The 55,798-nt window shown below is 65.9% G+C and carries 54 protein-coding genes and 1 pseudogene (2 of these 55 cut by a window edge); 21 read left to right on the top strand and 34 right to left on the bottom strand.

The features are described 5' to 3' along the window. Positions 1-605, bottom strand: the 5' end (the start) of a protein-coding gene (ftsH, locus tag U1H99_RS24015; protein ID WP_141828953.1) for an ATP-dependent zinc metalloprotease FtsH. Its footprint begins 1,282 nt before the window's first position; only the first 605 of its 1,887 coding nucleotides appear in the window; the start codon lies at positions 603-605; the stop codon falls past the left edge of the window. A 265-nt stretch (positions 606-870) separates the two neighbouring features. Continuing rightward, a complete protein-coding gene (locus U1H99_RS24010; protein ID WP_141828952.1) occupies positions 871-1,518 on the bottom strand; it encodes an RlmE family RNA methyltransferase in 648 nt (215 codons plus the stop codon). A gap of 45 nt (positions 1,519-1,563) precedes the next feature. Here U1H99_RS24010 and yhbY point away from each other — a divergent pair, with 45 nt between their 5' ends. Beyond that, positions 1,564-2,031 carry a ribosome assembly RNA-binding protein YhbY gene (gene yhbY, locus U1H99_RS24005; RefSeq protein ID WP_323144219.1) on the top strand — a complete coding sequence of 156 codons (468 nt, stop codon included), beginning with the start codon at positions 1,564-1,566 and terminating at the stop codon, positions 2,029-2,031. 91 nt (positions 2,032-2,122) lie between these two features. Here yhbY and U1H99_RS24000 read toward each other — a convergent pair whose 3' ends face one another. The 16 genes from U1H99_RS24000 to alr all read right to left on the bottom strand — a co-directional run bounded on the left by U1H99_RS24000 (position 2,123) and on the right by alr (position 19,800). Continuing rightward, complete coding sequence (locus U1H99_RS24000) at positions 2,123-2,572, bottom strand: DUF4149 domain-containing protein (RefSeq protein ID WP_323144218.1); 450 nt, start codon at positions 2,570-2,572, stop codon at positions 2,123-2,125. 22 nt (positions 2,573-2,594) lie between these two features. After that, positions 2,595-3,068, bottom strand: a complete 474-nt coding sequence (gene greA, locus U1H99_RS23995) for a transcription elongation factor GreA (RefSeq protein WP_323144217.1) — start codon at positions 3,066-3,068, stop codon at positions 2,595-2,597. Between the two features lie 110 nt (positions 3,069-3,178). Further along, a complete protein-coding gene (gene carB / locus U1H99_RS23990) occupies positions 3,179-6,409 on the bottom strand; it encodes a carbamoyl-phosphate synthase large subunit (protein ID WP_323144216.1) in 3,231 nt (1,076 codons plus the stop codon). Then, positions 6,410-7,576 carry a glutamine-hydrolyzing carbamoyl-phosphate synthase small subunit gene (carA, locus tag U1H99_RS23985; protein ID WP_323144215.1) on the bottom strand — a complete coding sequence of 389 codons (1,167 nt, stop codon included), beginning with the start codon at positions 7,574-7,576 and terminating at the stop codon, positions 6,410-6,412. It abuts the gene before it with no gap. 227 nt (positions 7,577-7,803) lie between these two features. Continuing rightward, positions 7,804-8,211 carry a GlcG/HbpS family heme-binding protein gene (locus tag U1H99_RS23980; protein ID WP_141828946.1) on the bottom strand — a complete coding sequence of 136 codons (408 nt, stop codon included), beginning with the start codon at positions 8,209-8,211 and terminating at the stop codon, positions 7,804-7,806. 37 nt (positions 8,212-8,248) lie between these two features. Next, a complete protein-coding gene (locus U1H99_RS23975) occupies positions 8,249-9,175 on the bottom strand; it encodes a patatin-like phospholipase family protein (protein WP_323144214.1) in 927 nt (308 codons plus the stop codon). Between the two features lie 202 nt (positions 9,176-9,377). Then, entirely contained in the window at positions 9,378-10,670 is a 1,293-nt protein-coding gene (gene phoR / locus U1H99_RS23970) for a phosphate regulon sensor histidine kinase PhoR (RefSeq protein ID WP_323144213.1), read from the bottom strand. A gap of 1 nt (position 10,671) precedes the next feature. Next, positions 10,672-11,364 carry a response regulator gene (locus U1H99_RS23965; protein ID WP_323144212.1) on the bottom strand — a complete coding sequence of 231 codons (693 nt, stop codon included), beginning with the start codon at positions 11,362-11,364 and terminating at the stop codon, positions 10,672-10,674. Between the two features lie 3 nt (positions 11,365-11,367). After that, positions 11,368-12,072: a phosphate signaling complex protein PhoU gene (gene phoU / locus U1H99_RS23960; RefSeq protein ID WP_323144211.1), complete on the bottom strand. Its 705-nt coding sequence runs from the start codon at positions 12,070-12,072 to the stop codon at positions 11,368-11,370. A 201-nt stretch (positions 12,073-12,273) separates the two neighbouring features. Further along, a complete protein-coding gene (gene pstB, locus U1H99_RS23955; RefSeq protein WP_375341648.1) occupies positions 12,274-13,083 on the bottom strand; it encodes a phosphate ABC transporter ATP-binding protein PstB in 810 nt (269 codons plus the stop codon). A 14-nt stretch (positions 13,084-13,097) separates the two neighbouring features. Further along, complete coding sequence (gene pstA / locus U1H99_RS23950; RefSeq protein ID WP_323144210.1) at positions 13,098-13,976, bottom strand: phosphate ABC transporter permease PstA; 879 nt, start codon at positions 13,974-13,976, stop codon at positions 13,098-13,100. Beyond that, positions 13,976-14,908 (bottom strand): phosphate ABC transporter permease subunit PstC, encoded by a 933-nt coding sequence (pstC, locus tag U1H99_RS23945; RefSeq protein ID WP_375341647.1) that lies wholly within the window; start codon positions 14,906-14,908, stop codon positions 13,976-13,978. Before pstC ends, pstA begins: the two co-directional genes overlap by 1 nt. A gap of 272 nt (positions 14,909-15,180) precedes the next feature. Then, the gene (gene pstS / locus U1H99_RS23940) at positions 15,181-16,224 is read right to left on the bottom strand and encodes a phosphate ABC transporter substrate-binding protein PstS (RefSeq protein ID WP_323144208.1); all 1,044 of its coding nucleotides are present in this window, start codon (positions 16,222-16,224) and stop codon (positions 15,181-15,183) included. 536 nt (positions 16,225-16,760) lie between these two features. Beyond that, positions 16,761-17,078, bottom strand: coding sequence for a PilZ domain-containing protein (locus tag U1H99_RS23935; protein WP_323144207.1), 318 nt, complete (start codon positions 17,076-17,078; stop codon positions 16,761-16,763). Between the two features lie 190 nt (positions 17,079-17,268). Beyond that, entirely contained in the window at positions 17,269-18,648 is a 1,380-nt protein-coding gene (gene radA / locus U1H99_RS23930) for a DNA repair protein RadA (RefSeq protein ID WP_141828937.1), read from the bottom strand. 39 nt (positions 18,649-18,687) lie between these two features. Then, positions 18,688-19,800 (bottom strand): alanine racemase, encoded by a 1,113-nt coding sequence (alr, locus tag U1H99_RS23925; protein WP_323144206.1) that lies wholly within the window; start codon positions 19,798-19,800, stop codon positions 18,688-18,690. 151 nt (positions 19,801-19,951) lie between these two features. Between alr and lplT the strand changes: the two genes are divergently transcribed. Then, the gene (lplT, locus tag U1H99_RS23920) at positions 19,952-21,202 is read left to right on the top strand and encodes a lysophospholipid transporter LplT (RefSeq protein ID WP_323144205.1); all 1,251 of its coding nucleotides are present in this window, start codon (positions 19,952-19,954) and stop codon (positions 21,200-21,202) included. A 92-nt stretch (positions 21,203-21,294) separates the two neighbouring features. On the opposite strand, the gene U1H99_RS23915 is transcribed toward lplT, so the two are convergent. Genes U1H99_RS23915 through tsaB form a run of 4 tightly spaced genes read right to left on the bottom strand, consistent with a single transcriptional unit; the run spans position 21,295 to position 24,623 of the window. Beyond that, a complete protein-coding gene (locus U1H99_RS23915; protein WP_323144204.1) occupies positions 21,295-22,263 on the bottom strand; it encodes a DUF1853 family protein in 969 nt (322 codons plus the stop codon). Then, positions 22,247-23,365: a uracil-DNA glycosylase gene (locus tag U1H99_RS23910; RefSeq protein WP_323144203.1), complete on the bottom strand. Its 1,119-nt coding sequence runs from the start codon at positions 23,363-23,365 to the stop codon at positions 22,247-22,249. The genes U1H99_RS23915 and U1H99_RS23910 overlap by 17 nt, the downstream gene beginning before the upstream one ends. Further along, a complete protein-coding gene (rimI, locus tag U1H99_RS23905; RefSeq protein WP_375341643.1) occupies positions 23,362-23,865 on the bottom strand; it encodes a ribosomal protein S18-alanine N-acetyltransferase in 504 nt (167 codons plus the stop codon). Before rimI ends, U1H99_RS23910 begins: the two co-directional genes overlap by 4 nt. A 2-nt stretch (positions 23,866-23,867) precedes the next feature. Then, a complete protein-coding gene (tsaB, locus tag U1H99_RS23900) occupies positions 23,868-24,623 on the bottom strand; it encodes a tRNA (adenosine(37)-N6)-threonylcarbamoyltransferase complex dimerization subunit type 1 TsaB (protein ID WP_323144202.1) in 756 nt (251 codons plus the stop codon). Positions 24,624-24,702: 79 nt separating this feature from the next. On the opposite strand from tsaB, the gene U1H99_RS23895 reads away from it, so the two are divergent. Further along, entirely contained in the window at positions 24,703-25,131 is a 429-nt protein-coding gene (locus tag U1H99_RS23895) for a thioredoxin family protein (RefSeq protein ID WP_323144201.1), read from the top strand. Positions 25,132-25,138: 7 nt separating this feature from the next. Here the strand turns inward: U1H99_RS23895 and U1H99_RS23890 are convergent, their stop codons facing one another. Beyond that, positions 25,139-28,342 (bottom strand): bifunctional diguanylate cyclase/phosphodiesterase, encoded by a 3,204-nt coding sequence (locus U1H99_RS23890; protein WP_323144200.1) that lies wholly within the window; start codon positions 28,340-28,342, stop codon positions 25,139-25,141. Between the two features lie 180 nt (positions 28,343-28,522). Here U1H99_RS23890 and U1H99_RS23885 point away from each other — a divergent pair, with 180 nt between their 5' ends. After that, positions 28,523-29,029, top strand: coding sequence for a DUF1993 domain-containing protein (locus U1H99_RS23885; protein ID WP_323144393.1), 507 nt, complete (start codon positions 28,523-28,525; stop codon positions 29,027-29,029). A gap of 269 nt (positions 29,030-29,298) precedes the next feature. Here U1H99_RS23885 and U1H99_RS23880 read toward each other — a convergent pair whose 3' ends face one another. Beyond that, positions 29,299-29,517, bottom strand: coding sequence for a DUF1289 domain-containing protein (locus U1H99_RS23880; protein ID WP_323144199.1), 219 nt, complete (start codon positions 29,515-29,517; stop codon positions 29,299-29,301). Then, the gene (locus U1H99_RS23875; protein ID WP_323144198.1) at positions 29,498-30,079 is read right to left on the bottom strand and encodes a DUF1415 domain-containing protein; all 582 of its coding nucleotides are present in this window, start codon (positions 30,077-30,079) and stop codon (positions 29,498-29,500) included. Before U1H99_RS23875 ends, U1H99_RS23880 begins: the two co-directional genes overlap by 20 nt. A 421-nt stretch (positions 30,080-30,500) precedes the next feature. Between U1H99_RS23875 and U1H99_RS23870 the strand changes: the two genes are divergently transcribed. The 3 genes from U1H99_RS23870 to U1H99_RS23860 all read left to right on the top strand — a co-directional run bounded on the left by U1H99_RS23870 (position 30,501) and on the right by U1H99_RS23860 (position 33,772). Next, positions 30,501-31,874, top strand: coding sequence for a transglycosylase SLT domain-containing protein (locus U1H99_RS23870; RefSeq protein WP_323144197.1), 1,374 nt, complete (start codon positions 30,501-30,503; stop codon positions 31,872-31,874). A 155-nt stretch (positions 31,875-32,029) separates the two neighbouring features. Next, positions 32,030-32,254 (top strand): hypothetical protein, encoded by a 225-nt coding sequence (locus tag U1H99_RS23865; protein ID WP_323144196.1) that lies wholly within the window; start codon positions 32,030-32,032, stop codon positions 32,252-32,254. 87 nt (positions 32,255-32,341) lie between these two features. Beyond that, the gene (locus tag U1H99_RS23860; RefSeq protein ID WP_323144195.1) at positions 32,342-33,772 is read left to right on the top strand and encodes a DEAD/DEAH box helicase; all 1,431 of its coding nucleotides are present in this window, start codon (positions 32,342-32,344) and stop codon (positions 33,770-33,772) included. Between the two features lie 74 nt (positions 33,773-33,846). Here the strand turns inward: U1H99_RS23860 and senA are convergent, their stop codons facing one another. After that, positions 33,847-35,043 (bottom strand): selenoneine synthase SenA, encoded by a 1,197-nt coding sequence (senA, locus tag U1H99_RS23855; RefSeq protein ID WP_323144194.1) that lies wholly within the window; start codon positions 35,041-35,043, stop codon positions 33,847-33,849. 31 nt (positions 35,044-35,074) lie between these two features. Here senA and senB point away from each other — a divergent pair, with 31 nt between their 5' ends. Continuing rightward, positions 35,075-36,049, top strand: a complete 975-nt coding sequence (gene senB, locus U1H99_RS23850; protein ID WP_323144193.1) for a selenoneine biosynthesis selenosugar synthase SenB — start codon at positions 35,075-35,077, stop codon at positions 36,047-36,049. Further along, on the top strand, positions 36,046-37,098 hold the full coding sequence (selD, locus tag U1H99_RS23845; RefSeq protein WP_323144192.1) for a selenide, water dikinase SelD: 1,053 nt from the start codon (positions 36,046-36,048) through the stop codon (positions 37,096-37,098). Before senB ends, selD begins: the two co-directional genes overlap by 4 nt. Positions 37,099-37,100: 2 nt before the next feature. On the opposite strand, the gene U1H99_RS23840 is transcribed toward selD, so the two are convergent. Genes U1H99_RS23840 through U1H99_RS23830 form a run of 3 tightly spaced genes read right to left on the bottom strand, consistent with a single transcriptional unit; the run spans position 37,101 to position 38,467 of the window. Continuing rightward, on the bottom strand, positions 37,101-37,556 hold the full coding sequence (locus tag U1H99_RS23840; protein WP_323144191.1) for a GNAT family N-acetyltransferase: 456 nt from the start codon (positions 37,554-37,556) through the stop codon (positions 37,101-37,103). Between the two features lie 43 nt (positions 37,557-37,599). Beyond that, positions 37,600-38,271, bottom strand: a complete 672-nt coding sequence (locus tag U1H99_RS23835) for a DUF1906 domain-containing protein (protein ID WP_323144190.1) — start codon at positions 38,269-38,271, stop codon at positions 37,600-37,602. Next, positions 38,264-38,467, bottom strand: coding sequence for a hypothetical protein (locus U1H99_RS23830; protein ID WP_323144189.1), 204 nt, complete (start codon positions 38,465-38,467; stop codon positions 38,264-38,266). Before U1H99_RS23830 ends, U1H99_RS23835 begins: the two co-directional genes overlap by 8 nt. A gap of 542 nt (positions 38,468-39,009) precedes the next feature. Here U1H99_RS23830 and leuA point away from each other — a divergent pair. From leuA to U1H99_RS23815, 3 genes are all read left to right on the top strand, one after another. Next, the gene (gene leuA / locus U1H99_RS23825) at positions 39,010-40,704 is read left to right on the top strand and encodes a 2-isopropylmalate synthase (RefSeq protein ID WP_323144188.1); all 1,695 of its coding nucleotides are present in this window, start codon (positions 39,010-39,012) and stop codon (positions 40,702-40,704) included. Positions 40,705-40,729: 25 nt separating this feature from the next. Further along, the gene (locus tag U1H99_RS23820) at positions 40,730-41,686 is read left to right on the top strand and encodes a cupin-like domain-containing protein (protein WP_323144187.1); all 957 of its coding nucleotides are present in this window, start codon (positions 40,730-40,732) and stop codon (positions 41,684-41,686) included. Between the two features lie 94 nt (positions 41,687-41,780). After that, positions 41,781-42,170 (top strand): hypothetical protein, encoded by a 390-nt coding sequence (locus U1H99_RS23815; protein WP_323144186.1) that lies wholly within the window; start codon positions 41,781-41,783, stop codon positions 42,168-42,170. On the opposite strand, the gene U1H99_RS23810 is transcribed toward U1H99_RS23815, so the two are convergent. The 3 genes from U1H99_RS23810 to egtD are packed head-to-tail and all read right to left on the bottom strand — an operon-like array spanning position 42,154 to position 45,357. Further along, a complete protein-coding gene (locus U1H99_RS23810; protein ID WP_323144185.1) occupies positions 42,154-43,083 on the bottom strand; it encodes a YihY/virulence factor BrkB family protein in 930 nt (309 codons plus the stop codon). The genes U1H99_RS23815 and U1H99_RS23810 overlap by 17 nt on opposite strands. Further along, positions 43,080-44,351: an ergothioneine biosynthesis protein EgtB gene (egtB, locus tag U1H99_RS23805; protein ID WP_323144184.1), complete on the bottom strand. Its 1,272-nt coding sequence runs from the start codon at positions 44,349-44,351 to the stop codon at positions 43,080-43,082. Before egtB ends, U1H99_RS23810 begins: the two co-directional genes overlap by 4 nt. A gap of 10 nt (positions 44,352-44,361) precedes the next feature. Continuing rightward, a complete protein-coding gene (gene egtD, locus U1H99_RS23800; protein WP_375341642.1) occupies positions 44,362-45,357 on the bottom strand; it encodes an L-histidine N(alpha)-methyltransferase in 996 nt (331 codons plus the stop codon). Positions 45,358-45,530: 173 nt separating this feature from the next. Between egtD and U1H99_RS23795 the strand changes: the two are divergent. Further along, positions 45,531-46,034, top strand: a pseudogene (locus tag U1H99_RS23795) (ABC transporter ATP-binding protein); the annotation flags it as partial. A gap of 397 nt (positions 46,035-46,431) precedes the next feature. Next, positions 46,432-46,743: a hypothetical protein gene (locus tag U1H99_RS23790; RefSeq protein WP_141828912.1), complete on the top strand. Its 312-nt coding sequence runs from the start codon at positions 46,432-46,434 to the stop codon at positions 46,741-46,743. Positions 46,744-46,790: 47 nt separating this feature from the next. On the opposite strand, the gene U1H99_RS23785 is transcribed toward U1H99_RS23790, so the two are convergent. Next, complete coding sequence (locus tag U1H99_RS23785; protein ID WP_323144182.1) at positions 46,791-47,426, bottom strand: hypothetical protein; 636 nt, start codon at positions 47,424-47,426, stop codon at positions 46,791-46,793. Between the two features lie 139 nt (positions 47,427-47,565). Between U1H99_RS23785 and U1H99_RS23780 the strand changes: the two genes are divergently transcribed. From U1H99_RS23780 to U1H99_RS23765, 4 genes are all read left to right on the top strand, one after another. Further along, positions 47,566-47,859 (top strand): PAAR domain-containing protein, encoded by a 294-nt coding sequence (locus U1H99_RS23780; RefSeq protein ID WP_323144181.1) that lies wholly within the window; start codon positions 47,566-47,568, stop codon positions 47,857-47,859. A gap of 132 nt (positions 47,860-47,991) precedes the next feature. Beyond that, positions 47,992-48,534: a GbsR/MarR family transcriptional regulator gene (locus U1H99_RS23775; RefSeq protein ID WP_323144180.1), complete on the top strand. Its 543-nt coding sequence runs from the start codon at positions 47,992-47,994 to the stop codon at positions 48,532-48,534. A gap of 130 nt (positions 48,535-48,664) precedes the next feature. Further along, the gene (locus tag U1H99_RS23770; RefSeq protein ID WP_323144179.1) at positions 48,665-49,135 is read left to right on the top strand and encodes a cell division protein; all 471 of its coding nucleotides are present in this window, start codon (positions 48,665-48,667) and stop codon (positions 49,133-49,135) included. After that, complete coding sequence (locus U1H99_RS23765) at positions 49,132-50,589, top strand: TIGR01777 family oxidoreductase (protein ID WP_323144178.1); 1,458 nt, start codon at positions 49,132-49,134, stop codon at positions 50,587-50,589. Before U1H99_RS23770 ends, U1H99_RS23765 begins: the two co-directional genes overlap by 4 nt. Positions 50,590-50,593: 4 nt before the next feature. On the opposite strand, the gene U1H99_RS23760 is transcribed toward U1H99_RS23765, so the two are convergent. Further along, entirely contained in the window at positions 50,594-51,760 is a 1,167-nt protein-coding gene (locus tag U1H99_RS23760; protein WP_323144177.1) for a GGDEF domain-containing protein, read from the bottom strand. A 118-nt stretch (positions 51,761-51,878) separates the two neighbouring features. Between U1H99_RS23760 and U1H99_RS23755 the strand changes: the two genes are divergently transcribed. The 3 genes from U1H99_RS23755 to U1H99_RS23745 form a co-directional block, all read left to right on the top strand. Further along, on the top strand, positions 51,879-52,694 hold the full coding sequence (locus U1H99_RS23755) for a fused MFS/spermidine synthase (RefSeq protein ID WP_323144176.1): 816 nt from the start codon (positions 51,879-51,881) through the stop codon (positions 52,692-52,694). Positions 52,695-52,828: 134 nt separating this feature from the next. After that, entirely contained in the window at positions 52,829-55,669 is a 2,841-nt protein-coding gene (locus U1H99_RS23750; protein WP_323144175.1) for a bifunctional diguanylate cyclase/phosphodiesterase, read from the top strand. Between the two features lie 107 nt (positions 55,670-55,776). Next, positions 55,777-55,798, top strand: partial view of a hypothetical protein gene (locus tag U1H99_RS23745; RefSeq protein ID WP_323144174.1) — the start only. It continues 176 nt past the right edge of the window; the window shows 22 of its 198 coding nt (coding positions 1-22); the start codon lies at positions 55,777-55,779; the stop codon falls past the right edge of the window.

Genomic DNA, 55,798 nt, shown 5'->3' with positions numbered 1-55,798 from the left:
CCGGTACCCGGAGGACCAACCATCAGCACGCCGCGAGGAATGCGGCCGCCGAGTTTCTGGAACTTGGTCGGGTCCTTCAGGAAGTCGACGATCTCGCCGACTTCTTCCTTCGCCTCGTCGCAGCCGGCGACGTCCGAGAAAGTCACGGTATTGTTGGTTTCATCCATCATGCGCGCTTTCGACTTGCCGAACGAGAAAGCCCCGCCCTTGCCGCCGCCTTGCATCTGGCGCATGAAGAATACCCAGACCCCGATCAGCAACAGCATCGGGAACCAGGAAATGAACACTTGCTGCAGGAACGACGGTTCCTCGGGCGGTTTAACGTCGAAGCGCACACCATTGTCGCGCAGGTCGCCGATCAGGCCGCGGTCCAGCATGGTCGCGGTGGTGCGCACCTTGCTGTCATCCTGGCGCGTTGCCGTGATGCTCGACCCTTCGATCACCACGTCCTTAATCTTTTTCGCCTTCACGTCATCGAGCAGCTCGGAATAAGCAATGGTCTTGCTGCCGCCCGCGGTGCTGTGGTTATCGAACTGCTTGAACAGCATGAACAACAGCAGTGCGACCACCACCCAGATGGCGGATTTGGAAAACATATTATTCACGAAGACTCCTCTGATGCGGATGCATCTTTTCCCATATTCTCAAAGGCGGATTTTACCGCAAAAGCGGGCCGTGCCACGCACACCCGCTTATGATGCCTAAACGACACTATAACGGGTTTTGATTCTCTCGCGCACGAATGACGCCGAAAAACCTCCGGCATCCCTTGGCAAGCCGCTGTAGCCCACCACCCTTTGCTGATGTGTGGTGTCACAACGGAATATCAAGGGCGGAAACCGGTGTTTCCTCAGGTTTTCATCGCATTTTTTACTGTGCTGGATTCTTCAGACCACGTCCCAGCAAAAAGATTTCCGAAGATTTGTCCCGGCTGGCCTTCGGTTTGATCTGTTTGACCACTTTGAACTCCTCGCGGAAGCGCTCCAGGTTTTGCGTAAAGCCCATATCCTTGAAGCACTTCACTAACAATGCGCCGGTCGGCTTGAGGTGCATTTGCGAAAACTCAATAGCGAGATCGATCAAATGCTCCATGCGCGCGGCATCGGCAGTCGGGATGCCGGACAGGTTCGGCGCCATGTCGGACAACACCAGGTCGGCCATGCGGCCCTCGAGGATCTCACCGAGCTGGTCGAGGACGCTTTCTTCGCGGAAGTCGCCTTGAATAAAATGCATGTCAGCAATCGGTTCCATCGGCAGGATGTCGAGGCCGATCATCGTACCCTTGATGCTGCCCTCTTCGCCACCGGCCAGCTTGCGCCGCGTGTACTGGCCCCAGCTGCCCGGGGTGCAGCCGAGGTCGACGATCACCTGGCCCGGCTTGATCAGCTTTTCGGCTTCGTCGATCTCTTTCAGCTTGTAGGCCGCACGCGCCCGATAACCCTCTTTCTGTGCCAATTTGACATACGGGTCGTTAATGTGGTCGTGAATCCAGTTTTTATTGAATTTGTTCTTGGCCATTCGCGTAAAATACTACTTTTAATTGGTACGTCAAAAAGAATTACTATGATCAAACTTACACCGGCCGAACGTTCCGCACTGCGCGCGGAAGCTCATGGGCTCAACCCCGTCGTCATGATCGGCGAAGCCGGCCTCACCGAATCCGTCATGAAAGAAATCGCGTCCAGCCTGGATGCGCACGGCCTGATCAAGGTCCGCGTGTTCGGCGACGACCGCGAAGCGCGCATCGCGATCTACGAACAGATCTGCGAAGAGCTCGAGGCCGCGCCCGTGCAGCACATCGGCAAGCTGCTGGTGCTGTACCGCCCGAAAGCGGAAGAAGTCAAGGAACGTTCGACCCGTGCCGGCAAGGGCATGCGCGAAGTCACCATTGTCAAGCCGAGCCCGAGCGGCACCAAGAAGCCGAGCGTCACCAAGGTCCTGCTGAAAGGTAACGAACGCGTGACCCAGGGCGGCAACATCAAGCGTGCCAAGGCGCGTCAGACCAGCAGCAAGAAAGGCGCTCTGAAGTGAAGCGCGCCAGTGGTGCACTGAACTTGGTGCACCATTAAACAACAACCGGGGCCAGCGCCCCGGTTTTTTTATGTCTGCTGACGGCGGCGTATCAACGCGCCTTGATCACCAGCACGGCACCCAGCACGCTTTCGACCAGGTACAACAGCTGCGACACCCCGTGCAAGGCCATGAAAGTCCCCCACTGCGGCGACGCCCTTACCCCGGCCGGCCCGGCCGACTCGCGGATCGCCGCCATGACCGGCTGCAGGCCGAGGTACACGACCAGGCTGCAGGCCAGCATGCCGAACACGGTCCAGTTCAGCCAGCGCCTGCGCTTCGCATCGAGGTCGCTTGACCTGGCCACCAGCAGCCATAGCAGCACGGCAAGGACAATCGCCAGCCAGGCTTCGCGCGTCAGCATGGTAGCGACCACGCTGCCGGCCTGGGTGCTGTCGAGCACGGCAAAAGCGCTCGGCGCCGCCAGGTAGCTGATGCCCCAGATGCTGCCGGCCCACAAGGCCGCCAGCAGCAGGCGCAAGCCGGGGAGCCAATCGCGCACCTTCCTGCCCGGGCTCATCGGCTCAGACGTAGCGGACTTCGAGGATCTCGTACTCGCGCGGACCCGACGGAGCCTGCACTTCGACCACGTCGCCGGCATACTTGCCGATCAGGGCGCGCGCGATCGGCGAGGTCACCGAGACCTTGTTCATCTTGATGTCGGCTTCGTCGGTGCCGACGATCTGGTAAGTGACCTTCTGGCCGCTTTCCAGGTCTTCGAGGTCGACGGTGGAAGCGAACACCACGCGGCCTTCGGCATCCAGCGAGGCCGGATCGATGACCTGGCAGGTCGACAGCTTCTGTTCCAGCTCCGCGATACGGCCTTCGACGAAGGCCTGGCGCTCCTTGGCGGCATCGTACTCGGCGTTTTCGGACAGGTCACCATGCGAACGCGCTTCGGCGATCGCGTCGATCACGTTGCGGCGCTCCTTGGTCTTGAGCTGGTGCAGTTCTTCCTTCAGGAGTTCGGCGCCAAATTTGGTCAATGGAGTGTTCATGGTATCTCTAGAAAAAGTGAAAACCACAGCCCCCGCGCGGCGCGCCGTGCGGGGGCTGTGGTTTAGGGTGTTACGGTTTTACTGGTATTGCTAAGGTGCTGCGTCTGCCCTTAGTTTAGTGCCTTATGCAAGCCTTGTAAATCATAGACGTTCAACTCGTCCAGATGGCGCATGCCCTGCACCGCCGCTTCGGCGCCGGCGATCGTGGTGTAGGTGACCACGCGCGCCTGCAGCGCCGAGGTGCGGATCGTGCGCGAGTCGACGATCGCATTGCGCTTTTCCTCGACCGTGTTGACCACCATCGCGATCTCGTGGTTCTTGATCATGTCGACGATGTGCGGACGGCCCTCGACCACCTTGTTGACCGGCGTGACCGGGATGCCGGCGGCGGCGATCACCGCGGCGGTGCCCTTGGTTGCCGCCAGCGAGAAGCCCAGTTCGACCAGATCGCGCGCCAGCTTGATGGTGCGCGGCTTGTCGGACGCCTTCACCGACAGGAACACGCGGCCCGAGGACGGCAGGTTGATGCTGGCCGCCAGCTGCGACTTCACAAAAGCTTCGCCGAAGGTGGTGCCCACGCCCATGACTTCGCCGGTCGACTTCATCTCCGGTCCGAGGATGGTGTCCACGCCCGGGAATTTCACGAACGGGAACACGGCTTCCTTGACGCTGTAGAACGGCGGCACGACTTCCTTCGTGATGCCCTGCTGGGCCAGGGTCTGGCCGACCATGCAGCGCGCCGCGATCTTGGCCAGCTGCAGGCCGGTGGCTTTCGACACGAACGGCACGGTACGCGAGGCACGCGGATTCACTTCCAGCACATACACGGTGTCCTGCATCTGGCCTTGCACTTCCTGCTGCTGGATCGCGAACTGCACGTTCATCAGGCCGACCACGTTCAGGCCCTTCGCCATCAGCGAGGTCTGGCGCTTCAGTTCATCGATGGTCGCTTGCGACAGCGAGTATGGCGGCAGCGAGCAGGCCGAGTCGCCCGAGTGCACGCCGGCCTGTTCGATGTGTTCCATCACGCCGCCGATGAAGGTGGTCTCGCCGTCCGAGATGCAATCCACGTCCACTTCGATCGCGTCGTTCAGGAAGCGGTCGAGCAGCACCGGCGAATCGTTCGACACTTTCACCGCTTCGCGCATGTAGCGCTCGAGGTCGCGCTGCTCGTGCACGATCTCCATTGCGCGGCCGCCCAGCACGTACGAAGGACGCACCACCAGCGGGTAGCCGATCTCGGTGGCCAGCGCCAGCGCCTCGGGCTCGGTGCGCGCGGTGCGGTTCGGCGGCTGGCGCAGGCCCAGGTCCTGCAGCAGCTTCTGGAAACGCTCGCGGTCTTCGGCGGCGTCGATCATGTCCGGCGAGGTGCCGACGATCGGCACGCCGTTGGCTTCGAGGTCCAGCGCGAGTTTCAGCGGGGTCTGGCCGCCGTACTGCACGATCACGCCGACCGGCTTTTCGAGGTCGACGATTTCCAGCACGTCTTCCAGCGTCAGCGATTCGAAGTACAGGCGGTCCGAGGTATCGTAGTCGGTCGACACGGTCTCCGGATTGCAGTTGACCATGATGGTCTCGTAGCCGTCGTCGCGCATGGCGAGGGCCGCGTGCACGCAGCAGTAGTCGAACTCGATGCCCTGGCCGATGCGGTTCGGACCGCCGCCCAGCACCATGATCTTCTTCTTGTCGGTCGGCGCCGCTTCGCATTCCTCGTCGTAGGTCGAGTACATGTAGGCGGTGCTGGTCGAAAATTCGGCGGCGCAGGTGTCGACGCGCTTGTACACCGGACGGATGCCCAGCGCGTGGCGGCGCTCGCGCACCGCGGCCTGCGTGGTGTGCATCAGGAAGGCCAGGCGGCGGTCCGAGAATCCCTTCTGCTTCAGCTTGTACAGCGTCGGCTTGTCCAGGTTGTCCAGCGTCTGGTGATCCAGCCACAGCTCGATGTCGACGATTTCCTTGATCTGGATGAGGAACCACGGATCGATCTTGGTCAGGCCGTGCACTTCTTCCAGCGTGAAGCCCTGGGCGAAGGCGTCGCCCACGTACCAGATGCGTTCCGGACCCGGCTCGCCCAGCTCTTCTTCGATAACTTCGCGGTCGCGCGTCTTTTCATTCAGGCCGTCGACGCCGACTTCGAGGCCGCGCAGCGCCTTCTGGAAGGATTCCTGGAAGGTGCGGCCCATCGCCATGACTTCACCGACGGACTTCATCTGGGTGGTCAGGTGCTTGTCGGCGGCCGGGAATTTTTCGAAGGCGAAGCGCGGGATCTTGACAACGACGTAGTCGATCGACGGCTCGAACGAGGCCGGGGTCGCGCCACCGGTGATCTCGTTGCGCAGCTCGTCCAGCGTGAAGCCGACCGCGAGCTTGGCCGCGACCTTGGCGATCGGGAAGCCGGTGGCTTTCGAGGCCAGCGCCGACGAACGCGAGACGCGCGGGTTCATTTCGATAACGATCATGCGGCCGTCCTGCGGATTGATCGCGAACTGCACGTTCGAGCCGCCGGTGTCGACGCCGATCTCGCGCAGCACCGCGATCGAGGCGTTGCGCATGATCTGGTATTCCTTGTCGGTCAGCGTCTGCGCCGGCGCGACCGTGATCGAGTCGCCGGTGTGCACGCCCATCGGGTCCAGGTTTTCGATCGAGCAGATGATGATGCAGTTGTCCGCCTTGTCGCGCACCACTTCCATCTCGTACTCTTTCCAGCCCAGCAGCGATTCCTCGATCAGCAGTTCCGAGGTCGGCGAGGCTTCCAGGCCGCGCTTGCAGATCGCTTCGAATTCCTCTTCGTTGTAGGCGATGCCGCCGCCCGAACCACCCATCGTGAACGACGGACGGATGATGACCGGGAAGCCCAGCTCGCGCTGCACCGCACGCGATTCGTCCATGGTGTGCGCCACGCCCGAACGTGCCGAGCCGAGGCCGATCTTGGTCATCGCGTCCTTGAACTTCGAGCGGTCCTCGGCCTTGTCGATGGCTTCCGGCGAAGCGCCGATCAGTTCGACCTTGTACTTGTCCAGCACGCCGTGGCGGTGCAGGTCGAGCGCGCAGTTCAGCGCGGTCTGGCCGCCCATGGTCGGCAGGATCGCGTCCGGACGCTCCTTGGCGATGATGCGCTCGACCACCTTCCAGGTAATCGGCTCGATATAGGTGACGTCGGCCGTTTCCGGGTCGGTCATGATGGTCGCCGGGTTCGAATTGACCAGGATGACCTTGTAACCCTCTTCGCGCAGGGCCTTGCAGGCCTGGGCGCCCGAATAATCGAATTCCACTGCCTGGCCGATCACGATCGGACCCGCGCCGATGATCAGGATGCTTTTGATATCACTACGTTTTGGCATTTATTTTTCTCCGCGGGCGGCAGTCATGTTACTGATGAAACGGTCGAACAGGTAGGCGACGTCGGTCGGTCCCGGCGAGGCTTCCGGGTGGCCCTGGAAGCAGAACGCCGGCTTGTCGGTACGCTCGAAGCCTTGCAGCGAGCCGTCGAACAAGGACACGTGGGTCACGCGGCAGTTGGCCGGCAGGGTTTCCGGGTCGACCGCGAAACCGTGGTTCTGCGACGTGATCAGGACCTTCTTGCTGTCCAGGTCCTGCACCGGGTGGTTGGCGCCGTGGTGGCCGAACTTCATCTTGACGGTCTTCGCACCCGAGGCCAGCGCCATGATCTGGTGGCCGAGGCAGATGCCGAAGGTCGGGATGCCGGTCTCTATGACGTCGCGGGTGGCTTCGATCGCGTAGTCGCAGGCTGCCGGATCGCCGGGGCCGTTGGCCAGGAAGATACCGTCCGGGTTCAGCGCCAGCGCATCCTTGGCGGTGGCCTGGGCCGGCAGCACCGTCACCTTGCAGCCGCGCTCGGCCAGCATGCGCAGGATGTTGCGCTTGACGCCGTAGTCGAAGGCGACCACGTGGAATTGCGGATTGTCCTGCTTGCCGAAGCCTTCGCCCAGCTTCCACTCGGTTTCGTTGAAGGAGTACGGTTCCTTCACAGACACGACCTTGGCCAGGTCCATGCCGTTCAGGCCCGGGAACGAGCGTGCCAGGTCGAGCGCCTGTGCTTCCGATGGTTCGTTACCCTGCGTGCCGGTCAGGATGGCGCCGTTCTGGGCGCCCTTCTCGCGCAGGATGCGGGTCAGCTTGCGCGTGTCGATGCCGGCGATGGCAACCGTGCCTTCGGCCTTCAGGTAGTCCGACAGCGATTGGTTCGAGCGGAAGTTCGATGCCAGCAGCGGCAGGTCGCGGATGATCAGGCCGGCGGCGTGCACCTTGGACGCTTCGACGTCGGCCGGGTTCACGCCCTGGTTGCCGATGTGCGGATAGGTCAGCGTGACGATCTGGCGCGAGTAGCTGGGGTCGGTCAGGATTTCCTGGTAACCGGTGATGGCAGTATTGAAGACCACTTCACCGATGGTATGGCCGGCGGCGCCGATCGAATAACCTTTGAAGATGGTACCGTCGGCAAGGGCCAGGATGGCCGGAACGGCTGGGCCTGAAAAAAATGGCGGCAAGGGCAACTCCCGTTAAAGTTGCCGTAGCTGCGCCACGTCAGACTGGCCTGAAACCACTGGAATTGCACCGTGTTACAGGACGTTTGAAGAAGGAATGGGTGGGTCGTCGCTACGGCGAATAATGTGTGGATAAACTTCCGAATTATAACGCAAATCCACCCACCCGGCAATCGGGTGCGACCCACCCTTCCTCTTAATGCCTCTCGGAAATCGAGGTAGTGGCGTGCTTATAGCCCGAGTGCGGCGACGCCGGCCTTGGCGATCTGCGCATCCTCGGCCGACTTCACGCCCGACACGCCCACCGCGCCGACGGTGTGGCCATCGACCAGGATCGGCACGCCGCCTTCGAGCATGCCGCCCAGTTCCGGCGCGCGCAGGAAGGAAACGCGGCCGTTGTTGATCATGTCTTCGTAGATCTTCGATTCACGGCGGCCCAGCGCCGCGGTCTTGGCCTTTTCCGGCGCGATGTGGGCCGAGATCGGCGCCGCACCGTCGAGGCGCTGCAGGAACAACGGATGGCCGCCGTCGTCGCAGATCGCGATCACGACCTTCCAGCCATTGCTGAGCGCTTCCTGCTCGGCGGCGGCGGCGATCTTCTTGACGTCTTCCAGGGTCAGGACGGGTTTGCTTTGCATCTTGGTCTTCCTCTATCAATGAACAATTTGGGGTGAATCAACGTGCGGGGCTCATCTGCTTGGCCTTGAGCCGCGCCTTGATCTGGGGCATGACCGCGGCCGCTGCCTGTTCGCCGGCCAGCACCGCCAGGTTGCGGCCATTGAAGTCGGCGCTGCCCATGGTGCCCAGCGAGGGCGTGATGACGATGTCGGCATCCTTCAGCTCGAGCTGGTTGATGCGCTGGCCCATGATGGTGAAGGTCTGCATCAGCACGTCGACCGAGCTGGCCGTGGCCTGGGCCTCGGTGGCGCTCGAGATGTTGACGGCGATGATGAATTCGGCGCTCATCTCCTTGGCGAAGCGCACCGGCACCGGCGCCACCAGGCCGCCGTCGACGTAGGTGCGGCCGCCGATGCTGACCGGCTGGAACACGCTCGGCACGCTCGACGACGCACGCACCGCCATGCCGGTGTTGCCGCGCCTGAACAGGATCGGCTGGCCGGTCTTGAGGTCGGTGGCGACGGCGCCGAACGGGATCTTCAGCTTTTCGATCGGCTGGTTCCTGACCGTCTTGTTGACGTAGCTCTGCAGCGCCTCGCCTTTCAGCACGCCGGGGGCCTTGCTGAAGAACGGGATCGCCCAGTCGGAAATGCTGGCCTCGTCCATCTCCAGCGCCATCTTCTGCAGCTGGAAGCCGTTGTAGCCGGCCGCATACATCGCGCCGACCACCGAGCCGGCACTGGTGCCGACCACGATGTCCGGGACGATGCCTTGGGCTTCGAGGGCCTTGATCACGCCGATGTGGGCAAAGCCGCGCGCGGCGCCGCCGCCCAGGGCCAGGCCGATTTTTACGTGGCGCATCACCGGCTGGGATGCAGGGGCGACGACGACAGGGGTTGTGGGCTGGGTAGGAGTGGAGCCGCAGCCGGCCAGCAGTATCGCGGCGGCCATGGCGGAGAGCGTGGAGCGGCGGGTGAAGGTCATGCGGGAATGAGAAGCGGGTAAAAAACTGATTGTACCCGTTCTGGCTTAGGCTAACGTTATGCAAGCAGGACTTGGGCCCCTGCCTGCGCAGGGGCGACGGTTTTAGGGCAAACAGCAAGCGCTACCGCCACTTTCGGCCTGCACTCTAGGAACGTCGCCCCTGCGCAGGCAGGAGCCCAAGTTGCATGTACAGCCTTACAACTCAACCCGGCAAGGTCGTATTCGGCAAAGACACCGTGAACACACTCCCCTTCCCCGGCGTCGACCGGATCGACAGCTTGCCGCCATGCCTGAGCAGCACGTGCTTGACGATCGCCAGCCCCAGCCCCGTCCCCTGGGTCTCGCGCGAGCGGCTCTTGTCGACCCGGTAGAAGCGCTCGGTCAGGCGCGAGATGTGCTGCTCGTCGATGCCGATGCCGGTGTCGCACACCTCGAAGCGCAGGTCGTTCGGGCCGCGCTGCCAGGTCAGGCGGATGGTCCCGCCGGCGGGCGTGTAGCGCACCGCATTGCTGGCCAGGTTGCCGAAGGCGCTGCGCAACTCGTCGGGGCTGCCCATGATGTCGGGCCCGTCCACGTTCACCTCGACCAGGTGGCGCCCGCCGGACAGCGCGCGCGCATCGTTGGCGATGCCCTCGACCAGCCAGGCCACGTCGACCCGCTCGCGCTTGAGCGGATACTCGTCGGATTCCAGGCGCGACAGCGTCAGCATGTCCTCGATCAGGCGCTGCATGCGCTCGGCCTGTTCCGTCATCAGGGTCAGGTGGGCGGTGCGGGTGCGCTCGTCCAGGCCCGGATCGGCCATGGCGATTTCCAGGAAGCCGACGATCACGGTCAGTGGCGTGCGCAGCTCGTGCGAAGCGTTGGCGATGAAGTCGCGCCGCATCGCTTCGATGCGATCGGACTCGGTGGCGTCGTGGGTCACCAGGATCTGCCTCCGGTTTTCGAACGGGATGATCTGCACCACCAGCTTGCGGCCGCGCAGCGACAGCGTCAGCGGCTGTTCGTAGCGGCCCAGGATGATGTAGTCGATGAATTCCGGATGGCGCACCAGGTTGGTCACGCGGCGGCCCTTGTCCTTTTCCAGGGTCAGGCCAAGATGGCGCTCGGTGGCCGGGTTGCACCACTCCAGCAGCAGCACGTCGTCCATGATGGCCACGCCTTCGGGCAGCAACTGCATCGCCTGGCGGAAGCGCGCCAGCCATTCGGTCAGCTGGTCCTGGTTGCGTTCGTCGTCGCGCCGCAGCCTGTACAAACGCGCGAACACCTCGGTCCAGGCGCCCCAGCCGTCCGGCAGGCGGCTGCTGTGCGGGTGGTCCAGCCATTCGCCCAGCCTGAACAGGTAGGACAGCTGCACGACCAGCAGCACGATGGTGGTGGCCAGCGCCAGCGCCAGCCCGGCCACCGGACCGGCCATCCACCAGACCACGCCGGCGCCGGCCAGCAGCAGGGCCAGGCGCAGCGCGGCCGGCACCCAGAACAGCAGTTTCGGGTTCAAATCAGAGCTCTTTCTCGGTCAGCATGTAGCCGACGCTGCGCACGGTCTTGATCAGCTTTTCCGCCTCCTTCAAGCCCTTGCGCAGGCGCAGGACGTGGACGTCGACGGTGCGTTCCTCGACCGCCGAGGCATCGCCCCAGACTTTATCCAGCAGCTGGCTGCGCGAGAACACGCGCTCGCGGTGGGCCATCAGGAATTTCAGCAGGCGGTACTCGGCATTGCCCATTTCGAGCTGGCGCCCGTCCAGGCTGACGGTGCAGCTGCCCGGGTCGAGCGTGACCGGCCCGGCCGACAGTGGCGCCTCGGCCAGGTGCGGGCTCTTGCGGCGCAGCAGCGCCTTCGAGCGCGCCAGCAGTTCGCGCGGCGAGAACGGCTTGGTGACGTAGTCGTCGGCGCCGTTGTTCAGGCCCGCGATCTTGTCCTCTTCCATGCTCTTCGCGGTCAGCATGATCACCGGGATGTCCTGGAAGTCGCGGTCGGCGCGCAGGCGCGCCAGCAGGCGCAAGCCGCTCTGGTCGGGCAGCATCCAGTCGAGCAGCAGCAGGTCGGGCCGGCCCTGCACGATCGACTCCCAGGCCGCCGCCACGCTCGATGCGGTGCGCACTTCCCAGCCGGTCTCGCGCAGCGAATAGCTCACCAGCTCGACGATGGCCGGCTCATCCTCGACGATCAGGACACTCGTGTTGGACGCCATCGGTCAACCTTCTCCGCGTTCTGCCACCGGGGTGACTTTGCTATGCCGGATATCGCGCCCCTCGACCACGTAGATCACGTATTCGGCGATGTTCTTGGCGTGGTCGCCGATGCGCTCGATGGCCTTGGCCACCCACAGCGTGTCCAGCGCCGACGAGATCGTGCGCGGGTCTTCCATCATGAAGGTGATCATGTTGCGCAGGATGGTGCGGAATTCGAAGTCGATCTCGTCGTCCTGGGCGATGATCTGCAGCGCCGCCTTGCCGTCCAGGCGCGCGAACGCATCCAGCGCGTCGTGCAGCATGTCGGCGGTGGCACGCGAAATGGTGCGCACCACGTCGTAGTGGTTGAAGTTCACCATGCCGCGCTCGTGCAGGCTTTTCGCGGTGCGCGCGATCTTGGTCGCCTCGTCGCCGACGCGCTCCAGGTCGGTGATCACCTTGATGGTCGCCATCACGGTGCGCAGGTCGTTGGCGGTCGGCTGGCGGCGCACGATCAGGTGGCTGCAGGCGTCGTCCAACTGGACTTCGAGCTGGTTCACCGCATGGTCGTCGGCAATCACCTTGTCGGCCAGCTCATGGTTGTCGACGCGGAAGCAGTTCAGGGCTTCGTCGAACTGGGTTTCCACCATCCCGCCCATCAGCAGTACCTTGGAGCGGATGCCTTCGAGTTCGTGGTCGTACTGCTTGGAAGAGTGATCGCCTACCATTTTGATAATTCCTGTTCTCTATAGTTATCTTACCGCACCAGAGCCTTGTTTTTTATTTTTAACCGCTCTGTGTTAGCTCTTCGAGGGGCTTTGCAACCGTAGCGAGCAGGCTGCACGGGTGGCCGAGAAGCGCAGCCGTACATCCGGTACGGCGAGCATCGCAGGCCGGCCCTGTGGCCGCGCAGTAGGTTGCAAAGTCCCTCACCCAAAACGGCCGGTGATGTAGTCTTGGGTTTCTTTGCGGGCCGGGTTCATGAACAGCTGGTCCGTCTCGCCGAACTCGACCAGTTCGCCCAGGTACATGTAGGCGGTGTAGTCCGAGCAGCGCGCCGCCTGCTGCATGTTGTGGGTCACGATGGCGATCGTGTAGTCGCCCTTCAGCTCGCTGATCAGTTCCTCGATCTTGGCGGTCGAGATCGGGTCCAGCGCCGACGTCGGCTCATCCAGCAGCAGCACGTCCGGCTTGACGGCGACGCCGCGCGCGATGCACAGGCGCTGCTGCTGGCCGCCCGACAGCGACAGGCCGCTCTTGTTCAGCTTATCCTTGACCTCGCCCCACAGCGCGGCCTTCTTCAGCGCCCACTCGACACGCTCGTCCATCTCGCCCTTCGACAGGTTCTCGTACAGGCGCACGCCGAAGGCGATGTTGTCGTACACCGACATCGGGAACGGCGTCGGCTTCTGGAACACCATGCCGACCTTGGCGCGCAGCATGTTCACGTCCACGCCCGGCTCCAGGATGTTGCGGCCGCGGTACATGATCGAGCCTTCCGCGCGCTGGCCCGGATACAGGTCGTACATGCGGTTCAGCGTACGCAGCAGGGTCGACTTGCCGCAGCCGGACGGGCCGATGAAGGCCGTCACCTGCTTGTCGTGGATGTCGAGGCTGACGTTCTTCAGGCTCTTGGTCTTGCCATAGTAAAAGTCCAGGCCCGAGATCTCGATGGTCTTGGTCTTCGGCTGCTTGGCGGCACCGGCGTTCTGCGTCGTGGTCGACATGGGCTGGGTCATCATCATGGTGGTCATTATTGCGGAGTCTTTTGGCGGAACGCGGTCCGCGACAGGATATTCAGGAGCAGCACGCTGAGCGTTACCAGCAGCGCCGCACCCCAGGCGATCGACTGCCAGTCGTCGTACGGGCTCATGGCGAAGCGGTAGATCACCACCGGCAGGTTGGCCATCGGCTGGTTCAGGTCGGCCGTGAAGAACTGGTTGTTGAGGGCGGTGAACAGCAGCGGCGCGGTTTCGCCGGCGATGCGGGCCACCGCCAGCAGCACGCCGGTCACGACGCCGGCTTTCACGGCGCGCAGGCGCACCATCAGAGCCACCTTCCAGCGCGGCGCGCCGAGGGCGAAGGCGGCTTCGAGCAGGCTGTTCGGCACCAGGTGCAGCATGTTGTCGGTGGTGCGCACGACCACCGGAATCGCGATCAGGGACAGCGCGATGGTGCCGGCATAGCCCGAGAAGTGCTGGACGTTGGCCACGTACAGCGCGTACACGAACAGGCCGATCACGATCGACGGCGCCGACAGCATGATGTCGGTGACGAAGCGGGTGACGGCGGCGAACTTGCTGTTCTGGCCATACTCGGCCAGGTAGATGCCGGCCAGGATGCCGACCGGGGTCGACACCAGGGTCGAGAGTCCCACCATGATCAGGCTGCCGAAGATGGCGTTGCGGATGCCGCCTTCGCTGCCCGGCGCCGGCGTGTCCAGCGTGAACAGCGTGTGCGACAGCGCGCCGAAGCCGTGCACCAGCAGGGTGAACAGGATCCAGGCGAGGAAGCCGAGGCCGATGGCCATGGCCAGCACCGACAGCGCGATGCCGACGCGGTGGCCGAGCAGGCGGCGGCGGTAGACCGGGTTAGTGGATTTCGACAACGAGTTGGACAATGAGGTTTGCATTATTTTGCGCCTTCCTTGCGGGACATACCCAGCAGCATCAGCTTGGCGGCCGACAGCACGATGAAGGTGATCGCGAACAGGATCAGGCCCAGCGCCATCAGCGACGAGACGTGCAGCGGCGAGCTGGCTTCGGCGAATTCGTTGGCCAGGGTCGAGGAAATCGAGTTGCCCGCGGCGAACAGCGACCACGACAGTTCATTGGCATTGCCGATCACGAAGGTGACGGCCATGGTCTCGCCCAGCGCGCGGCCCAGGCCCAGCATGACGCCGCCGACCACGCCGGTGCGGGTGTAAGGCAGCACGACCTTGCGCACGACTTCCCACTTGGTGCAGCCGAGGCCGTATGCGGATTCCTTCAGCACGGCAGGCACGATCTCGAACACGTCGCGCATCACCGAGGAGATGAAGGGAATGATCATCACGGCCAGGATCAGGCCGGCGGTCAGGATGCCGAGGCCCATGGTCGGACCCTGGAACAGCGGGCCGATGACGGGCAGCACGCCCAGCGTCTTTTTCAGCAGCGGCTGCACGTGGTCGCCGAAGATCGGCGCGAACACGAACAGGCCCCACATGCCGTAGATGATCGACGGGATGCCGGCCAGCAGCTCGACCGCGGTGCCGAGCGGGCGGCGCAGCCAGCTCGGGCAAATTTCAGTCAGGAACAGCGCGATGCCGAAGCTGATCGGGAAGGCGACGGCCAGCGCGATCAGCGAGGTCACCAGGGTACCGGTGATGGCGATCAGGGCGCCGAACTTGTCGTTGATCGGGTCCCACTCGTTGGTGGTGATGAAGCCGGCGCCGAATTCACGGAAGGCCGGTGCGGCGCCGATCGCCAGCGAGACGATGATGCCGATCAGCACCAGCAACACGAAAGCCGCGAACAGCAGCGTGACCTTGTGGAAGATGAAATCCTGGATGCGCTGCACGCGCATGGTGTTGCGCAGCGCGGCGTGGCGGGCTTCTTCCTGCAACGCGGCCTGGGCGGCCGGGTCGGCGGTGATCGCGGATTGAGAATTCATTTGTTTGTTCAATTGATACTTAGCGTTAGCGTTTGACTCTGTGTCAGCGCCTGAACCTTGTCGTCACAGGCATTGCCTACGACGACTCCCTGCGCAGGCAGGGACCCAATTTGCACGCAGTACGGCAGCGCGTAAGACTTGGGTCCCTGCCTGCGCAGGGACGACGTTGTGTTGCTGTACGTTTATTACCAAACCGCCTTACCCGAAGCATCCTTCATGTTCGCCTTCCAGGCATCCTGCACCAGCTTGACGACGGCGTCAGGCATCGGCACGTAATCCAGCTCGGTCGCGGCGGCGTCGCCGTTCTTGAAGGCGTAGTCGAAGAACTTCAGGACTTCCTTGCCCTTGGCCGCGTCAAGCTGCTGCTTGTGCACCAGGATGTAGGACACGCCGGTGATCGGCCAGGCGGCCTTGCCGGCCTGGTCGGTCAGCACCACGGCCATGCCTGGCGACTTGGTCCACTCGGCATTGGCGGCGGCGGCTTTGAAGGCGTCGTCGTCCGGCTGCAGGAAGACGCCGTCGCGGTTCTTCAGCTGGGTGTGCGACATCTTGTTCTTCTTGGCGTAGGCCCACTCGACGTAGCCGATCGAACCCTTGATGCGCTGGACGTTGGCGGCGACGCCGTCGTTGCCCTTGCCGCCCACGCCGGTCGCCCATTTCACGGCGGTACCGGCGCCGATCTTGGTCTTGAAGTCGGGATTGGTCTTCGACAGGTAGTCGGTGAACAGGAAGGAGGTGCCCGAGCTGTCGGCGCGGTGCACGACGGTGATGTCTTCGGCCGGCAGCTTGACGCCCGGGTTCAGGGCGGCGATCGCCTGGTCATTCCACTTGGTGATCTTGCCGAGGTAGATGTCGGCGACGACCGGACCGGTCAGCTTCAGCTGGCCCGGGGCGATGCCGTCCAGGTTGACGACGGTCACCACGCCACCCATGATGGCCGGGAACTGGAACAGGCCGGACTGGTTCAGCTCATCGGCCGCCAGCGGCATGTCAGACGCGCCGAAGTCGACGGTCTTGGCCTTGATCTGCTTGATGCCCGCACCCGAACCGACCGACTGGTAGTTCAGGCCGTTGCCGCTCGCCTTCTTGTACATCTCGGCCCACTTGGCGTAGATCGGGTACGGGAAGGTGGCGCCGGCACCGGTAATGTCGGCGGCCAGGGTCGCGGTGCTCGCGAAGGTGGCCGAGGTGCCGATGATGATGGTTGCCAGCAGTTGCTTCATGCGCATATCAGGTCCTTAGTTTTAGTGGGTGACACGGTTGATGCTGCGCAGTATAGTGGGCGAATATGACGCCTTTATGACATGCTGGAAGTGACTTCATGACACCCTTCCCGCATACCCCGAGAGGGTGAAATGGAATGTCACATAAGATCTTGCGAAGTGTCATATTCCTGCCATAAACGCCCTGCTTCCCTCTGTGGCAGCCTCGGCCAGGAGGCAAACATGAGAGCAAAAAAGCCAGGGAAAAAGCGCCTTGTAAATACGGCGTGGTCTGCTACCTTGAGGGTGTCAACCGTCACAAAGGAGGCATCGCTTAACGGCGTTTGAAGTCCATGATTGGAAGCTTGATTGTCACTGGGGTGTTGGGAGGCATCGCAGCCCTCGTCCTCTTCGAAGCGATCGTAGAGGCACGCGGGAGTTCAGCAAAACTGCATGACCGTTATCACGAGTAAGGTTTGACTTTGCATGGAGCGAAAAAAAGCGGCGAGGCCCGAGGGCGCTCGCCGCTTTTCGTCTGCGTGTTCCTTATGACCGCGCCCCGGCTACTTCAAAAAGCGCGCCAGTTCGGTCATCGTGTTCAGGTCGAGGTGCAGGAACTGGAAGCCGACCTTGTACTCGTCGCCGCTGAGGATGCTGTACATGACCTTGGTGCGGACCCGGAGCGGTACCGTCCTGCCCTCGACCATGAGGTCGAAGCCGAGCTGGCCGAGCTGGCCGGCCTGCATCGGCCGCCCCACCGTCACGCTGATGCCCTGGGCACCGAGGTCGGTCGTGCGCCCGAGCAGCGGCGGCTGCCCATCCATCACCACCAGCGCCTTGACCTTGAAGATCTTGCGCGCCGACTGTCTTTGATCCGTCACGAAATTACCTTGCTATGCTGACATACAGGGCTGGCATTATAGATTAAATGCCATAAAGCATGTCTTTACAATGCAGCCTGACTTGCCGTTGGAGCGTCCGACGAAGCCGGCAGGGCAAGACGCAGCGTCGAAGACAGTACGCCAGTACGGCGGGACGCTGCAACGCCGCCATGGCGGCTTTGTCGGACGCTTAGTCCAGTTCCCGCAGTTTGCTGAATGCTTCGTCGATACGCTCGACCGCGACGATGGTCATGCCCTCGATCGGCTGCTTGGGCGCATTCGATTTCGGGATCACCGCCACCGAAAAGCCCAGCTTGGCCGCTTCGCGCAGGCGCTCCTGGCCGCGCGGCGCCGGGCGGATCTCGCCGGCCAGGCCGACTTCGCCGAACACCACCAGCCCGCGCGGCAGCGGCTTGTTGCGCATCGATGAGTTAATCGCCAGCAAGACCGCAAGGTCGGCCGCCGGCTCCGTGATCTTTACCCCGCCGACCGCATTGATGAACACGTCCTGGTCGAAGGCGGCGATGCCGGCGTGGCGGTGCAGCACCGCCAGCAGCATCGCCAGGCGGTTCTGCTCCAGGCCGACCGACAGCCGGCGCGCATTCGGCAGGTGGCTGGCGTCGACCAGCGCCTGCACCTCGACCAGCAGCGGGCGCGTGCCTTCCTGGGTCACCATCACGCAGGAACCCGGCACCTGGCTGTCGTGCTGGGACAGGAACAGCGCCGACGGATTCGACACGCCTTTCAGCCCCTTTTCGGTCATCGCGAACACGCCCAGCTCGTTGACGGCGCCGAAACGGTTCTTGATCGCGCGCACCAGGCGGAAGCTGGACTGGGTGTCGCCCTCGAAGTACAGCACGGTGTCGACGATGTGCTCGAGCACGCGCGGACCGGCCAGCGCACCTTCCTTGGTGACGTGTCCGACCAGGATGATGGTGACGCCGGTCTGCTTGGCCACCCGCGTGAGCTGGGCCGCGCATTCGCGCACCTGCGAGACCGAGCCGGGCGCCGAGGTCAGCGCATCCGAATACAGGGTCTGGATCGAGTCGATCACCGCCACTTCGGGTTTCAGGTCGGCCAGGGTACCGAGGATCTTCTCCAGCTGGATCTCGGCCTGGAGCTTCAGGTCCTTGGCTTCGACCTGCAGGCGGCGCGCGCGCAGCGCGATCTGGGCGCCGGATTCCTCGCCCGAGACGTACAGGGTATTGCGGGTCGCGGCCAGGTTGGCCAGCGCCTGCAGCAGCAGCGTCGACTTGCCGATGCCGGGGTCGCCGCCGATCAGCACGACGCCGCCGGCAACCAGGCCGCCGCCCAGCACGCGGTCGAATTCCTCGATGCCGGTGCCGAAGCGCGGCACATCGATCGCCTCGATGTCCGCGAGCGACAGCACCGGCGCGGTCTGGGCCAGGCTCTTGTGCATGCCCGGCGTCTGCGACATGCGGTTCAGGCCGGCGGTCTCGACCTGTTCGGTCATCGTGTTCCAGGCCTTGCATTCCGGGCACTGGCCGCTCCAGCGGGTGGCGACGGCGCCGCATTCGCTGCAGACGAAACTGGTACGTGGTTTTGCCATTCTCTCGTGTTCGTGTGTATATATATTAGTGAGCGGTACTCAGTCAGTACCCACGCGGCCTTCGGCCACGCGCACGCGCGGCGCCAGGGCGCACATCAATTCGTAGCCGATCGTGCCGGCGGCCTGCGCCACTTCGTCTACGGCCAAGCCATCGCCCCACAGCGTGACCTTGCTGCCGACCCGGGCATTGCGGATCGGCGTCAGGTCGACGGTCATCATGTCCATCGACACGCGGCCGACCAGCGAAGTTTGCACGCCGTCGACCAGCACCGGGGTGCCGTGTTCGGCGTGGCGCGGATAACCGTCCGCGTAGCCGCAGGCGACCACCCCCACCGTCATCGGACCGGGCGCCTGGAAGCGGCTGCCGTAGCCGACGCTGTCGCCGGTGTCGAGCTGCTGGATGCCGATGATCTCGGATTTCAGGGTCATGGTCGGCAGCAGGCCGAATTCCTTGGCCGGGCGCCCGCCCGGGGTGCCGCCGTACAGCATGATGCCGGGGCGCACCCAGTCGCTGTGCAGTTCGCCGCCGGCGCCGAGCAGCGCCGCCTGGTGCAGCACGCCGCCGGAATTCGACAGGCTGCGCTCGCCCGCCAGGCCGTCGGCGCCTTGATGGAAACGGCGCACCTGCTCGGCGATCGACAGGCGCGGATGCTCGAGCTCGTCGGAATTGGCGAAATGGGTCATCAGGGTGATGCTACGGATGTCGCGGATCGCGCGCAGGCGGGCGTAGGCGGCACGGAACTCGTCGGGCCGGAAGCCGAGGCGGTTCATGCCGGTATTCATTTTCAGGTGCACGTCGATCGGGCGGTACAGGCTGGTGTATTCCAGCATCTTGACCTGCTCGATGCAGTGCACCGTGCTGTTGATGTTGTGCTCGGCCAGCAACGGGATATCGGCCGCATCGAAGATCCCTTCCAGCAGCAGGATCGGCTTGACCCAGCCCAGCTCGCGCAGGCGCAGCGCGTTCTCGGTCTCGATCAGGGCCAGGCCGTCGGCCTGGGCGAAACCGCGCATGCCGCGCTCCAGGCCGTGCCCGTAGGCATTGGCCTTGACCACCGCCCAGATGCGGGCGCTGGGCGCACAGGTACGCGCGCGGTCCAGGTTGCGCTGCATGGCGTCGAGATGAATGATGGCGTGGAGGGGACGTGGCATGGGATACAGATGGGGTCAGAAACCGCAAAATAAAAGGACGATGCGTGCCGAATTCTACTCCTGACACTGGCAACCCCGCTTGTCGATTTCTTGGGCGCGGCGGCCTTTCATGGTATAAAGCAACCCACTCTTTGTCTTTGGAACGGTTTGAATGAAACGTGGTTTTTTCACCATCATGGCGGCGCAGTTTTTCTCGTCGCTGGCAGACTCCGCGCTGATCATCGTCGCGATCGGTCTGCTGACGGCGATGAAAGCCCCGCCTTCGCTGACGCCGCTGCTGAAGCTTTCGTTCGTGCTGTTCTACGTGCTGCTGGCGCCCTTCGTCGGCGCCTTCGCCGATGCCTGGCTCAAGGGCCGGGTCATGTTCATCGCCAATTTCATCAAGGTGCTGGGCTGCTCGCTGATTTTCTTCGGCGTGCATCCGCTGATCGTGTGCGCCGTGGTCGGTTTCGGCGCCGCCGTGTATTCGCCGGCCAAGTACGGCATCCTGACCGAACTGCTGCCGCCCGAGAAACTGGTGGTCGCGAATGCCTGGGTCGAAGGCTTGACGGTGCTGTCGATCATCCTCGGCACCGTGATGGGCGGCGCCCTGGTCAGCCAGGCCGGCATCAGCTGGCTGCTAGGCCTCGGCGCGCCGTTGCTGGACACGCCGGGCAACGCCCAGTTGTCGGTGCTGATCGCCGTCTATGCAGTGGCCGCCGTCTTCAACCTGCGCATTCCGGACACCGGCGCCCGCTACGAGCACCAGGAACGCAACCCGGTACAGCTGATCGCCGATTTCGCCAACTGCTCGGCCACGCTGTGGAAGGACAAGCTGGGCCAGGTCTCGCTGGCAATGACCACCCTGTTCTGGGGCGCCGGCGCGACGCTGCAATTGATCGTGCTGAAATGGGCCGAGCGTTCGCTGCACATGCCGCTCGACAAGGCCACGACCCTGATCGGCGTGGTCGCGATCGGCGTCTCGGTGGGCGCGGCGATGGCGGCCAAGATGATTCCGCTGAAGAAAGCGTTGACCGTGATCCCGCTCGGCATCGCCATGGGCTTCGTGGTCACCATCATGACGCTGGTGCATGCGACCGCGATCGCGGTGCCGCTGCTCCTGCTGATCGGCCTGCTGTCCGGCTTTTTCCTGGTGCCGATGAACGCGCTGCTGCAGCACCGCGGCTACGTACTGATGAGCGCCGGCCATTCGATCGCGGTACAGAACTTCAACGAAAACCTGTCGATCCTGACCATGTCGGCGCTGTATGCGGTGATGATCACGCTGAATCTCGACCTGAACATCATCATCGTCCTGTTCGGCCTGTTCCTGGCCGGCATCAGCTGGCTGGTCCTGCGCCGCCACCACCATAATCAGCGCGAACACGACTCGCTGCGCCTGATCGGCGAACACAAGCACTAATCAAAGAGCGCCTGACAAAGCCTTCAGCGCAACCCAATTCGGGGTCAGAGCAGAATTGCCCGAATTCTGCTCTGACCCCGAATTGTTTTTGCTTAGGGGTGCAGGCGGGCGTCGGCGCGCTCGCGCCAATCGTCGGGAACGATGAAGCCGCGGTCGACTTCGACGATGCCGTCCTGCCCTTCGCGCACCAGCGCGACCAGCACCGGGGTGTCGTAGTGCGCGAAATGGTCGGCCAGTTCGGCCTGCAGCTGGCTGCGATCCAGCATCCAGGTGGCCGACAGGGCGCGAAACGGCGCCAGCCATTGCAGGCGCGGCAGGATCAGGAAGCGTTCGCTGTCGAGCATGCCGATCTCGCTCGCCGCGCACCAGAAGCCGCGGCAGTGGCGCGCCGCGATCCCTTTCATCTCCATGTAGGCGCCCGCGGGGTAGAACAGCCAGCCCTTGATCAGCGCGCGCGCCACTTTCACCGGACGCGGCAGGAGGGCTTGCGCGGCCGGATGCGATCCCAGCGTCAGCTGGCGGTCGAACACCTTGCGCATCTTGCGGCCCAGGCTGTCGGCCAGGTTGGGGCCGACGAAGGTGTCGAAGGCGGCAAGTTCGGCGGCATGCGGATTGCCTCCCTGGTCGCCCTGCAGCAGGTAGAACTTGGTCGCAAACTCGATATGCTCGACCCCGTCCGGCCCGGCATCGAGCAGGAAGTCGAATTCGCCGACGGTGTCGTTGCGGCTGGCGCGCACCTGCAGGCCATGCGCCACCAGCCGGCCCTGCTCGGCGAAATAGAAGGCCATCAGCTTTTCGGCATACAGGCCGAGCCGCGTGATCATTCTGGTGCCGAGGGCGGCGTCGAGCCGCGCCGGATCGGCGTCCAGCGCCGCCAGCCAGGCTGCCGTCTCCGGCGTCACCGGCCCGAGCGTGGCGATGCGCCCTTCCCAGTGCGGATCGTGGACGTCGAGCAGGTCGGGAGCATCCAGCAGCCAGGCCAGCGCCCGCACCCGGGCGCGCCGCAGGTGACCCCAGCGGCGCTCGAAACAGGCCTGGTAATTATCAGCCGGGGTGTCCACCGGACGCTCCGCCGGCAGCCCTGGCCCGGCACAGGTCGGCCCAGGCCTGGGCCTTGTCGGTGCCGCGCCGCAGCAGCTCGCCCGGATGCAGGCTGGCGACCAGCTTGACCTCGCCCGGCACCGCGTCCAGCGCATGGACCTGTCCGCGCACCCCGGCCAGCGGCGTCGCCAGCGGCCTTCCGAGCAGGGTGTTGGCGGCGATCTGCCCCAGCGTCATCACGGTGCCGGCCCCGGTCAGGGCCAGTTCGCGCTCGAGATAAGGACGGCAGGCCGCCGCTTCATCGGCGCTTGGGGCGCGCTCGGCGCCGGTCGGGCTCAGCGGCCGGCACTTGATCAGGTTGGTGATGTAGACGTCCTGCTGGCGTGACATGCCGACGGCCTGCAGCATGTTGTCGAGCAGCTTGCCCGGATCGCCGGCCAGCGGCAAGCGTTCCTTTTCGTCGACGGCAGTGCTGGCACCGGCCGCCACCAGCCAGCGCGCCTGGCGCGCGCCGGTGCCGGTGACCGGCGGCCGGCCGTCGCGGCAGGCGCTGCAGCGGCGGCAGGTCGTGATCGCGATCCCCAGCTGGTCCCAGTCCATGGCCGCGATTTCCTCGGGCGTCGCATCAAGCGGCAGCGCGGCATCGTCCCAGGCGCTGTCGTCCGGCGCCAGCGCGGAAACCGTCTGTGCGACCGGCTGCAGCGGACGCGGGCCCGGCGGCAGATACGACGGCGCCGATGGCGCGGCCGGCGGCGCCGGCGGACGGGCTGCCTCGGCCGGCGCCGGCCGGGCCGGCGGCAGCGGCAGTACCGGTTCCGCGCCAGGTGCGGCTTGCGGCGGCCGCGCAGGCGGCGGCGCTGCCGCCGGGGCCGCATCGGCCCAGGCCTGTTCGGGTGCCGGCGCAGGCGCCGGCGGCGTTACAACCGGCGGCAGTCCGGCCGCAGGCGGACGCGCGGCGGGCGCGCCATCCGCATGCACGGCGGGCGCCTCCTCCACCAGCACGTCGCCCTCGTCGAGCTGCACCGCCGCGGCCTGCACCGGCGGCGCGGCACGCAGGCGCCACAACGGCCCCAGCCCCATCTCGGCCAGGAACACGGTATCGCGTTCGCTGAATCCGTTCATAACATATACCTCATCACGATCGCATCCTCGCGCCGGCCTTCGTGCGCGGGATAATAGCCTTTGCGCCGCCCGATCTCGGCGAACCCGTAGCGCTGGTAGACCTGCAGCGCGCGCGCGTTGGACGGCCGCACCTCGAGCAGGATCGATGCCATGCGCAGGCCGCGGGCACGCGCCACGATGCGGTCCAGCAGGTAGCGTCCAAGGCCGGTGCCGTGGCGCGGGCCGGCCACCGCCACGTCCAGCAGGTGGGCTTCGTCGAGCGCGTACATGAGCAGGAAATAACCGGCCAGCTCACCGGCAGCTTCATCGTCCGGGCCGCGCAGCACCCAGGCATCGTAGCCGCTGGCCAGCGAATCGACGAAATTGCCGCGGCTCCACGGATGCGGGAACACGCTGCATTCGAGCGCAACCACGGCATCGACGTCGTCCATCACCATCGGCCGCAATGCCAGGTGGACGGCGTCGCCCCCTGGCCGGACCATCGCGTCCTGCGCCGCCATGGTCAAGCACCCGTCCCGGCCGCAGCAGCAGGTGCGGCAGCACTGGCAGCCGCACCCGCGGCGGCATTGATCGCCTGGCGCTCGGCACTGGTATAGGCCACCTTGTTGCGCAGGTAGAGCGGCTGCGCCGCGTCGGCCGCCACCGCCTCGCCGCGCGCCAGCGCCGGGGCGCCCAGCACCGCCAGTTCGCGCGCATGCGGGAGGATATCCGCTTGAACCCCGGCGGCGAAGTCCTTGCCGGCAAACGCTTCCGGATAGGCGGCGAAGCCGTTGCCGCAGGCGGCCAGGCCGGCGGCCGGCTGCGGCGCCACCGCGCCGGGCGCGCACAGCGCCGGCGCGCACACCGTGGTCCAGGCGCCGTCAAGATAGCGGTACTGCGCCCAATAGACTTCGTTCATGCGCGCATCGAGCACCGCGAGCACCTCACTGGCGGAGGTAGCCGCGCGGCAGGCTTCGGCCATCGCTTCCAGCGTGACCAGCGGCAGTACCGGCAGGCCGGCCCCGAAGGCCAGGCCCTGGGCCACGCCGCAGGCGGTGCGCACGCCGGTGAATGAGCCGGGACCGGCGCCGAACGCGATCGCGTCGCAGTCGGCCAGCCTGATGCCGGCTTCGCGCAGCAGGTCCTGCACCATCGGCAGGACGGATTGCGAGTGGGTGCGCACGCCGGAGGATTCGCGTGCCAGTACGGTGCCGTCTCTGTTCAATAACGCGCAGGAGGCCAGTTCGGACGAGGTTTCGATTGCAAGGATGATAGCCATCCCGTATTTTAACCCGCCGGCGGGGCCGGCAAAAGAACGCGGCTGACCGCGGCGCCGCGTCCGTTGTAAAATCCCGCCCATGCAAGCCCTCATCCTCGAGTCCGACAACCACGCCGAGGTCGGCGCCGCCCTCGCCGGCGGCGGCTGGACCGTCGCCTGCCTGTGCGCCGCCTGGTGTGGCACCTGCGCGTCCTACCGTGCCGCCTTCGACGGCCTGGCGGCGCGCCACCCGGACAAGACCTTCCTCTGGATCGACATCGAAGACCAGGCCGACGTGGTCGGCGACCTCGACGTCGAAAACTTCCCGACCCTGCTGCTGCAGCACGGCGATACGGTGGCTTTCTTCGGCACCGTGGTGCCGGATGCGCAGGTGGCCGAGCGCCTGATCGTCTCGCAGGCCGCGCTTGGCGACGACGAGCTGGCGCGCCTGGCCGGCTCCAGCGGCGAGCGGCGGACGTGGCAGGCCGATTGCAATCTGCGCATCCTGTTGGCGAACGCGCAAGAGTAGAGACGCCTCAGCCGGTGGCCAGGTGCCGGGTGTCGAGCGCGCCCGCCGCCCCCCACTGCGCCAGCAGCTGCCCCGCATCCAGCGGTTTGCTATATAAATACCCCTGCGCCCGGTTGCAGCCGTGCTGCAGCAGGAATGCCGCCTGCGCCGGGATTTCGACGCCTTCGGCCACCACTGCCAGGTTCATGCTCTTGCCGAGCTGGATGATGGCGATCGCGATCGCCTCGTCGTTCGGATCGCTGTCGGCGCCGCCGGTGATGTCGGCGATGAAGCTGCGGTCGATCTTCAGCGCCTGCACCGGCAGCTGCTTCAGGTAGGCCAGCGACGAATAGCCGGTGCCGAAATCGTCGATCGCCAGCTCGACGCCGATGGCGTGCAGGTCGTTGATGTATTGCAAGGCGTCGCCGGTATTCGTGATCACCGATTCGGTCACCTCGAGCTGCAGGCGCTGCGGCGCCAGGCCGGTATCGGCCAGCGCGCGGCGGACCAGCGGCGCCACGCTGCCGCGGTCGAACTGGCGCCCCGACAGGTTCACCGCCACCTTCGGCACGCGCAGGCCGGCCTGCTCCCAGAGTACCACCTGGCGGCAGGCTTGTTCCAGCACCCAGGCGCCCAGCTGGGCGATGAAGCCGGTGTCCTCGGCCAGCGGGATGAAGCGGACCGGCGGCACCTGTCCCAGCTCCGGACTGTTCCAGCGCACCAGCGCCTCGACCCCGATCAGGCGCCCGCTGCCGATCTCCACCTGCGGCTGGTAGGCCAGCCAGATCTCGTCCTTCTCGATCGCGCGCCGCAGCAGCGCTTCCATGCGCAGGCGCTCGACCCCCTCGCCGTCCATCGACGGCTCGTAGAAGCGGTAGCCGTTGCGTCCGCGCGCCTTGGCCTGGTACATGGCGACGTCCGCGTTCCGGATCAGCATGTTGGCATCGAGCGCATCCTGCGGGAACAGGCTGATGCCGACGCTGCCGGTGACGAACAGTTCGTAGCCGGACACCATCACCGGCCGCTCGAACAGCCGCATCAGCTTCTCGGCCACGGCGCGCGCGCCGCGTTCGCCATCGGCGTCCTCGAGCAGCACGATGAACTCGTCGCCGCCCAGGCGCGCCAGCGTGTCGCCCTCGCGCAGGCAGGCCGACAGCGCGCCCGCCACCTGCTTCAGCAGTTCGTCGCCGACGTGGTGGCCGAGGGTGTCGTTGACGTTCTTGAAGCGGTCCAGGTCGATGAACAGCACGGCCAGCTGGCGCCCCGCCCTCTGGCGGCCGACGGCGGCGCGTGCCAGCGCATGCTGCAGGCGGTCGTGGAACAGCAGGCGGTTGGGCAGGCCGGTCAGCGCATCGTGGTGGGCCAGGTGGTCGAGCTGGTCCTGCGATTCCTTGGCCTTGGTGATGTCCGAGAACACGCACACATAATGCAGCATCTGGTCGCGACCGGCACTGTCGCTGCGCACCGCCGACACGGTGACCCACTCGATATAGGTTTCGCCATTCTTGCGCATGCGCTGGACTTCGCCGCGCCAGAAACCGGTGTCGACAAGCTCGCGCCACACGGCCTCGTAGAACTCGGCGCCGTGGCCGCTGCCGCGCGTGAGGCTGGCGTGCCGGCCCACCGCTTCGGCCTCGCTGTAGCCGGTGATGCGGGTGTAGGCGGGGTTGGTGGCAACGATCATGCCATTCGCGTCGATCACCATCACGCCGTCGGCGATGTGCTCCAGCACCGTGGCCGACAGGCGCAGCTTTTCCTCGGCCTGGCGCCGCTCGCTGGCGTCTGCATACACCCAGATGCTGCCGGCATCCGGCCGTTCGGGATCAAGCACGCGGCCGCTGACCATGCCCCAGAACAGGCTGCCGTCGCGGCGCCGGAACTGCATTTCGGCGCTGTAGTCCTTGCCCGCCACCAGCAGCGGCGCGCTGGCCGCCAGTTCCTGCTCGTAGGACTCGACATTGGGGAACAGCGCCGCGACCGCATCGCCGACCAGCGCACCCTCGGGGTAGCCGAACAGTTCGTCGAAGCGGCGGTTGGCCGAGACGATGCGGCGCTCGCGCACGTGGGCCACGCCGAACACCACGTTGTCGAGCAGCGCGCCCTGCTCCGCCAGCAAGGCCTCGATCCGCATCTCGTTGTATTTGCGCTCGCTGATGTCGGAGATGATGCCATCGATCCAGTAGGCACCGTCGCCGTCGAGGTCGACCGGCTGGCCGCTTTCCATCACCCAGCGCTCGACGCCGCCGGCGTCGACGATGCGGTATTCGACTTCGTAGGAGCGCCCGGCCGCCAGCGCATCCTTGACCTGGCGCCGCCGCGCCCGCCTGTCTTCCGGGCTGACGATGTCGGACCAGCGCTCGCTGGCGGCGTCGATGAACATGGCGGCCGGGTAGCCGCAGATGTCGTCGATGGCGTCGCTGACGAAATCGATGGCGCCGTCCGGACGCGCGCGGAACACCGCGCCGGGAACCTGGGTCACGATGCTGCGGAAGCGCTTTTCGCGCCGGCCGATGTCCTCGAACAGCTCGCCGATTGCGATGCGCATGCGCTCGAGCTGGCGTCCGAGCCGGCCCAGTTCGTCGCGCGAAGCCAGCGCCAGCGGCGTGTCGAAGCGGCCGCGCGACAGGTTGTCGGAAAAGCCCATCAGCGTGCCCAGCGGCGCCACCAGGCGACGCTGGAGCAGCAGCACGAACAGCAGCAGCGACACCGCCATCTGGCCGGCCAGCACCATCGCATAGCGCCACTGCTTGGCGCGCAACTCCTGCTGGCTGTGGTTGTCATCCATCTCGACCGCCACCCGCCCGATCGCCTGGCCGCGCACCACGACTTCGCGCTCGCTGCGCAGCAACCGGCCGGCCGGCCTGACGGCCGCGTGGCGGTCGATGAAATCGGTGTCTCCCTGGGCGCGCACGCGCACGTGCACCACGGCCGGGTCGCGCATCAGCGAGTCGACCAGCGAGCGCGCCGCGTCGGCGTTCATGTTCCACAGCGGCTCCTGCATGCCCAGCGCCAGGATATCGGCATTGCGCTGCAGATCCTCCTGCAGGCCGCGGCGCGCCGCCTGCTGCTCCTGCACACCGAGCAGCACGTAGCCGCCGAGCGCAGCCGGTAGCGCCAGACCGCCGAGTGCCATCAGCAGCAAGGCGCCGTACAGCGAACGGCCATACAGGCGGCCCAGGCGGGCCAGCAACTGTATGGGAGCAATATTGGAGATGAAGGCCTTGACAGACATGGATTCCAAGCCGGCTACATGGGCGGCCGCACTGTGATGGCAGATCGATCGATAAGCAAAATCAGATTATGCACACACCGTTGCAATACGTCACTATTTTGTCACTGTGGTGCGCACATCTGTGTGGCGCACGCCTCGTCCAGGCTTGTTATGATGGAAAATCTTTTGGAGGAGTGGATGATGGAAATTTCGATGTACACGGCATCGGTGCCGGTATTCAGGCAGGTGCTGGGCAGCCTCGTGGCGATCCTGGAAAAGGCGGAAAACCACGCGGACGCGCGCAAGATCGATCACGACGCGCTGTTGCAGGCACGCCTGTTCCCGGACATGTTCCCGCTGGTGCGCCAGGTACAGCTGGCCACCGATTTCGCCAAGGGCGCGGCGGCGCGCCTGGCCGGCATCGAGGTGCCGCGCTTCGAGGACAGCGAACGCGATTTCGCCGGCCTGCAGGCGCGCCTGGAAAAGACCCTGGCCTTCCTCGACAGCGTGCCGCGCGAAGCGGTCGACGACGGTGCCGGGCGCGAGGTGACGGTCGGCACCGGCGCCAACCAGCGCCAGTTCCAGGGGCTGCCCTACCTGCTGCACTATGCCCTGCCCCAGTTCTACTTCCACGCCAGCACGGCCTATGCGATCCTGCGCCACAACGGCCTGGACATCGGCAAGCGCGACTTCATCGGCAACTTCTGATTCAGGCAATTCGGGGTCAGAGCAGATTTCGCGGCACATTCGGGGTCAGAGCACTTTGAAAAGAAATTGCCCGGAGCCTAAACGTTAGGCTGTCTACCTCTGGCTCGGTCGCGACATGCGTCCGCATCGTCTATAGGTCACGAGAAAATGAGTTGTGCTTGACCCTGAATCCGGCGCCGATTGTGCTCTGACCCCGAATTGGAGGTCTTTATAGATATGTTGAAGAGGAATTTGCCAAAAACCGGGCTCTAACCCCGGTTTGATGGGGATCAGGTATTGCGGCGCGGGTAGCCTTGGGCCAGGATGCGCTGCCAGACGAGCTCCTTCTGGTCGGCTGTCATCGCGACCCAGTGCGCGACTTCGATCACGGTGCGGCCGCAGCCGCGGCAGATCTCGTCGAAGGTGGTCGAGCAGACCGCGACACAAGGCGTGTCCGGCCGTTCCGGCTGCCGGGCGCAGGGGGGCAGTTCAGCGTGCGGGGCCGACATCGAGCTTGTCCCATCCTTCGTGGCCGAGTTTTTCCATGGTCTCGATATTCTTCTCGAAGATATCCTCGGCGTCGGGGATCGCTTCCACGGCGCGGTCGATGCTGTCCTCGCGCAGCAGCTGCAAGATCGGATACGGGGCGCGGTTGGTGTAGTTCGAGATGTCGTTGGGGTCGGTGTCGGCGAACTGGTAGTCCGGATGGAAATTGGCTACCTGCAGTTCACCGTCCAGGCTCATGTCTTCCACCGCCGCATCGGCCACATCCAGGAACTCGTTGAAATCCAGGAAATCGTTCAGCACGAACGGGTGGATCAGCAAGGTCGTGTCGATCTTTTCGGGATCGGCGTCGGCCAGGTCCTGCAGCTCGTTCATCAGGGTTTCGAGCAGCTCTTCCGGGGTGCGCGCGGGCGAGACCACGTAGCGCACCTGCTCCTTCACAACCACCGCCTTCGCGAACGGACACAGGTTCAGGCCGATGACGGCGCGTTCGAGCCAGCGCCGGGTAGCGCCAATGATGGCTTCATCATCAACGTTCATGTCGGCGTCGGGATTGGCAGTGCTCATGCTGATTACTTTCCAAAAATACAAAAAAATACGGTGTGCAGAGAGCGCATTGTACGCGGACTTTGCGTGCGCTCATAGAAGCGGTGGCGAGCACGGCTAACTTAGAAAGGGTAGACCAAGCCCATACGAACCAGCCCGGCGAGCGAACCCCGGTTACAAAAATATCAACTTAAATAGTTCTGACAAATGCAGTTTTATCAGAGAAATTTTTTGTACACCCCGGTGTATGCGCCAAATCTCCTATGAAATAAGGCGCATACCCCTGTTTAAAATTATCAAATCAAACATTTTTTTATCAAAAATAGTAGTCAATATTTTTTGTAACCGCGCCGACATATTTCTTGACTGACTTACGGACTGGTCCGTACACTCCGACTTCTCTCGTCAGTTCTGACGTTCCTGGACGCAACACTGGAAAGCCATGTACGAAACGACCCGCACTACGCAAGCCCTGGCCATCGCGCTTCTCTTCGCCCCTGTCCTCGGCCACGCCGCCGACAGCTCGCCGAGTTCGCTCGCCAACGGCAACAGCTCCACCCTGACTTCCGCAGCCGTGGCCAAGGCCGGCCTGCCGCAATCGCTGTCGGCGCTCAAGGGCGACGACTACAAGGACCCCGACCTGTGGGCCCGCATCCGCAGCGGCTACGCGATCCCCGACGTCGACAATACCCTGGTCGCCAAGCATACCCAGTGGTACGCCAGCCGTCCGGACTACCTGGCGCGCACCTCGGGCCGCGCCTCGCTCTACCTGTACCACGTGGTGCAGGAACTGGAAAAGCGCGGCATGCCGACCGAGCTGGCGCTGCTGCCGGTGATCGAATCCGCCTTCAACCCGCAGGCGCTGTCGACCGCCGATGCCGCCGGCATCTGGCAGTTCGTGCCGGGCACCGGACGCGACTTCAACCTGAAGCAGAACATGTTCAAGGACGAGCGTCGCGGCGTGCTGGCCTCGACCGATGCCGCCCTGACCTACCTGCAGCGCCTGTACACGATGTTCGGTGACTGGCAGCTGGCCCTGGCCGCCTATAACTGGGGTGAAGGCAATGTTCAGAAAGCGATCCAGAAAAACCGCGCACAGGGCAAGCCGACCGATTTCGAGAGCCTGGCCGAACTGATGCCGGCGGAAACGCGCAACTACGTGCCCAAGCTGCAGGCGGTCAAGAACATCATCGCCAACCCGGGCCAGTACGGCGTCAACCTGCCGGCCATCGACAACACGCCCTACTTCACCACCGTCGACAAGACCTCGGATATCGACCTGGCGGTCGCCGCCCAGCTGGCCGAGATGTCGGTCGATGAATTCAAGGCCCTGAATCCGCAGTTCAAGAAGCCGGTGATCACCGGCGAATCGACCAAGATCCTGCTGCCCAAGGAAAACGCCGAGAAGTTCCACGTCAACCTGGCGCAGTGGGGCCACGCGCTGTCGTCCTGGACCACGCACAAGATCACCTCGGCCAAGGAATCGATCGCCTCGCTGGCATCGAAGTTCGACACCACGCCGGAAGTGATCCGCCAGGCCAACAACATTCCGCCGCAGATGCGCCTGAAGGCCGGTTCGACCATCCTGGTGCCGAAAACCAGCGCCAGCACCGGCAGCGACATCGCCGAAAACATCCTCGACAACGCCCAGGTCGTGCTGGAAGCCGACCACGGCGACAGGGAGCGCAGGGGTGGCAAGCTGAGCGGCGTGCAGCGCATCAAGGCGACTGCGGCCCATGCCGTGGCCGAGATCAAGAACCGCGTCTCGGGCGGCAGTAAGGCCCGCGCCAGCGCCAACGGCCGCAAGCACCGCTGAGCCGCCACGCGCCCCCCTCCTGCCGGGTCAGCCCGGTCAATCAGGCTGCCAACCAGCCCGCCCGCCTTACGGCGTGCGGGCTGGTCTCACTTTTGCATACCCCGTGCACGAAAACCGAAAGTGATGTATAGTGTCGTTTGTGCGCTGCAAAACGCATGAGCGATTATGTCGCCGCGACAGTGTACCAAGTAACGACAGCAGTAAAAATCAGCAGCTTCGCAAGCCCCGGTATCCACCAGGATGCCCATTCAAAAAAGCCCTCCCGCCCTGTGTACCGCAAGGGGCCTGAATATGCCGCAGACAGTTGGCGCTTCAGGATTCCCGTAAAAGGTACCGTCCCGGCGCAAAGCTTTTGTGCCGAAATCTCTTTACGTTTTTGAGTCATTTCGTATTGTTGGCTCGCGTTGCTATTTTGCGTTCCGCAGATCGCGTGAACGCCCACAGTTCTACCGAAAGTACATCAAACAATGAGTTTTGAAGCATTAGGCTTACACACGTCCATCGTCAAAGCAGTCTCCGTCGCCGGCTACGAAAAGCCGACCCCGGTGCAGGAGCAGGCCGTGCCTGCAGGTATCGCAGGCCGTGACCTGCTGGTGTCGTCGCAGACCGGTTCCGGCAAGACCGCGGCATTCATGCTGCCGGCCCTGCATAAATTCGCCAGCGAAGACCCGGCACCGGCCGGCCGTACGCCGGCACAGGAAGCGCAGGCCGCCCGCGCCCGCGGCGAACGCGTGCGCTTCAAGGCAGCCCAGCCGAAGATGCTGGTGTTGACCCCGACCCGCGAACTGGCGCTGCAGGTCACCCAGGCAACCGAGCAATACACCGCCTTCATGCGCCGCATCCGCGCCGTTTCGATCCTGGGCGGCATGCCGTACCCGAAGCAGATGCAGCTGCTGGCCAAGAATCCCGAGATCCTGGTCGCGACCCCGGGCCGCCTGATCGACCATATGGAGTCGGGCAAGATCGACTTCTCGCAACTGGAAATCCTGGTGCTGGACGAAGCCGACCGCATGCTGGACATGGGCTTCATCGACGACATCGAGAAGATCGTCGCCGCCACGCCGGACACCCGCCAGACCATGCTGTTCTCGGCCACGCTGGATGGCGTCGTCGGCAACATGGCGCGCCGCATTACCAAGGATCCGCAAGTGATCCAGATCATGAGCGCGACAAACCGCCACGAGAACATCACGCAGAAGGTGCACTTCGTCGACGACCTGTCGCACAAGAACCGCCTGCTGGATCACCTGCTGCGTGACGAAACGATGGACCAGGCCGTGGTGTTCACCGCCACCAAGCGCGATGCCGACATGATCGCCGACCGCCTGAACATCGCCGGCTTCGCCGCCGCCGCCCTGCACGGCGACATGCACCAGGGTGCGCGCAATCGCACGCTGGACGGCATGCGCCGCGGCCAGGTGCGCGTGCTGGTGGCCACCGACGTCGCCGCCCGCGGCATCGACGTGCCGACCATCACCCACGTGGTGAACTACGACCTGCCGAAGTTCCCCGAGGACTACGTGCATCGTATCGGCCGTACCGGCCGTGCCGGCCGCAACGGCACCGCGGTCTCGCTGGTGAACCATGCCGAAGGCATGAACGTCAAGCGCATCGAGCGCTTCACCAAGCAGACCATCCCGGTCGACGTGGTCATCGGCTTCGAGCCGAAACGCGCGGCACCGGCACGCAGCGGCAACCGTCCGGGCTGGAAGCCGGGCGACGGCCGCAATGCCGGCAAGCCGGGCCAGCGCAGCTTCTCGAAGCCGAACGCCACCGGTTCGCGTGAAGGCGGCGGTTTCCGCAGCGAAGGCGGCCAGCGTCCGGCCCGCGAAGGCGGCTACCGCGGCAGCAATCCGCGTTCGGCCGACGGCGCACGCCGCGCGTTCGGCGATCGTTGATCCTTCATCGCTGAGTTGAATTGAAACGAGAAAGGCTGCTTCGGCAGCCTTTTTTTATTGCCTCCTGCTTGGCACTACAAGGCGCAACTGCGGAACCCGACAAAGATATCGTCGCGCTCCGGCGTGAAGAAATTGCGGAAATGCGCCGACCGCATGCGCGCCGGCGTGGCGAACGATGCCCCGCGGATCGCCTGCCGGCTGCCGAACCACGGCGCCGAGTACTCGCGGTAGCGGTCGGCCTCGAAGCCGGCATACGGCAGGAAAGGCGATGCCGTCCACTCCCACAGCGCGCCCCAGGTAAAACCCGGCTGGCGCGACACGGCCGCATATTCCCACTCCGCCTCGGTCGGCAGGCGCCGCCCGGCCCAGTTGCACCAGGCCTGGGCTTCGTGCAGGCTGACGTGGCGCAGCGGCGCCGCTGGGTCGAGCGCAACGCGGCGCCCGAAGCGCAGCAAATGCCAATCCTCGCCGTCGCGCGTCCAGTAGCGCGGCGCCGAGCGCTCCTGTCCCATCAGCCATGCGCGGCTCGCGTCGCTCCAGTACTGGGCGCGCTGGTAGCCGCCGTCGCGCATGAAGTCGAGCCAGGCGCCGTTCGTCACCAGGCCGGCGTCCAGCGCGAACGGGGCCACGCGCACCGTCGACGCGTCGCGCTCGTTGTCGAACACGAAGCCCTGCCCCTGCGCACCGCCGCGCAGGAAGCTGCCGCCGCTGAATACGATCTCGCCCGGCGCCACCGCGCGCGGCTGTGCCGGCGGCAGCGCCGGCGGCGGTGCCACACCCAGCGTCTGCAGCGTGTACAGCAAGGCTTCGCCATGCATGTCCTCGTGCGCCAGCGCCAGCCGGTAGGGGTACAGGGCGGCGTCGGTGTCCGGTTCGCGCGCGAGGCGGTCGAGGATGCGGTCCAGCACTTCGCGGCAATAGGTTTTCAGGGCGCCCGGCGGCGGCAGGTCGAGGGTCCAGCGCGTGCGATGCGGCACCAGGCTGGAATCGAACCAGTCGTCGCCGCGCGCCAGCAGCGAGTTCCCCTGCGCTTCGCCGGGGCTGCTGCCGGTCGCCTCGCGCAGGATGTACCACTCGGCGAACCAGGCCAGGTGGCCGAGCTCCCACAGCGGCGGATTGACGATGGGCAGGCGCGGCACCCGGGCCGGTTCGCCGAAGCCGGCGGCGTCCAGGGCGTCGTACAGTGCCAGCGTATAATGCCGCGCATCGCGCAGCATGGCCGCCAGTTGGCGCGGGCCGGCTGCGCGGAAGGATGCATGCAGTTCAGTCATCCCTGCATTGTAGACCCAAGCCGAAGAACCCATGCCACAGCCGCAGATTCTGATCGTCAGTCCCGCCTCCGCCCGCGAAAACAACGGCAACTGGCAGACCGCCAGCCGCTGGCAGCGCTTCCTGCGCGCCGGCTACCGGGTGCGCATCGCGACCAGCTGGCAGGACGGCGACGCGGTGCCGGACCTGCTGATCGCCCTGCACGCGCGCCGCTCGGCGCCGGCGCTGGCCGCGTTCCGGGCCGCGCATCCCCACAAGCCCGCGCTGCTGGTGCTGACCGGCACCGACCTGTACCGCGACATCCATGAAGACGACAGCGCCCGGGCCTCGCTCGGCCTGGCCGATGCGCTGGTGGTGCTGCAGCCGGACGGCCTGGCGCAACTGACGGCGCAGCAGCAGGCCAGGGCCCACGTGATCTACCAGTCGGCACCGCGCCTGCGGCCCTACCGCGGACGGCGCGAGCGTGCCGACATCGCCATGATCGGCCACCTGCGGCCGGAAAAGGATCCGCTGACTTTCATGGCGGCGGCGAGGCAGGTCGACGCACCCGCGGTGCGCCTGCTGCACATCGGCGCCGCCCTCGACCCCGGCCTGGCCGATGCCGCGCGCGCCACCGCAGCGGCCACGCCGCATTACCGCTGGCTCGGCGCCCTGCCCCACTTGCCGGCGCGGCGGCGCCTGCGGCGCTGCCATGCGATGGTCATCGCGTCGCGCATGGAAGGCGGCGCCAACGTCATCATCGAAGCCGTGACCAGCGGCGTGCCGGTGCTGGCCTCGCACGTGGGCGGCAACCTCGGCATGCTGGGCGAGGATTACGCCGGCTACTTCCCGGCCGGCGATGCGGGGGCGCTGGCGCGCCTGGTCGAGCGCAGCGTGCTGGATACGCGTTTCCAGGCACGCCTGCGCCGCCAGTGCGCCGCGCGCGCCCACTTGTTCGCCCCGGCGGCCGAGCGAGCGGCCGTCCTCGACTTGGTGGATAATCTCCTTCTTTTTCCGGAACCGACATGAGCGACCTCGACCAACCCATCAAACTGACCTCCTTCTCCCACGGCGGCGGCTGCGGCTGCAAGATCGCGCCCGGCGTGCTGTCCGAGATCCTCAAGAAGTCGAGCGGCTTCCCGGTGCCGAAGGAACTCATGGTCGGCATCGAGACCGCCGACGACGCCGCCGTCTACAAGCTCAACGACGAGCAGGCGCTGATCGCCACCACCGATTTCTTCATGCCGATCGTCGACGACCCCTACGATTTCGGCCGCATCGCCGCCACCAACGCCATCTCCGACGTGTACGCGATGGGCGGCACGCCGATCATGGCGCTCGCCCTGGTCGGCATGCCGATCAACAAGCTGCCGCTGGAGACCATCGGCAAGATCACCGAAGGCGGCGCGGCCGTGTGCCTCGAGGCCGGCATCCCGATCGCCGGTGGCCACACCATCGACTCGGTCGAGCCGATCTACGGGCTGGTGGTGATGGGACTGGTGCATCCGTCGAAGGTCAAGCGCAATGCCGACGCCCGCGCCGGCGACGTCCTGATCCTGGGCAAGCCGCTGGGCGTGGGCGTGCTGTCGGCCGCGCTGAAGAAGGACAAGCTGGATGCCGAGGGCTATGCCGCCATGATCGCCAATACCACCAAGCTCAACAAGCCAGGCAAGGCGCTGGCGCAGCTGGACGGCGTGCATGCACTGACCGACGTCACCGGCTTCGGCCTGCTCGGCCACCTGCTGGAACTGGCGCGCGGCGCCGGCTTGACGGCGGAACTCGAGATGGACCGCATCCCGCTGCTGCCGGGCGTCGAACAGCTGGCGCACGACGGTTACTTCACCGGCGCCTCGGGCCGCAACTGGGATGCCTACGGCCACGACGTCGAACTCGGCGCCGGCGTGGAGGAGACCGGGCGCATCCTCCTGAGCGACCCGCAAACCTCGGGCGGCCTGCTGGTCTCCTGCGATCCGGGCAGCGTCGACGAGGTGCTGGCGCTGTTCAAGCGCGACGGCTTCGAACACGCCGCCGTGATCGGCCGCATGGCCGAGGGTGCCGCGCGCGTGAAGGTCGCCTGAGATCAAGCGGCGGGACGTCCTGGCAGTTCCGCCACCATTTCCCCGCGTTCATCGATGCCGGTTTCCACAAAGCCGAAGCCGGCATAGAACTGCTTTGCCCGCGCATTATGCGGGTGATAGCAGATCGTGACGCGGCGCATGTCCGGTCGGGCGCGCAGTTCGCTCAGTACCAGCGCCATCGCACGGCGGCCGATGCCCTGCCCCTGGCGTGCGTGGTCGACCATGAAGCGGTAGATCGCGTAGTCGCCCGCTACGCCCTCGGCATCGCGGGCGTACAGCAGGAAACCGGCCGGCGCGCCGTCGCTGTAGATGGCGCGCGGGATGTAGTCCGGATAAAAACGCGACTGGGCGATCGAATAGGCATTGCTCGCCAACAGGTCGCGCTGGTGGTCGGGCAACTCCATGTCCATGACATCTTCGAAGTTGTCCTCGGTAATATCCTGCAGGGTGACGTCCAAGCCGGCTCCTCGCGAAAAAAGAGCATCTTAGCTTACACTGCGATCACACCACGAACAGCCCCGGATCGCGGTCCGGGTGGGTGGCGTCGGGATCGATGTCGAGCAGGATGCCGTCCTCGCCCGGAATGCGCATCGGCAGCATCTGGATCATGTCGTAGCGCTTCTGCTCGGCGTACTGGCGCGAGCCGGCAAAAGCGGTGGATTGCGACAGCCAGCTGCAGGCGGCGATGCCGCGCTCCATCAGGGCGCCGCAGCACAGGCCCGAACCGTACACCCCGACCCGGTACGAGGGCCGCCCCTCGTTCGCCACGTACAGCGCCGCGTGCACGCCGGTGAAGTAATTGCTGATCGCGCCATCGATGTCGGCTTGGGTCGGGTCATAGTCGACCGCGAAGTAGATCGCCGAGCCGAACGGCTGGCCGATCGCCTGGGTCGCCATCAGCCAGGCCGCGGCGCCGTCGGCCAGGCCCTGGGCGCGGGTGAAGAAGCCGGCCCGCGTGCCCGCCGTTTCCCACACCACCCCGATGCGCATGCCGGCCTGCGCCAGCGCCCTGGCCTCGCCCAGCGACAGATTCTTGCTTGCGTTGTGGCTGTAGTAGCGCAGCGCGAAATCGTAGCCCTGCCGCTTGAGCGCTTGCGCGTGGCGCGTCAATTCCAGCGTCGTGTCCAGGCCCTTGAGCGCCGCCATCGCTACCCCGCGCAGAAGATCAGCCACGATGCAGGTCGGCGTCGGCGGCGCACCCACCGTCGGCATGGGGGTCGGGCGGGGTGCCGCGCGGCGCCGGCAACCGCACCGGCACCGGCTTGCACAGCTGCGCCACCAGGCGCGCCAGCATCAGGAGCAGGATGACCACAGCGGCGAAGGCCAGGGTCACCGGCAGGGGAAAAACAAGGAACAGGTTATGGCTCATCACATCTCCCGGTCAGGTTTTTCTTGGCTCCGCTTGGCGCGGCGCAAGGGTGACTGTGCCACCGCGTTAATCTCAAGAACTTGATCTTACGCAACGGTAAGTTTCGGTCACCCGCGCCCTGTGATGTCGCGTTAACCAAACAGCAACTCATGAAACGCTTGACACGCCAAACAAAATTCACTTAGAGTGAATAAATGTTCTCTTCACTGCCTCTGTCGACTCTCCTACCGCTCGCTGGCGCGCTATCGCTAGCGGCCCTGCCGCTACGCGCCTAAGCGCAGCGCCGGCACCGCCGGCACCCGCCCGGCCCTGCCGGACACCGCAGCCCCAAGGAAGTTGTACCGATGTCAGCCACCACCGAGTCCACGCCCGAACTTAACGCCGCCGCCGCATCAGGCTGGTTCATCAGCACGCGCGCCGCAGCGCTATATCTAATGATCGGTTGCCGGGCCTAGCGTCGCGTGGCCCGTCCGGCAGCCAGCGCCACACCAGATTTCACACATCGTCGTCGTCCAGTACACACAAAGATCAGGAGCCTTGCCATGTTGACCAATCCCGCCGCCAAGTACCGCGCCTTCCCTGCCGTTCCCCTCGCCGACCGCCAGTGGCCGAGCCGTTCGATCACCCAGCCGCCGGTCTGGATGAGCACCGACCTGCGTGACGGCAACCAGGCACTGATCGAGCCGATGAGCGTGGACAAGAAGCTGCGTTTCTTCCAGAAGCTGGTGCAGATCGGCATCAAGGAAATCGAAGTCGGCTTCCCGTCGGCCTCGCAAACCGACTTCGACTTCGTGCGCATGCTGGTCGAAGACGGCCACATCCCGGACGACGTCACCATCATCGTGCTGACCCAGGCGCGCGATGAGCTGATCCGCCGCACCGTCGACTCCTGCGTCGGCGCCAAGCGCGCCATCGTCCACGTCTACAACTCGGTGGCGCCGGTATTCCGCCGCGTGGTGTTCGGCATGGACCAGGACCAGATCGTGGAGATCGCCGTGAACGGCACCCAACTGATCAAGGAACTGGTGGCCCGGCATCCGGACACCCAATGGGGCCTCGAATATTCGCCGGAATCGTTCTCGACGACCGAGCTGGACTTCTCCAAGCGCATCGTCGACGCCGTCAGCGCCGTATGGCAGCCGACCGCGCAGAACAAGATGATCGTCAACCTGCCCTCGACCGTGGAAGCCGCCACCCCGAACATCTACGCTGACCAGATCGAGTGGATGTGCCGCAACCTGAACAACCGCGACAGCCTGGTGATCAGCGTGCACCCGCACAACGACCGCGGCACCGCCATCGCGGCCGCCGAGCTGGCCGTGATGGCCGGCGCCGACCGCGTCGAGGGCTGCCTGTTCGGTAACGGCGAGCGCACCGGCAACGTCGACCTGGTCACGCTCGCGATGAACCTCTACACCCAGGGCGTGCACCCGGGGCTGGACTTCTCGGACATCGATGCAGTGCGCCAGCTGGTCGAGGAATGCAACCAGATCCCGGTACACCCGCGCCACCCGTACGTGGGCGACCTGGTGTTCACGGCGTTCTCGGGCTCGCACCAGGATGCGATCAAGAAGGGCTTCGCCAAGCAGGACAAGGACGGGATCTGGGAAGTGCCCTACCTGCCGATCGACCCGGCCGACCTCGGCCGCAGCTACGACGCCGTGATCCGCGTCAACAGCCAGTCAGGCAAGGGCGGCATGGCCTACCTGCTCGAGCAGGAATACGGCCTCGAACTGCCGCGCCGCCTGCAGATCGAGTTTTCGCGCGTGGTGCAGCAGCATGCCGATGCCACCGGCCGCGAAGTGGCGGCGTCCGACATCCACACGCTGTTCGCACGCGAGTACTTCGAACAGGAAAACGCGGCCTACCAGTACGCGTCGCACCGCATGACCGAGGACAGCGAAGGCGAAGGCGAACACCGGGTGCAGATGGACGTCACGCTGCAGCACAACCGTGTGACGCAGAACCGCCACGGCACCGGCAACGGCCCGATCGACGCCTTCGTGAATGCCCTCGGCCTCGACGTGCGCCTGATGGACTACCACGAGCACGCGATCGGCTCCGGCGCCGACGCGCGTGCGGCCTGCTACGTCGAACTGCGCCTCGCCAACGGCCCGACCCTGTTCGGCGCGGCGATCGACAACAACATCCTGACCGCCTCGTTCAAGGCCGTGCTGTCGGCGGTGAACCGCCAGCTGGCGCTGAACGCCGAGATGCCGGCGGCGCGGGCGGCGTAAGCCTGTCTGCCGGTAAAATGGCGGGATGACGTCCAACCAGAACCATCCCGCCGCCGCGCTTCCCGATCAAGCCGATCAAGCCGGTCAACCCGATCAACCCGACCAGTCCGCACAGCCGGCCGGCCGCCTGCCGCGGCGCCCGGCCGTGCTGGACGACGAAGCGCGCCAGGCACGCGCACGGCGCGACGCCGCCGTGCGCGGCGTGCCCTCCATGGCCGCCATGCGCGACGCAATCCGGGACGCCGCGCGCACCCTCCCCCTCATCGATACCGTACCGCGCGTCCGCCGCCCGGACGCAGCCGCCTTCCGCGCGCGCGCCGCGCAAGGCCTGCCCTTCCTGATCGAAGGCGTGGTCGGGCGCTGGCCCCTGTGCGCCCTCGACCCGGATGCGCTGCGCGCGCAATTCGGCGAGGTGCCGGTGCGGGCGCGCGTCGGCGACTACATCAACAACGCCTTTGCCCCCGACCGCGCGATGCAGGACATGACCCTGCGCGCCTACCTCGACCTGGTGGCCGCGCCGGCGCCGGGCCTGCCGCCCTACGTCGGCAACCTGGAATTGCGCGCCATGAACCACCTGTGCCACTGGCCCGCCTATTTCGACAGGATGGGACCGCCGCGCTTCTGGCTGGGACCGGCAGGCACGGTGACGCCGCTGCATTGCGACTACGACGACAACATTTTCGCCCAGATCCGCGGCACCAAGCGCATCATGCTGGCGCCGCCGCACCATGACGCATATCTCTACGTACGCGAAGCCAATCCGGTGCTGTTCGGTTCTCCGGTCGATGCCGAGGCGCCCGACTTCGCGCGCCACCCGCTGGCGCGGCAGGCCGCGCTGATCGAGGTGATCGTACAGCCCGGCGACATGCTGTACGTGCCGGCCGGCTGGTACCACCAGGTGCACGCGCTGAGCTTCTCGCTGTCGGCCAACCGCTGGGCACGCGCGCTGCCGCTGGCCCTGCGCGGGGTGACGCCGGGCTGACCCGGCCCTGGCATGCCGCCGGTGTGAAATTTTGTGAGATTTTCACGCTGCCGCTGCAGTATGATGGAAGCCGGATGGTAACCGGAGATCGGTCATGGTCGGTATCGTACGCGGCGTATCCTTGCTGTTCGGGCTCCTGCTCCTGTTGGGCTGCATCCCGTTCGCCATCCTGGCCGCCGGCGCGCCCCAGGGCCAGGCGGCGGTGTCGCCACCGTCGATCATCCTGTCCATGCTGGGCTGCGGCGCGCTGCTGGCGTCGGGCTTCCTGTACACGCCTTTTTTCGAAAGCCGCATGCGCACGTCGCTCGCGCACCGCGCCGTCGCCAGCCTGCTGCTGGCGGTGCCGGTCGGCCTGGGCGCCCTGCTGTTGTTCAGCTCCAGCCATCCGGAATTCCGCACCCCCGCCCTGATCGTGGCCGGCTTGAGCTGCCTGGTGTTCGCCTGCCTGGTGTGGCCCGGGCAGCCGCTCAGGGCGCCGTCCTGAGCGGCGGCGGCTCGCGTCCACCGCCGTGCCGGCCCACCCGTTCGTATTCGGCGATCACCTGCGCGCCGAACAGCAGCAGGGTCGCCGCGATCTCCAGGCTGAACATGACGACAATGGCGGTACTCATCGAGCCATAGACCAGGTTGACCTTCGACAGCGTAGTGAAGTACCACACCAGCACGTGGCGCGCGATTTCCCACAGCAGCGCCGCGGTAATACCCCCTACCAGCGCATGCGACAGCGATAGCCGCCCCACCGGCATCACCATGTAGATCGAGGTCAGCACCAGGATTTCCCCCAGCAGGCCGAGCAGGTAGAGCAGCACGCCCGACACCCCGTGCAGCGACCAGCGCCAGCCGAACAGCTGTATGTATTCGCTACCGATCACCTGCAGCGCGCCGGCGACCAGGGTAACGATCATCACGCCGAAGCCGAGCGCCAGCACGTAGCAGTAAGGCAGCAATGCCGATATCAGGTAATGCCGGCGCCGCACCGCCACCCGGTGCACGAAGATCACGCTCATCGCGTTTTCCAGCACCGTAAAGGCGAGCGAACTGAAAAACACCATGGTGGCCACCAGCACCCAGGTGATCAGGTCGCGCGTGTCGAGGAAGTGCGCGACTTCGGCCACCATCGAGGCCGACTGGCCCGGTACGATCAGTTCCAGGTAGCGCCGCAGCGTCACCAGCAACTCGGCCTGGTCGATGAAGTGCGACAGCACCACCACCACCAGCATCAGGAAGGGCACGATCGAGAGCAGCGCGTAGTAGGCGACGGCGCCGGCCAGCAGCAGGCCCTGGTTGGCGCGAAAGCCCTTCAGCGCGGTGAGCGTGAATTCGAGCGGATGCGCCATGATCCAGGCATTCGCGCGCCGGTTGATCGCGCGCAGGCGCGGGCCGCTCAAGGTTTTCATCTGGCAAGCCTAATGCCGGTAAATTGCCAGCGTGCGCCTGCCGGGAAAAAGTTGCGGTAGCTGGCGCGCGCGTGGCCGTGCGGCGTCGCGCAGGACGAGCCGCGCAGCACGTACTGGTTGATCATGAACTTGCCGTTGTACTCGCCGAGCGCGCCGGCGGCCGGGGCGAAGCCCGGATAGGGCGCGTAGCTGCTGCTGGTCCACTGCCAGCATTCGCCGAACATCTGCGCCAGGCCGGCGCTGCCGGCGGCGCGCGGCTCAGGGTGCCAATTCTGATCACCGCAGGCGATCGCCACGTCGCGCGCGGCGAATTCCCATTCGGCCTCGGTCGGCAGGCGGGCGCCGCGCCAGCGCGCATAGGCATCGGCTTCGTACAGCGACACATGAGTGACCGGGCGCGCCGGGTCGAGCGCCTGCAGGCCGTGCAGCGTGAATTCCTGCCAGGCGCCGCGCCCGCCGGCCGTCTCGTCGGGCCGAACCCAGTACAGCGGATGACTGATCTCGCCACGCGCTACCTTGTCCCAGCCTTCGGCCAGCCACAGCGACGGATCGCGGTAGCCGCCGGCTTCGACGAATTCCAGGTAGTCGCCGTTGCTCACGAGGCGCGAGGCCAGCGCGAATGGCGCCACGTACTGGCGGTGACGCGGCAATTCGTTGTCGAAGGCAAAGCCGGCGCCACGGTGGCCGATCTCGGCCAAGCCGCCGTCGAAGTCGACCCAGGCCGGCGCCGCCACCGGGGCGGATGCCGCCAGCGGCGCATCGAGGTAGGCGGGGAACAGCGGGCTCTGCGCCAGCAGGTGCTTGACGTCGGTGAGGATCAGCTCCTGGTGCTGCTGCTCATGCTGCAGGCCGAGTTCCACCAGCGCCGCCAGCGCGGGGTCGGCCGGATGCTGCGCCAGCAGGCGCGCCATGCGGCGGTCGACGTCGGCGCGGTAGGCCAGCACGTCGGCCAGCGCGGGGCGCGTCAGCAGGCCGCGCTGCGGACGCGGATGCTTGTCGCCGACACCGTTGTAGTAGGAGTTGAACAGCACCCGGAAAGCCCGGTGGAAAGGCCGGAAATCGGCCTCGCGCGGCTCCAGGATGAAGGTTTCGAAAAACCAGGTGGTGTGCGCCAGGTGCCACTTGACCGGGCTGGCGTCCGGCATCGACTGGGCACAACAGTCCTCGGGCGACAACGGCTCGGCCAGGTGCACCGAACGCTGGCGCACCTGCCCGAACTCGGCAGCGCATTCGGCGCCGGCAGCGGCGCGTTCGAACGGGGTTCCCATGACGGACTCCTCAGTGTGCCGGCCGCGCGCGCGCGTGGATCACGGCGAACCAGCCCTGCGGGTCGGTCCAGACGGCGCCCGTGGCGAAGCCCGCTTCCTCAAGGAGGCGGATGGCGTCGCCGCGGCGGTATTTATAACTGTTTTCGGTGTGGATCCACTCGCCCGCTTCGAAGCGGCGGCTGCCGCCGCGCCAGCTGACCTGCTGCGTGCGCGTCGCTTCCAGGTGCATCTCGACCCGGCCCGCGGCTTCGTTGTAGAAGCCGCGGTGGCGCCAGGCGCGGATGTCGAAATCGGCATCCAGCAGGCGATTCACGTGGCGCAGCACGTTCAAGTTGAAGGCGGCGGTGACGCCGAGTGCATCGTCGTAGGCCGGATCCAGCACCGCGGCTGGCTTGGCCAGGTCGATGCCGATCAGGATGCCGCCATCCTCGCCGCACTGGGCGTGCACGCGGCGCAGGAAGGCGCGCGCCTCGCCCGGGGCAAAATTGCCGATCGACGAGCCGGGATAGAAGAACAGGCGGCGGCCGCTGCGCACGAACTCGGGCAGCTGCCAGTTACTGGTGGAAAAATCCATGCCGACCGCGTTCATCTCGATGTGGCCGAAGCGCAGGCGCAGGCGTGCCACCGCGTCCTGCAGGAAGTCAGCCGAGATGTCGACCGGCACGTACTGGGCCGGCCGCAGCAGCGGAAACAGGCTGGCCGCCTTGGCGCAGTTGCCCGCGCCCAGGTCGATCAGGGTGGCGCCGGTGCCGATGGTCGATGCGATCTCGGCGCCGTGGCGGGCGAAGATCGCGGCCTCGGTACGTGTCGGGTAATACTCGGGCAGCTCGCAGATCGCTTCGAACAGGCGCGAGCCGAGCGGGTCATACAGGAACTTGGGCGAAATGCAGGCATGGCATGCGCGCAGGCCGGCATCGAGCTCGGCATGCTCTTGCGCGGCGGCACCGGCAAGGTGCGCATCCGGCGACAGGTAATCCAAAGGTGATTCCAAATTCGGGCTCGGCATCGAGGCTCCCCAGGTGGACCTGCCGCACCATGCGGCAAGGATTGAAGTGTTGTTCTTTGATCTATAATACGCGATTTGTGCCGGACGGCTCGCGCGCCGGCCCAACCGTGCTCACCCCGGGCCGCATGGCGCCGCCGTGCTAGAGTAGCGTCTGCCTTTTCAATCCGTCATCCATGCTCGAACTCGTCGACCTCGGCAAATCCTACGGCGGCCGCACCGTGCTGGCCCGGCTCTCGCACCGCTTCCAGGCCGGCGAATTCGTCGCCATCATGGGCGAATCCGGGGTCGGCAAATCCACCCTGCTGAACCTGATCGCCGGCCTGGACATGCCGGACAGCGGCCAGGTCCTGGTCGACGGCATGCCGATGTCGGCGCTCGACGACGATGCCGCCACCCGGATGCGGCGTACCCGCATGGGCTTCATCTTCCAGGCCTTTCACGTACTGCCCCACCTGAGCCTGGCGCAGAACGTGGCCCTGCCGCTGCTCTTGAACGGCGCGCCGGACCCAGCGCGCGCGGCGCGCATGCTGGATGCGGTCGGCCTGGAGGGACGAGGCGCCGATTTCCCGCGCCAGCTGTCCGGCGGCGAGCTGCAGCGCGTGGCGATCGCGCGCGCCCTGGTGCACCGCCCCGCCTTGCTGCTGGCCGACGAACCGACCGGCAACCTCGACCCCGATACCGCCGCCGGCATCCTGCACCTGCTGCGTGCCGAGATCAAGGACAGTGGCGCCGGCGCCATCATGGTGACCCACTCGCATGCGGCGGCGGCCATGGCCGACCGGATACTGGTGCTGACACGCGCCGGTTTAATTCCTGGCTGAAATAGATAAGCGAATTTGCCGGGAATTCCTAGCAGAAAGAGCGACGTTCTGGCGTGTTTTTCATGAACAGTGCGTCAATCTTGTCAAAGTCGTAGTAGCATTCCAACAAAACCCACCCCGCATTGCACGGGCTCAACGTCATCCTGCTGGACGCAGGCGACGCGGGGCTAGCACAAGGCGCCAACAAAATCCGGTCGGGCACTTCTCCAAAACAGTCGATCAGTCTTGAATGTCATCCACTACGGAGGAATTCATGAGCGTACGGCAGAAAAAACAGGAGTTGCTCGAGGCAATGCACCGAGCACGCGCGATGGAGCCATCGAGCTTCATGCCCAACAAGTTGCTCGACACTTTGATCGAGCGCATGCAGTTGAAGAACGATGCCGAGCTATGCCGCGTTCTTGAAGTGCAGCCCCCGATCATCAGCAAGATCCGCCACCGCAAGCTGAACGTGGGGGCGACCATCCTGCTGCGGATGCACGAAAAGTCGAACATCTCGATCCGGGAGCTGAAGGAATTGACGGCCGAGTCACGCACGACGCCCGAAGGGCGCGTGCATCATTAACGACGCGACGTCAGTCACGCCGGCGCTGGATTGGCTTCGGCTTCGGCTTATTCCGCGGCCGGTCGTCCGGTCTTGATCTGAGGCAGGCCGGCCAGCACGGCGCGCAGCGCGGCCGTATCCAACTGGCCCAGCAGGGCCACGCCGATGCGCAGCAGCTCGCTTTTCTTGACTTCGAAGCCAGCCTTCAGGCAAGCCTGCTTGACGCTGTTGATGACCGCGTATTCCTGCTCGGGCATGGTGAAGCTGTCGCGCACCAGCTGCTGGCGCACGGCTTCGGCGCGGGTCTCGGGTGCCGGCGCGGCCGGCGCGCGGCTGCTGCGGGTCCTGGGCGGCGGCGCCAGCTTGCGCGCGGCTTCCTTGACCGCCTGCGCCGGGCTGGCGGCAGCCGTCCTGCCACGTGCGGCCGGCTTTGCCGCAGGCTTTACGGAGGCCTTGGCGGCCGGCTGCGGTGCCGCCTTGGCGACAGATTTGGCCGACGCCCTGGCGGCAGGCTTTGCCGCGGGTTTGGCTGCGGCCCCGGCGCCGGTCCTGGCAGCCGCCCTGGGCGCAGGCTTGGCCTCGGCCTTGGCCGCTGCGCCGGCTTTCGCGGTCCTGGCAGGCTTTACCGCCGCCGCTGCCTTGCCCGCTTTTTCTTCCTTCGCCGCACGCCCTGCCTTGCCTGCCGCCGCTGTCGTTTTTGCCATACCGATGTTCTCCTGAAAACAAGCCAAACAGTATAGACGATTTAACAGTTCTTCGTAAAAAGCGACACGTTTGTGCGCGCGCAAATACACGCCCTGCTGCGCCACTAGAGTGAAAATTTTTGACGGGACGGGAACAACGATGCGCAAGCGCTGCTACATCACCCTGGGTGCCGCCACCGACGCCGGCGGCAAAGTCGTGACGGCCAGTTCCAGCGTGTCGCTGGACGGCGTCCGGCGCGCCCTCGAAGGCGACCTGGTCGATTGCCCGAATTGCGGCAGCAAAGGCGAGATCGCCTGCGACGGCAGGCGCCTGGCCTGCAGCGAAGACGGCCGCCGTCCCGCCCTCGAAGACGACCTGTGCCTGTGCAAATGCACGCCCACGCCACGCCTGCTGGCCAGCCAGCAGCGCTACCACCAATGGCTGGCCGACTAGCCGGCTTGTAGCCACGCCGGCGCCATTCACAACATCGAGTCCGGCAGGGACGTCGACGAATCACGTTGACATTTCGTTCTGATTGTTCTTTAATTTCCTTATATTCTGTATCCACAGAAATTAAGGAAATTTATGAAAATGAGTCCGACCACCCAGAAATTCGTCCTGCACTGGGGCGAAATGGGAACCCGCTGGGGTGTCAACCGCACCGTCGCCCAGATCCATGCCCTGCTGTACCTGGCCGAACGGCCGCTGGCCGCCGACGACATCGTCGACACGCTGGGCGTGGCGCGCTCGAATGTCAGCAACAGCCTGAAAGAGCTGCAGAGCTGGAAGCTGGTGCGCATCACCCATGTGCTGGGCGACCGGCGCGACCATTTCGTGGCCTTGCAGGATGTATGGGAAATCTTCCGTGTCATCGTCGAGGAGCGTAAGCGGCGCGAGATCGATCCCACGCTCACCCTGCTGCGCGAATGCGCGATCGAGGGCTCGCAAGACCAGGAACTCGACGCCGCCGTGCTGGCGCGCATGCAGACGGTGCTCGACTTCCTGGAGATGCTCAGCGCCACCTACCAGGACTGGCAGCACCTGTCGCCCCAGACCCTGCAGCGCCTGCTCAAGATGGGCGGCAAGGCGGCCAGCCTGCTGGGGTCGGACAGGAAAGGGAAAGCATGATGCCCGCCCCCGCCCTTACCCTTTACTACGACGGGCGCTGCCCGCTCCGCGTCGTTTCCATGGCGCGCCTGCGCAGCTGGAACGGGGCGGCAGAGGCGGCCGGGCCATTCATCATATAACAGGAGCGAACATGGACGCGACAACGACACGTACCTGGATGATCCGCTGGCTGCTCGCGCTGTGCGCGCTGCACGTGGCGGCTGGCGTGCTGCTGCCCTGGCTGGGCGGCGCCGCGCTGCTGGACGGCTACCACCGCGGCATCGAAGCCGCGTTCTGGCCGGCCGGCGCGCCCGCGCAGGCTCGCGCACTGGACGGCTGGTGGCTGGCCCTGTTCGGTCCGACCGTGCAGGCGATGGCCTTGTGGATGGCCGCGCTGGTCTGGCTCGGTGGCCGCCTGCGCGATGCGCGCATCTGGCTGTGGCTGATGGCCGGCCTGCTGGTATGGGCACCGCAGGACATGCTGGTCTCGCTGCGCGCGGCCTACTGGCCGCACGTGTGGATCGACCTCGCCGCGCTGGCCGCCATGCTGCCGCCACTGTGCTGGCTGTGGCGCCGGGACCGGGCCGCGCCCGCCCTCCGGATGCGGGAGGCGCGCGCATGAACACCCACACGCTGGCCCTGCAACTGATGGCTGTCCAGGGCTGCCTGGGCGCTTTCGACACGCTGTATCACCACGAACTGACCGAGGCGCTGCCGCGCCGGCCGGGCGCCCGGCGCGAGCTGGCGATCCATGCCGTGCGCGCGCTGCTGTATGCGCTTCTGTTCATCGGCCTGGCCGGCTGGGCCTGGCACGGCGCGTGGGCACCCGTCCTGTTTGCCGTGTTCGCGCTCGAGATCGGGCTGACGCTGTGGGACTTCGTGGTCGAGGACCGCAGCCGGCTGCTGCCGGCGACCGAACGGGTCACCCACACCATCCTGGCCATCAATGGCGGCGCCTTGATCGCGCTGCTGGCGCTGCAGTTTCCGGACTGGCTGGCCCGGCCGACACGGCTGGAACCCGCCGCCCAGGGCTGGCTGAGCGTGTTCCTGGCACTGTGCGGCGCCGGCGTCGGCTTGTCCGGCGTGCGCGATGGGCTGGCCGCGCTGCGCCTGGGCGGCACCAACGATGCCGACGATGGCGCGCTCGCGTTCGACGACACGCGCAGGACGGTGCTGATCACCGGCGCCACCGGTTTCATTGGCCGCAGGCTGGTGCACGCCCTGCTGCGCGACGGCCACGACGTGATCGCCTTGACCCGCCAGCCCAGGCAGGCTGCCTGGAGCTTCGATGGCCAGGTGCGTTGCATCGAATCGATGCGCGCGCTGGCGCCGGACACCCGGGTCGACGTGGTCGTCAACCTGGCCGGCGCGCGCATCCTCGGGCCGCGCTGGAGCGAAGCGCGCAAGGCGGCGCTGCGCCGCAGCCGCGTCGGGCTGACCCGGGACGTCGTCGAATGGATCGGGCGCGCCACGCACAAACCCTTCCTGTTGCTGTCCGGGTCGGCGATCGGCTATTACGGCACCCAGGCCACCGGCGACCCGGCGGCACTGGACGAAAGCGCACCGCCGCAGCCGGTGTTCATGTCCGACCTGTGCCGCGAATGGGAACAAGCGGCGCTGGCGGCTGCGCGTTATGGGGTGCAGGTGGAATGCATGCGCTTCGGCCTGGTGCTGGGCCGCCCGGGCGCGCTGCCGATGATGCTGTTGCCGATCCTGCTCGGCCTGGGCGGCCGGCTGGGCAGCGGGCAGCAGGCGCTGTCGTGGATCCACGTCGACGACGTTTTGGGGGCGATTGCCCATCGCTGGCGCCTCGCACTCGACACGCATGCGGGCGGCGCCACCAATTTCACCGCGCCCGAATGTGTGACGCAGGCGACGTTCAGCCACACCGCGGCGCGCATCTGGCATCGCCCGAGCGTGGTGCCGACGCCGGGCTGGCCGCTGCGGCTGGCGCTGGGCGAGCAGGCCGACCTGCTGCTCGAAGGCCAGAGGGTCGTGCCGGCGCGCCTGCAGCGGGAAGGCTACGTGTTCCGCTACCCCGGCCTGGCGCCGGCCCTGCGGAGTCTTAAATCGTGAGTCATCAATCCTCGGCCAGCACCGGCGGCGCCGCCAGCTCGACCCGGTTGCGCCCGGCCGCCTTGGCCGCGCGCAGCGCTTCGTCGGCGCGCGCCAGCAGCGTCACGTTGCTGTCGTCGGGGCGGATCGTGGTCACGCCGAAGCTGGCGGTCAGCGAGATCAGCGCGCGTTCGGTCTTCACGCGCTGGGCCTCGATCGCGGCGCGCATGCGCTCGGCCACCATCAGCGCATCCTGCTCGCCGGTGCGCGGCAACAGGATCGCGAATTCGACGCCGACCAGGCGTCCCAGCACGTCGCTGTCGCGCAGCTGGCGCTTGCAGGCCGCGGCCAGCGTGGCTAGCACCACGTCGCCGGCCGGGTGGCCGTAGCCGTCGTTGATGCGTTTGAACTGGTCGAGGTCGAACAGGACCAGCGCGGTCGGCTGGCCCGGGCGGCGTGCCAGCGCCATCCACGGCGCCAGTGTCTGGAAGAAGCCGCGCCGGTTGGGCACGTCGGTCAGGGGGTCCACGATTTCCATGCGGGTCAGCTCGCCCTGCAGGCGCTCGCGCCCCAGCAGCAGCCAGCCGAAGGCGCCCAGTACGGCCAGCAGGTAGAGCGCGCCGGTGTGCAGCTGGCGCAGCAGGTCGTTGCTCATCCAGCCCCAGCCGGCAGGCGCGGCGAGCACCAGGGCGCCGCGCGCGCCCACCACCAGCGCCAGTATGCCGGTTGCCAGCGCCAGGAAGCGGCGCAGCATCGACGCCTCGGTCCAGCCGATCGCCAGCGCCACGGCGGCACCCAGGTAGAAGGCCCCCAGCACCAGCGAAGCGGCAATGGCGCGCAGGCCGAAGGGATCGATCAGGTTGCAGACGACGAAGGCGGCGACGGCCAGTCCCAGCAGCGGCGCCACCACGCGCCGCCAGCGCAGGCGGCCCGCGCGTTCCCACTGCGCGCCGCACTCCCAGGCGACGCCGGCGAACACCAGCGCATACGACACCGGGAAGGCCAGCCCCTCGGGCATCACGCCGGCCGCGCCGATCGCCAGCAGCAGCCAGCCGGCGGCCTGGTATTGACGGCCCCAGCCCCAGGCCGACAGGGCGGCCGGACGGCCATCGACGTGCTCGAAGAAAAACAGGGCCGCGCACAGGGCCAGGTTGCCCAGTGCGAGTGCCAATACCATCGTGGTCGAGTCCATGCGCCCCTCAGATTGCGTGCAACGGGCAGCTTATCAGAAACCCATCCGCGCCAACAAGTTACACTTGCCCTAGGGCTATACGACCTGGCGCCCGCCTGGGCTGTCGTATACTTGTCGCATGTCCCGCCTTCCGAATTTCGTCACCTGCGCCGACCCCGCCGCCACCGCCCCGCCGCTGGTACGCACCCACAAGGGCCGCCGCACGCTGGCTTTCGAGTCCGGCGACGTCCAGAGCGAAATGCTGCTCGCCCGCCCCTACGCGCTGACGCTGCAATACACACGGGCGATGATGTGCTTTGCGCTGTTCGTGCCGCGCCCGCGCCATATCCTGATGGTCGGGCTGGGCGGCGGGTCGCTTGCCAAGTTCTGCCACCGCCACTTCCCGGATTGCCGCATCACCGTGGTCGAGCTGCGCGCCGACGTGATCGCCCTGCGCGAACAGTTCCTGGTCCCGCCCGACGACGCGCGCCTGCGCGTGGTCCATGCCGACGCGGTCGAGTACGTCAAGGCGCAGGCCGCACAGGGCGCCCGCCCGTTCGACGTGATCCTGGTCGACGGCTTCGGCGCCGAGGGCCTGCCGCCGGCGCTCGGCAACGCCGCCTTCTACCGCGACTGCCGCGCCGTGCTGGGCGACGGCGGCGTGCTGGTGGCCAACGTCTTCACCTACGATCCGCGCTACCCGGTGGTGCTGGACGCGCTCGACACCGTGTTTACACGGCGCACCTGCTGGTTCGACAAGGTCGCCGGCAACAACCGTATCGTGTTCGCCATGCACGCCGCCGCCGGCGCCGCAGGCGACGCCCTGCCGGGGGTGCGCCGGCTGCATGGCCTGGCGCGCAGGCACGGTCTCGGCCTGGGCTTGTTGAACCGGCTATGGGTGCGCCTGCTGGTTATGCAGCTGGCATGGCGATCTGTTCTGGCCCCGCCACACTAGGACACGCTTTGCCGGAGAATGTGGCGAATAGTTTGCGGTGACGACGCCTTTTGTGACAAACTGGCCCCGCTTGATACCTACGGGCAATCATATTTGTCCAAGCCATCGTTTTGTCCAATCACGGGAAGTCCTGGATGCCGCATCGCCGTTTGTCGCGCTCGCTCACGCTTGCCGCCGCCCTGACGCTGGGCGGGGGGCTGGCCGCCACCCTGGCGCTGACGATCGCGGTCGCACGCCTCGAATATGATAACCAGGCGCTGGCCTTCGGACGTGACGTCGGCATCCGCGTGGCCGCGCTGCGCCAGGGCATGGACCATGCGGTCGAAGTGGTGAACGTGACCAACCAGCTGTTCGCCACCGTGCCGCTGGTCACCCGCGAACAATTTCACGATTTCACCACGCCGCTGCTGGAGCGCAACCCCTTCATCGTCGCCCTCGGCTTCCACCGCGTCGTACGGGACGGCGAACGCGCCGCCTTCGAAGCGGGGCTGCAAGGCGTGCGTCCAGGCACGGTGTTGACCGAGCTGCGCGTCGACGGCACATCGCGTGCCCTGGTGCCGGCGCCTCGGCGTCCGGTCTACAACGTGGTCGACTACCTGGAACCGATGCGCGGCAACGAAGCGGCCTTCGGCCTGAATGTCGGCGTCAACCATGAGGTGGCGGGTGCCATCGAACGCGCGCAGCGCAACGGCCATGCCACGGCCACCGGCCTGCTTCACCTGGCGCAGGACCCGAGCAGCAAACCCAGCTTCCAGGTCGTGATGCCGGTCTACGACGGCGCGCGCCGCCTGGTCGGCGATACCACCGTCGTGGTCCGCGTCCAAAGCCTGGTCGACACGGCGCTGGCACGCACCGGGCTGCTGGACGAGCGCAGCATCCTGCTGCACGTGTATGCCGGCGCCCGCGCCCTGCCCGCCAGCCTGGTCTACACCAATCACGATGCGCAGCATGCAACCGAAAAGCCGCCGCAGCCGGCGCCGTTGCCCTGGCTGGCGCGCGGCTACAGCGGCCGCGTGCTGCATGGCTTCACGATCGGCGACCAGCCGTGGACCGTGGAAGCGATCGCGGCGCCGCGGCCGTGGCTGGCCAATCACCCGGGCTCGACCCTGCTGCTGAGCGGCGGCCTGTTCGCCACCCTGCTGCTGGCGGCGCTGGTGCAGGCCGCCGGCCAGCGTTCGCGCAAGGTGCACGAACTGGTGCGCGAGCGCACCGCCGACCTCAAGCTGAGCAACCAGCGCCTGATCGACGACGTGCTGGCGCGCAAGCGCACCGAACAGGCGTTGCAGGAAAGCGAGCAGCGCTTTCGCCGGCTGGCAGCACTGTCGTCGGACTGGTACTGGGAGCAGGACGACCAGTTCCGTTTCGTGGCGGTTACCGGCGGCTTTACCGAAAAATCGGGCATGTCCGTCGAGCGCCTGCTCGGCAAGACACGCTGGGAGTTGTTGCCGCAACTGGCCGACAGTGCCTTCGTCCGCGAGCACATGGCGGCGCTGCAGGCGTACGAATCCTTCAAGAACTTCGAATACAGCATCATCGACGACCGCGGCGGCGAGCGCTGGTATTGCATCAGCGGCGAACCGATTTACGACGCCGACGGCCGCTTCAGCGGCTACCGCGGCACCGGCAGCGATATCACCGCCCGCAAGCTGACCGAGCAGCGTGTCCACCACGTGGCCCAGCACGACGTGCTGACCGGGCTGCCCAACCGTTCGCTGCTGCAGGACCGGCTCGGCCAGGCGGTGGCCTGGTCCAGCCGCAACGGCCGCCCGGTGTGGGTGATGCTGCTCGACCTCGACCGCTTCAAGTACGTCAACGACAGCATGGGCCACAAGGCCGGCGACGTGCTCTTGATGACGGTGGCGGCGCGCCTGCGCGCGGCGCTGCGCGACACCGACACCGTGGCGCGCCTGTCGGGCGACGAGTTCGTGGCGATCCTGGCCGAAGACAACGAAGCGCTGACCCCGGCCATCGTGCAGCGCGTGATGGATGCGGTGGCGCGGCCGATCCTGCTCGGCAGCCGCGAATTCCTGGTCACCTGCAGCGTCGGCGTGGCCATCTTCCCGAGCGACGGCACCCCGGCCGACAGCCTGATCGAGCACGCCGACATCGCCATGTACCGTGCCAAGAAACTGGGCCGCAACAACTTCCAGTTCTACACCCCGGCCATGAACGAGGAATCGCTCGAGCGTGTGCGCATCGAAAGCGGGCTGCGCTGCGCGCTGGAGCGCAACGAATTCGTGCTGCACTACCAGCCGCAGGTCGACCTCGAAAGCGGCCGCATCGTCGGTATGGAAGCGCTGATCCGCTGGCAGCATCCGGAACTGGGCATGGTGCCGCCGTCGCGCTTCGTGTGCGTGGCCGAGGACACCGGTCTGATCGTCCCGATCGGTGCCTGGGTGATGCGCACCGCCTGCGCCCAGAACAAGGCCTGGCAGGATGCCGGCCTGGGCAGGATGCGCGTGGCCGTGAACCTGTCGGCGCGCCAGTTCGGCGCCGCCGACCTGCTGCCGGGCATCGAGGCGGCGCTGCGCGACAGCGGCCTGGACGCCGGCTGCCTGGAACTGGAACTGACCGAAAGCCTGTTCATGGGCGACGTCACGCCGGCGGTGGAACTGCTGCACCGCATGAAGGCGCTCGGGGTGAAGCTGTCGATCGACGATTTCGGCACCGGCTACTCGAGTTTTTCCTACCTGTCGCGCTTCCCGATCGACGTGCTGAAGATCGACCGCTCGTTCGTGGCCGACATCACCCACGACGCCAACGACGCCGCCATCGTCGATTCGATCATCGCGCTGGCCCACAACCTGCGCCTGTCGGTGATCGCCGAAGGCGTCGAGACCGCCGAGCAGCTCGACTACCTGCGGCGCCAGGGCTGCGACGAGATGCAGGGCTACTATTTCTCGCGTCCGCTGCCGGCGGACGCCTTCGAACAGCTGCTGCGCAAGCATGTTGCGGGCGAAGCCGTCTACCCCTGAAAATGAACAAGGACATCATTTAGTAGTGGCCTAAACGACATCGTTCTTCTAAAATTGGCGTTTTTGACCTATTGTCAATAGCCGCACGGAATAAAATGAGAGATACGATGAACGCCGACACCGCCACCC

It is taken from the genome of Massilia phyllosphaerae (assembly GCF_034659755.1).
In the GTDB taxonomy this organism is placed as follows: Bacteria; Pseudomonadota; Gammaproteobacteria; order Burkholderiales; family Burkholderiaceae_D; genus Telluria; species Telluria phyllosphaerae.
Note: the sequence above shows the minus strand (reverse complement) of the source record. Positions and strands in the feature narration are given on the sequence as shown.

Bases quoted from the DNA above. Each gene is read 5' to 3' on its own strand.
- phoU (WP_323144211.1), bottom strand. From the start codon at position 12,072: ATGGTAGGCGATCACTCTTCCAAGCAGTACGACCACGAACTCGAAGGC.
- U1H99_RS23755 (WP_323144176.1), top strand. From the start codon at position 51,879: ATGTCCCGCCTTCCGAATTTCGTCACCTGCGCCGACCCCGCCGCCACC.
- U1H99_RS23770 (WP_323144179.1), top strand. From the start codon at position 48,665: ATGGACGCGACAACGACACGTACCTGGATGATCCGCTGGCTGCTCGCG.
- leuA (WP_323144188.1), top strand. From the start codon at position 39,010: ATGTTGACCAATCCCGCCGCCAAGTACCGCGCCTTCCCTGCCGTTCCC.
- U1H99_RS23895 (WP_323144201.1), top strand. From the start codon at position 24,703: ATGCAAGCCCTCATCCTCGAGTCCGACAACCACGCCGAGGTCGGCGCC.
- greA (WP_323144217.1), bottom strand. From the start codon at position 3,068: ATGAACACTCCATTGACCAAATTTGGCGCCGAACTCCTGAAGGAAGAA.
- pstB (WP_375341648.1), bottom strand. From the start codon at position 13,083: ATGACCCAGCCCATGTCGACCACGACGCAGAACGCCGGTGCCGCCAAG.
- U1H99_RS23750 (WP_323144175.1), top strand. From the start codon at position 52,829: ATGCCGCATCGCCGTTTGTCGCGCTCGCTCACGCTTGCCGCCGCCCTG.
- U1H99_RS23765 (WP_323144178.1), top strand. From the start codon at position 49,132: ATGAACACCCACACGCTGGCCCTGCAACTGATGGCTGTCCAGGGCTGC.
- U1H99_RS23785 (WP_323144182.1), bottom strand. From the start codon at position 47,426: ATGGCAAAAACGACAGCGGCGGCAGGCAAGGCAGGGCGTGCGGCGAAG.
- U1H99_RS23780 (WP_323144181.1), top strand. From the start codon at position 47,566: ATGCGCAAGCGCTGCTACATCACCCTGGGTGCCGCCACCGACGCCGGC.
- senA (WP_323144194.1), bottom strand. From the start codon at position 35,043: ATGACTGAACTGCATGCATCCTTCCGCGCAGCCGGCCCGCGCCAACTG.
- egtD (WP_375341642.1), bottom strand. From the start codon at position 45,357: ATGCCGAGCCCGAATTTGGAATCACCTTTGGATTACCTGTCGCCGGAT.
- U1H99_RS24010 (WP_141828952.1), bottom strand. From the start codon at position 1,518: ATGGCCAAGAACAAATTCAATAAAAACTGGATTCACGACCACATTAAC.
- U1H99_RS23975 (WP_323144214.1), bottom strand. From the start codon at position 9,175: ATGACCTTCACCCGCCGCTCCACGCTCTCCGCCATGGCCGCCGCGATA.
- rimI (WP_375341643.1), bottom strand. From the start codon at position 23,865: ATGGCGGCGCAGGACGCGATGGTCCGGCCAGGGGGCGACGCCGTCCAC.
- pstS (WP_323144208.1), bottom strand. From the start codon at position 16,224: ATGCGCATGAAGCAACTGCTGGCAACCATCATCATCGGCACCTCGGCC.
- pstA (WP_323144210.1), bottom strand. From the start codon at position 13,976: ATGCAAACCTCATTGTCCAACTCGTTGTCGAAATCCACTAACCCGGTC.
- U1H99_RS23820 (WP_323144187.1), top strand. From the start codon at position 40,730: ATGACGTCCAACCAGAACCATCCCGCCGCCGCGCTTCCCGATCAAGCC.
- U1H99_RS23980 (WP_141828946.1), bottom strand. From the start codon at position 8,211: ATGCAAAGCAAACCCGTCCTGACCCTGGAAGACGTCAAGAAGATCGCC.
- U1H99_RS23870 (WP_323144197.1), top strand. From the start codon at position 30,501: ATGTACGAAACGACCCGCACTACGCAAGCCCTGGCCATCGCGCTTCTC.
- U1H99_RS23790 (WP_141828912.1), top strand. From the start codon at position 46,432: ATGAGCGTACGGCAGAAAAAACAGGAGTTGCTCGAGGCAATGCACCGA.
- U1H99_RS23890 (WP_323144200.1), bottom strand. From the start codon at position 28,342: ATGTCTGTCAAGGCCTTCATCTCCAATATTGCTCCCATACAGTTGCTG.
- U1H99_RS23880 (WP_323144199.1), bottom strand. From the start codon at position 29,517: ATGTCGGCCCCGCACGCTGAACTGCCCCCCTGCGCCCGGCAGCCGGAA.
- selD (WP_323144192.1), top strand. From the start codon at position 36,046: ATGAGCGACCTCGACCAACCCATCAAACTGACCTCCTTCTCCCACGGC.
- tsaB (WP_323144202.1), bottom strand. From the start codon at position 24,623: ATGGCTATCATCCTTGCAATCGAAACCTCGTCCGAACTGGCCTCCTGC.
- yhbY (WP_323144219.1), top strand. From the start codon at position 1,564: ATGATCAAACTTACACCGGCCGAACGTTCCGCACTGCGCGCGGAAGCT.
- U1H99_RS23965 (WP_323144212.1), bottom strand. From the start codon at position 11,364: ATGGCGTCCAACACGAGTGTCCTGATCGTCGAGGATGAGCCGGCCATC.
- U1H99_RS23775 (WP_323144180.1), top strand. From the start codon at position 47,992: ATGAAAATGAGTCCGACCACCCAGAAATTCGTCCTGCACTGGGGCGAA.
- pstC (WP_375341647.1), bottom strand. From the start codon at position 14,908: ATGCGCGTGCAGCGCATCCAGGATTTCATCTTCCACAAGGTCACGCTG.
- U1H99_RS23830 (WP_323144189.1), bottom strand. From the start codon at position 38,467: ATGAGCCATAACCTGTTCCTTGTTTTTCCCCTGCCGGTGACCCTGGCC.
- carB (WP_323144216.1), bottom strand. From the start codon at position 6,409: ATGCCAAAACGTAGTGATATCAAAAGCATCCTGATCATCGGCGCGGGT.
- radA (WP_141828937.1), bottom strand. From the start codon at position 18,648: ATGGCAAAACCACGTACCAGTTTCGTCTGCAGCGAATGCGGCGCCGTC.
- U1H99_RS23865 (WP_323144196.1), top strand. From the start codon at position 32,030: ATGAGCGATTATGTCGCCGCGACAGTGTACCAAGTAACGACAGCAGTA.
- U1H99_RS23885 (WP_323144393.1), top strand. From the start codon at position 28,523: ATGGAAATTTCGATGTACACGGCATCGGTGCCGGTATTCAGGCAGGTG.
- U1H99_RS23860 (WP_323144195.1), top strand. From the start codon at position 32,342: ATGAGTTTTGAAGCATTAGGCTTACACACGTCCATCGTCAAAGCAGTC.
- egtB (WP_323144184.1), bottom strand. From the start codon at position 44,351: ATGGGAACCCCGTTCGAACGCGCCGCTGCCGGCGCCGAATGCGCTGCC.
- U1H99_RS23810 (WP_323144185.1), bottom strand. From the start codon at position 43,083: ATGAAAACCTTGAGCGGCCCGCGCCTGCGCGCGATCAACCGGCGCGCG.
- lplT (WP_323144205.1), top strand. From the start codon at position 19,952: ATGAAACGTGGTTTTTTCACCATCATGGCGGCGCAGTTTTTCTCGTCG.
- U1H99_RS23760 (WP_323144177.1), bottom strand. From the start codon at position 51,760: ATGGACTCGACCACGATGGTATTGGCACTCGCACTGGGCAACCTGGCC.
- U1H99_RS23875 (WP_323144198.1), bottom strand. From the start codon at position 30,079: ATGAGCACTGCCAATCCCGACGCCGACATGAACGTTGATGATGAAGCC.
- U1H99_RS23815 (WP_323144186.1), top strand. From the start codon at position 41,781: ATGGTCGGTATCGTACGCGGCGTATCCTTGCTGTTCGGGCTCCTGCTC.
- U1H99_RS23910 (WP_323144203.1), bottom strand. From the start codon at position 23,365: ATGAACGGATTCAGCGAACGCGATACCGTGTTCCTGGCCGAGATGGGG.
- senB (WP_323144193.1), top strand. From the start codon at position 35,075: ATGCCACAGCCGCAGATTCTGATCGTCAGTCCCGCCTCCGCCCGCGAA.
- alr (WP_323144206.1), bottom strand. From the start codon at position 19,800: ATGCCACGTCCCCTCCACGCCATCATTCATCTCGACGCCATGCAGCGC.